The 56,549-nt window shown below is 65.5% G+C and carries 57 protein-coding genes, 1 tRNA gene and 2 pseudogenes (2 of these 60 cut by a window edge); 32 read left to right on the top strand and 28 right to left on the bottom strand.

Annotation, left to right across the window (positions count from 1 at the left end):
- Positions 1–2,049 carry the 3' portion of a serine/threonine-protein kinase PknD gene (locus A5791_RS23875; protein WP_067242280.1) on the top strand. Its footprint begins 252 nt before the window's first position, so the window shows 2,049 of its 2,301 coding nt (coding positions 253–2,301); the start codon falls outside the window, past its left edge; its stop codon occupies positions 2,047–2,049.
- 4 nt (positions 2,050–2,053) lie between these two features.
- Here the strand turns inward: A5791_RS23875 and pstA are convergent, their stop codons facing one another.
- The 3 genes from pstA to pstS are packed head-to-tail and all read right to left on the bottom strand — an operon-like array spanning position 2,054 to position 5,097.
- Positions 2,054–2,959, bottom strand: coding sequence for a phosphate ABC transporter permease PstA (gene pstA, locus A5791_RS23870; RefSeq protein WP_067242277.1), 906 nt, complete (start codon positions 2,957–2,959; stop codon positions 2,054–2,056).
- Positions 2,956–3,954, bottom strand: coding sequence for a phosphate ABC transporter permease subunit PstC (pstC, locus tag A5791_RS23865; RefSeq protein ID WP_067242274.1), 999 nt, complete (start codon positions 3,952–3,954; stop codon positions 2,956–2,958). Before pstC ends, pstA begins: the two co-directional genes overlap by 4 nt.
- Positions 3,955–3,966: 12 nt before the next feature.
- Positions 3,967–5,097, bottom strand: coding sequence for a phosphate ABC transporter substrate-binding protein PstS (gene pstS / locus A5791_RS23860; protein WP_067242271.1), 1,131 nt, complete (start codon positions 5,095–5,097; stop codon positions 3,967–3,969).
- 260 nt (positions 5,098–5,357) lie between these two features.
- On the opposite strand from pstS, the gene A5791_RS23855 reads away from it, so the two are divergent.
- From A5791_RS23855 to A5791_RS23830, 6 genes are all read left to right on the top strand, one after another.
- Positions 5,358–6,149, top strand: coding sequence for an SDR family oxidoreductase (locus tag A5791_RS23855; RefSeq protein WP_067242268.1), 792 nt, complete (start codon positions 5,358–5,360; stop codon positions 6,147–6,149).
- 33 nt (positions 6,150–6,182) lie between these two features.
- Positions 6,183–7,271 carry a diacylglycerol kinase gene (locus tag A5791_RS23850; RefSeq protein WP_067242265.1) on the top strand — a complete coding sequence of 363 codons (1,089 nt, stop codon included), beginning with the start codon at positions 6,183–6,185 and terminating at the stop codon, positions 7,269–7,271.
- Between the two features lie 11 nt (positions 7,272–7,282).
- Complete coding sequence (locus tag A5791_RS23845) at positions 7,283–8,593, top strand: Nramp family divalent metal transporter (RefSeq protein WP_369828127.1); 1,311 nt, start codon at positions 7,283–7,285, stop codon at positions 8,591–8,593.
- 152 nt (positions 8,594–8,745) lie between these two features.
- Positions 8,746–9,801 carry a poly-gamma-glutamate hydrolase family protein gene (locus tag A5791_RS23840; protein WP_067242262.1) on the top strand — a complete coding sequence of 352 codons (1,056 nt, stop codon included), beginning with the start codon at positions 8,746–8,748 and terminating at the stop codon, positions 9,799–9,801.
- Positions 9,802–9,828: 27 nt separating this feature from the next.
- Complete coding sequence (locus A5791_RS23835) at positions 9,829–10,653, top strand: LLM class F420-dependent oxidoreductase (RefSeq protein ID WP_082967104.1); 825 nt, start codon at positions 9,829–9,831, stop codon at positions 10,651–10,653.
- Between the two features lie 42 nt (positions 10,654–10,695).
- Positions 10,696–10,768: transfer RNA gene (locus tag A5791_RS23830), tRNA-Arg, on the top strand.
- 47 nt (positions 10,769–10,815) lie between these two features.
- Here the strand turns inward: A5791_RS23830 and A5791_RS26230 are convergent.
- A pseudogene (locus tag A5791_RS26230) lies at positions 10,816–11,076 on the bottom strand (tyrosine-type recombinase/integrase); the annotation flags it as partial.
- Between A5791_RS26230 and A5791_RS23825 the strand changes: the two are divergent.
- The 3 genes from A5791_RS23825 (at position 10,990) to A5791_RS23815 (ending at position 12,904) form a co-directional block, all read left to right on the top strand.
- Complete coding sequence (locus tag A5791_RS23825; RefSeq protein ID WP_067242254.1) at positions 10,990–11,550, top strand: hypothetical protein; 561 nt, start codon at positions 10,990–10,992, stop codon at positions 11,548–11,550. The pseudogene A5791_RS26230 and the gene A5791_RS23825 overlap by 87 nt on opposite strands.
- A 668-nt stretch (positions 11,551–12,218) precedes the next feature.
- Positions 12,219–12,593 carry a hypothetical protein gene (locus tag A5791_RS23820; RefSeq protein ID WP_067242251.1) on the top strand — a complete coding sequence of 125 codons (375 nt, stop codon included), beginning with the start codon at positions 12,219–12,221 and terminating at the stop codon, positions 12,591–12,593.
- A complete protein-coding gene (locus A5791_RS23815; protein ID WP_156661572.1) occupies positions 12,590–12,904 on the top strand; it encodes a hypothetical protein in 315 nt (104 codons plus the stop codon). Before A5791_RS23820 ends, A5791_RS23815 begins: the two co-directional genes overlap by 4 nt.
- Here A5791_RS23815 and A5791_RS23810 read toward each other — a convergent pair.
- Together A5791_RS23810 and A5791_RS26930 are read right to left on the bottom strand one after the other, a co-directional pair.
- The gene (locus A5791_RS23810; protein ID WP_156661571.1) at positions 12,901–13,215 is read right to left on the bottom strand and encodes a hypothetical protein; all 315 of its coding nucleotides are present in this window, start codon (positions 13,213–13,215) and stop codon (positions 12,901–12,903) included. The two genes, A5791_RS23815 and A5791_RS23810, sit on opposite strands and share 4 nt — an antisense overlap.
- Positions 13,216–13,482: 267 nt before the next feature.
- Positions 13,483–13,734, bottom strand: coding sequence for a hypothetical protein (locus tag A5791_RS26930; RefSeq protein WP_082967103.1), 252 nt, complete (start codon positions 13,732–13,734; stop codon positions 13,483–13,485).
- Here A5791_RS26930 and A5791_RS26220 point away from each other — a divergent pair, their 5' ends adjacent.
- From A5791_RS26220 to A5791_RS23795, 3 genes are all read left to right on the top strand, one after another.
- Complete coding sequence (locus tag A5791_RS26220) at positions 13,735–13,938, top strand: hypothetical protein (protein WP_082967102.1); 204 nt, start codon at positions 13,735–13,737, stop codon at positions 13,936–13,938.
- A 421-nt stretch (positions 13,939–14,359) separates the two neighbouring features.
- Positions 14,360–14,680: a hypothetical protein gene (locus A5791_RS23800; protein WP_156661570.1), complete on the top strand. Its 321-nt coding sequence runs from the start codon at positions 14,360–14,362 to the stop codon at positions 14,678–14,680.
- 226 nt (positions 14,681–14,906) lie between these two features.
- On the top strand, positions 14,907–15,164 hold the full coding sequence (locus A5791_RS23795) for a hypothetical protein (protein WP_156661569.1): 258 nt from the start codon (positions 14,907–14,909) through the stop codon (positions 15,162–15,164).
- A gap of 9 nt (positions 15,165–15,173) precedes the next feature.
- On the opposite strand, the gene A5791_RS23790 is transcribed toward A5791_RS23795, so the two are convergent.
- Positions 15,174–15,839, bottom strand: coding sequence for a hypothetical protein (locus A5791_RS23790; RefSeq protein WP_067242235.1), 666 nt, complete (start codon positions 15,837–15,839; stop codon positions 15,174–15,176).
- Positions 15,840–15,890: 51 nt separating this feature from the next.
- Between A5791_RS23790 and A5791_RS23785 the strand changes: the two genes are divergently transcribed.
- Positions 15,891–16,106: a hypothetical protein gene (locus A5791_RS23785; RefSeq protein ID WP_067242231.1), complete on the top strand. Its 216-nt coding sequence runs from the start codon at positions 15,891–15,893 to the stop codon at positions 16,104–16,106.
- Between the two features lie 460 nt (positions 16,107–16,566).
- Here A5791_RS23785 and A5791_RS27570 read toward each other — a convergent pair whose 3' ends face one another.
- Positions 16,567–17,286, bottom strand: coding sequence for an Hsp20/alpha crystallin family protein (locus A5791_RS27570; protein WP_304441717.1), 720 nt, complete (start codon positions 17,284–17,286; stop codon positions 16,567–16,569).
- Between the two features lie 196 nt (positions 17,287–17,482).
- Here A5791_RS27570 and A5791_RS23775 point away from each other — a divergent pair.
- Positions 17,483–18,169, top strand: a pseudogene (locus A5791_RS23775) (dipeptidase); the annotation flags it as partial.
- 5 nt (positions 18,170–18,174) lie between these two features.
- Here A5791_RS23775 and A5791_RS23770 read toward each other — a convergent pair.
- On the bottom strand, positions 18,175–18,573 hold the full coding sequence (locus A5791_RS23770) for a hypothetical protein (RefSeq protein ID WP_156661568.1): 399 nt from the start codon (positions 18,571–18,573) through the stop codon (positions 18,175–18,177).
- Positions 18,574–19,292: 719 nt separating this feature from the next.
- Here A5791_RS23770 and A5791_RS23765 point away from each other — a divergent pair.
- Genes A5791_RS23765 through A5791_RS23755 form a run of 3 tightly spaced genes read left to right on the top strand, consistent with a single transcriptional unit; the run spans position 19,293 to position 22,541 of the window.
- Positions 19,293–20,546 carry an acetyl-CoA acetyltransferase gene (locus tag A5791_RS23765; RefSeq protein ID WP_067242222.1) on the top strand — a complete coding sequence of 418 codons (1,254 nt, stop codon included), beginning with the start codon at positions 19,293–19,295 and terminating at the stop codon, positions 20,544–20,546.
- 1 nt (position 20,547) lies between these two features.
- The gene (locus tag A5791_RS23760) at positions 20,548–22,062 is read left to right on the top strand and encodes a carotenoid oxygenase family protein (RefSeq protein WP_067242220.1); all 1,515 of its coding nucleotides are present in this window, start codon (positions 20,548–20,550) and stop codon (positions 22,060–22,062) included.
- A complete protein-coding gene (locus tag A5791_RS23755; RefSeq protein WP_067242217.1) occupies positions 22,059–22,541 on the top strand; it encodes a VOC family protein in 483 nt (160 codons plus the stop codon). Before A5791_RS23760 ends, A5791_RS23755 begins: the two co-directional genes overlap by 4 nt.
- Before the next feature lie 5 nt (positions 22,542–22,546).
- On the opposite strand, the gene A5791_RS23750 is transcribed toward A5791_RS23755, so the two are convergent.
- The 8 genes from A5791_RS23750 to A5791_RS23715 all read right to left on the bottom strand — a co-directional run bounded on the left by A5791_RS23750 (position 22,547) and on the right by A5791_RS23715 (position 31,606).
- Positions 22,547–22,978: a hypothetical protein gene (locus A5791_RS23750; RefSeq protein ID WP_067242214.1), complete on the bottom strand. Its 432-nt coding sequence runs from the start codon at positions 22,976–22,978 to the stop codon at positions 22,547–22,549.
- A 10-nt stretch (positions 22,979–22,988) separates the two neighbouring features.
- On the bottom strand, positions 22,989–26,144 hold the full coding sequence (locus A5791_RS23745) for an adenylate/guanylate cyclase domain-containing protein (RefSeq protein ID WP_067242211.1): 3,156 nt from the start codon (positions 26,142–26,144) through the stop codon (positions 22,989–22,991).
- A gap of 78 nt (positions 26,145–26,222) precedes the next feature.
- Entirely contained in the window at positions 26,223–26,996 is a 774-nt protein-coding gene (locus A5791_RS23740; protein ID WP_067242207.1) for a VOC family protein, read from the bottom strand.
- A 139-nt stretch (positions 26,997–27,135) separates the two neighbouring features.
- Positions 27,136–27,609 carry an SRPBCC family protein gene (locus A5791_RS23735; protein ID WP_067242204.1) on the bottom strand — a complete coding sequence of 158 codons (474 nt, stop codon included), beginning with the start codon at positions 27,607–27,609 and terminating at the stop codon, positions 27,136–27,138.
- 4 nt (positions 27,610–27,613) lie between these two features.
- Complete coding sequence (locus A5791_RS23730) at positions 27,614–27,811, bottom strand: antitoxin (protein WP_067242201.1); 198 nt, start codon at positions 27,809–27,811, stop codon at positions 27,614–27,616.
- Between the two features lie 276 nt (positions 27,812–28,087).
- On the bottom strand, positions 28,088–29,662 hold the full coding sequence (locus A5791_RS23725; RefSeq protein WP_067242198.1) for a serine hydrolase: 1,575 nt from the start codon (positions 29,660–29,662) through the stop codon (positions 28,088–28,090).
- Between the two features lie 88 nt (positions 29,663–29,750).
- Positions 29,751–30,869 carry an MBL fold metallo-hydrolase gene (locus tag A5791_RS23720; RefSeq protein ID WP_067242195.1) on the bottom strand — a complete coding sequence of 373 codons (1,119 nt, stop codon included), beginning with the start codon at positions 30,867–30,869 and terminating at the stop codon, positions 29,751–29,753.
- A 5-nt stretch (positions 30,870–30,874) separates the two neighbouring features.
- A complete protein-coding gene (locus tag A5791_RS23715) occupies positions 30,875–31,606 on the bottom strand; it encodes an enoyl-CoA hydratase (RefSeq protein ID WP_067242191.1) in 732 nt (243 codons plus the stop codon).
- A gap of 85 nt (positions 31,607–31,691) precedes the next feature.
- Here A5791_RS23715 and A5791_RS23710 point away from each other — a divergent pair, with 85 nt between their 5' ends.
- On the top strand, positions 31,692–33,191 hold the full coding sequence (locus tag A5791_RS23710) for a carboxyl transferase domain-containing protein (RefSeq protein WP_067242187.1): 1,500 nt from the start codon (positions 31,692–31,694) through the stop codon (positions 33,189–33,191).
- Between the two features lie 37 nt (positions 33,192–33,228).
- Here the strand turns inward: A5791_RS23710 and A5791_RS23705 are convergent, their stop codons facing one another.
- The gene (locus A5791_RS23705) at positions 33,229–33,822 is read right to left on the bottom strand and encodes a TetR family transcriptional regulator (RefSeq protein WP_067242184.1); all 594 of its coding nucleotides are present in this window, start codon (positions 33,820–33,822) and stop codon (positions 33,229–33,231) included.
- 104 nt (positions 33,823–33,926) lie between these two features.
- Here A5791_RS23705 and A5791_RS23700 point away from each other — a divergent pair, with 104 nt between their 5' ends.
- The 3 genes from A5791_RS23700 (at position 33,927) to A5791_RS23690 (ending at position 37,218) form a co-directional block, all read left to right on the top strand.
- A complete protein-coding gene (locus A5791_RS23700) occupies positions 33,927–35,066 on the top strand; it encodes an FAD-dependent monooxygenase (RefSeq protein WP_067242181.1) in 1,140 nt (379 codons plus the stop codon).
- Between the two features lie 71 nt (positions 35,067–35,137).
- A complete protein-coding gene (prrA, locus tag A5791_RS23695; protein ID WP_156661567.1) occupies positions 35,138–35,848 on the top strand; it encodes a two-component system response regulator PrrA in 711 nt (236 codons plus the stop codon).
- Positions 35,849–35,874: 26 nt separating this feature from the next.
- Positions 35,875–37,218 (top strand): HAMP domain-containing sensor histidine kinase, encoded by a 1,344-nt coding sequence (locus A5791_RS23690; protein WP_067242177.1) that lies wholly within the window; start codon positions 35,875–35,877, stop codon positions 37,216–37,218.
- 9 nt (positions 37,219–37,227) lie between these two features.
- Here A5791_RS23690 and A5791_RS23685 read toward each other — a convergent pair whose 3' ends face one another.
- Positions 37,228–38,952 (bottom strand): serine/threonine-protein kinase PknH/PknJ, encoded by a 1,725-nt coding sequence (locus tag A5791_RS23685; RefSeq protein WP_067242350.1) that lies wholly within the window; start codon positions 38,950–38,952, stop codon positions 37,228–37,230.
- Positions 38,953–39,031: 79 nt separating this feature from the next.
- Between A5791_RS23685 and A5791_RS23680 the strand changes: the two genes are divergently transcribed.
- Both A5791_RS23680 and A5791_RS23675 read left to right on the top strand, forming a co-directional pair.
- Positions 39,032–39,286, top strand: coding sequence for a DUF2630 family protein (locus A5791_RS23680; protein ID WP_067242174.1), 255 nt, complete (start codon positions 39,032–39,034; stop codon positions 39,284–39,286).
- A 3-nt stretch (positions 39,287–39,289) separates the two neighbouring features.
- Positions 39,290–40,891, top strand: a complete 1,602-nt coding sequence (locus A5791_RS23675; RefSeq protein ID WP_067242171.1) for an NAD(P)/FAD-dependent oxidoreductase — start codon at positions 39,290–39,292, stop codon at positions 40,889–40,891.
- 44 nt (positions 40,892–40,935) lie between these two features.
- On the opposite strand, the gene A5791_RS23670 is transcribed toward A5791_RS23675, so the two are convergent.
- Complete coding sequence (locus A5791_RS23670; protein ID WP_082967105.1) at positions 40,936–42,231, bottom strand: citrate synthase; 1,296 nt, start codon at positions 42,229–42,231, stop codon at positions 40,936–40,938.
- 180 nt (positions 42,232–42,411) lie between these two features.
- Positions 42,412–43,071 carry a pyridoxamine 5'-phosphate oxidase gene (gene pdxH, locus A5791_RS23665; RefSeq protein WP_067242164.1) on the bottom strand — a complete coding sequence of 220 codons (660 nt, stop codon included), beginning with the start codon at positions 43,069–43,071 and terminating at the stop codon, positions 42,412–42,414.
- A 72-nt stretch (positions 43,072–43,143) separates the two neighbouring features.
- Between pdxH and A5791_RS23660 the strand changes: the two genes are divergently transcribed.
- A complete protein-coding gene (locus A5791_RS23660; protein ID WP_067242161.1) occupies positions 43,144–44,271 on the top strand; it encodes a citrate synthase 2 in 1,128 nt (375 codons plus the stop codon).
- A 600-nt stretch (positions 44,272–44,871) separates the two neighbouring features.
- Positions 44,872–45,339: a VOC family protein gene (locus A5791_RS23655; RefSeq protein WP_067242346.1), complete on the top strand. Its 468-nt coding sequence runs from the start codon at positions 44,872–44,874 to the stop codon at positions 45,337–45,339.
- Here the strand turns inward: A5791_RS23655 and A5791_RS23650 are convergent.
- The gene (locus A5791_RS23650; protein WP_067242156.1) at positions 45,336–47,033 is read right to left on the bottom strand and encodes an FAD-dependent oxidoreductase; all 1,698 of its coding nucleotides are present in this window, start codon (positions 47,031–47,033) and stop codon (positions 45,336–45,338) included. The genes A5791_RS23655 and A5791_RS23650 overlap by 4 nt on opposite strands.
- A gap of 31 nt (positions 47,034–47,064) precedes the next feature.
- Positions 47,065–48,090, bottom strand: a complete 1,026-nt coding sequence (locus A5791_RS23645) for a diiron oxygenase (RefSeq protein ID WP_067242153.1) — start codon at positions 48,088–48,090, stop codon at positions 47,065–47,067.
- A 207-nt stretch (positions 48,091–48,297) separates the two neighbouring features.
- On the opposite strand from A5791_RS23645, the gene serC reads away from it, so the two are divergent.
- Together serC and sepH are read left to right on the top strand one after the other, a co-directional pair.
- Complete coding sequence (gene serC / locus A5791_RS23640) at positions 48,298–49,416, top strand: phosphoserine transaminase (RefSeq protein WP_067242149.1); 1,119 nt, start codon at positions 48,298–48,300, stop codon at positions 49,414–49,416.
- Between the two features lie 123 nt (positions 49,417–49,539).
- A complete protein-coding gene (gene sepH, locus A5791_RS23635) occupies positions 49,540–50,307 on the top strand; it encodes a septation protein SepH (RefSeq protein ID WP_067242146.1) in 768 nt (255 codons plus the stop codon).
- On the opposite strand, the gene A5791_RS23630 is transcribed toward sepH, so the two are convergent.
- From A5791_RS23630 to A5791_RS23620, 3 genes are read right to left on the bottom strand one after another with little or no spacing between them, the layout of a single operon-like run.
- Positions 50,304–50,576: a DUF2537 domain-containing protein gene (locus A5791_RS23630; protein WP_067242143.1), complete on the bottom strand. Its 273-nt coding sequence runs from the start codon at positions 50,574–50,576 to the stop codon at positions 50,304–50,306. The genes sepH and A5791_RS23630 overlap by 4 nt on opposite strands.
- Positions 50,573–51,406, bottom strand: a complete 834-nt coding sequence (locus tag A5791_RS23625) for an RNA methyltransferase (RefSeq protein WP_067242139.1) — start codon at positions 51,404–51,406, stop codon at positions 50,573–50,575. Before A5791_RS23625 ends, A5791_RS23630 begins: the two co-directional genes overlap by 4 nt.
- Positions 51,403–51,798: a MarR family transcriptional regulator gene (locus tag A5791_RS23620; RefSeq protein WP_369828128.1), complete on the bottom strand. Its 396-nt coding sequence runs from the start codon at positions 51,796–51,798 to the stop codon at positions 51,403–51,405. The genes A5791_RS23625 and A5791_RS23620 overlap by 4 nt, the downstream gene beginning before the upstream one ends.
- Before the next feature lie 180 nt (positions 51,799–51,978).
- Here A5791_RS23620 and A5791_RS23615 point away from each other — a divergent pair, with 180 nt between their 5' ends.
- Positions 51,979–52,254, top strand: coding sequence for a DUF2530 domain-containing protein (locus A5791_RS23615; protein ID WP_067242132.1), 276 nt, complete (start codon positions 51,979–51,981; stop codon positions 52,252–52,254).
- Positions 52,255–52,294: 40 nt separating this feature from the next.
- Positions 52,295–52,750, top strand: a complete 456-nt coding sequence (locus A5791_RS23610) for an SRPBCC family protein (RefSeq protein WP_067242130.1) — start codon at positions 52,295–52,297, stop codon at positions 52,748–52,750.
- On the opposite strand, the gene A5791_RS23605 is transcribed toward A5791_RS23610, so the two are convergent.
- Positions 52,747–53,568 carry a DUF3027 domain-containing protein gene (locus tag A5791_RS23605; RefSeq protein WP_067242127.1) on the bottom strand — a complete coding sequence of 274 codons (822 nt, stop codon included), beginning with the start codon at positions 53,566–53,568 and terminating at the stop codon, positions 52,747–52,749. The genes A5791_RS23610 and A5791_RS23605 overlap by 4 nt on opposite strands.
- A gap of 208 nt (positions 53,569–53,776) precedes the next feature.
- On the opposite strand from A5791_RS23605, the gene A5791_RS23600 reads away from it, so the two are divergent.
- Together A5791_RS23600 and A5791_RS23595 are read left to right on the top strand one after the other, a co-directional pair.
- Positions 53,777–55,384 (top strand): MFS transporter, encoded by a 1,608-nt coding sequence (locus A5791_RS23600; RefSeq protein WP_156661578.1) that lies wholly within the window; start codon positions 53,777–53,779, stop codon positions 55,382–55,384.
- Positions 55,381–55,872: a DUF2771 domain-containing protein gene (locus tag A5791_RS23595; RefSeq protein ID WP_067242122.1), complete on the top strand. Its 492-nt coding sequence runs from the start codon at positions 55,381–55,383 to the stop codon at positions 55,870–55,872. The genes A5791_RS23600 and A5791_RS23595 overlap by 4 nt, the downstream gene beginning before the upstream one ends.
- A gap of 175 nt (positions 55,873–56,047) precedes the next feature.
- On the opposite strand, the gene A5791_RS23590 is transcribed toward A5791_RS23595, so the two are convergent.
- Positions 56,048–56,549, bottom strand: partial view of a glutathione S-transferase family protein gene (locus tag A5791_RS23590; RefSeq protein WP_067242343.1) — the final stretch only. 503 nt of this gene lie beyond the right edge of the window; only the last 502 of its 1,005 coding nucleotides appear in the window; the start codon falls outside the window, past its right edge; it ends in the stop codon at positions 56,048–56,050.

Here is a 56,549-nt window from a genome sequence, read left to right as displayed (position 1 = left end):
GACGGTCAGTTCTATGTGGAGATGCGTTTGATCGACGGCGTCTCGCTGCGGCAGATTTTGACGCAGACGGGTCCGATGGCCCCGGCACGGTCGGTGGCGATCATTCGCCAGATCGCCGCCGCGCTGGACGCGGCGCACAGCGCCGGCGTCACTCACCGCGACGTCAAGCCGGAGAACATTCTGGTCACCAACCAGGACTTCGCCTATTTGGTGGACTTCGGTATCGCCCGTGCCGCCTCTGACCCCGGACTGACGCAGACCGGGACAGCCGTGGGCACCTATAACTACATGGCACCCGAGAGGTTCGGCGACACCGAGGTCACCTACCGCGCCGATATCTATGCGCTGGCCTGTGTGTTGGACGAATGCTTGACGGGTTCGCCGCCCTATTCGGCGCAAAGCGTCGAGCGATTGATCGCGTCGCACCTGATGGAACCCGCGCCGCGGCCCAGCCAGCTAAGGCCGGGCAGAGTGCCGGCGGCCCTGGACGACGTGATCGCGAAGGGGATGGCCAAGAATCCGCTGGACCGCTACCTGAGTTGCGGTGATCTGGCCGACGCCGCCCATGACGCGCTCACGAGTTCTGAGCAGCGTCAAGAAGCCACCATTCTGCGCCAGGGCGACAATGAGACCCTGATGGCCCCGGTCGTCGACCCGAGTGTGGGCTGGGCCAGCTTCGGCGGCTCGGGTGCCCACCCGCAGCAGGCGTCCGGCGGTTTCCAACAACAGCCCTCGGGCGCTTACCAACAGCACTCGGGCGGCTACCCGCAACAAACGTCGGGCGGCTACCCGCAGCAAACGTCCGGTGGGTACCCACAACAAACGTCCGGCCCGCACTACTCGACCAGCGACCCAGCCGCGACGGCCATGGGACCGACGCCGCAGTACCCAACCGGGGAACAGACCAGGATGGCGCCGTCGCCGCAATACTCCACCGGGGACCAGACGATGATGGGCCCGTCATACCCGACCGGCGACCAGACCATGATGCGTCCGATGTCGGGGGATAGCGGCGGGCAAGCGGGCGACCACCGCACCCAGGCCAACCCAGTGGTCGGCGGCGGCTGGCCCAGCCAGCCCGGTGTCGCCAGCCCCGGCCAGCAGCAGCCGTCGGGTCCGTACACGCCGCCCGGCCAGTCATACCAGCCCGCGGGTAAGCCCCGCGACAAGAAGAAACTGCTGCTTATCGCCGGTGGTATCGCGGCGGTCCTGCTCGCGATCGTGCTGGTCGCGGTGTTCGCGTTCGGGGGGTCGGATAACAACGCAGGGCAGCCGGAGGCAAAGCCTGGACAACCACAAGAGCTGCCGTTCAAAGATCTCAACTTCCGCCTCTCCCCAGGCGGGGTCGCGGTCGACAGTTCCGGCACCGTCTACGTCACCAACCAAGGCATGAAGGGCAGGGTGGTGGCGCTGGCGGCCGGGTCGAGCGCGCCGACGGTGAAGCCGTTCTCCGGTCTCTACGAGCCCCAGGGCGTGGCGGTCGACAGCGCCGGCAAGATCTACGTCAGCGATTTCAACAACCGGGTGGTGTCGCTGGGGGCCGGATCGAACAATCAAACCGACATGCCGTTCACCGGTCTCAACTACCCCGAGGGCTTGGCGGTGGATACCCAGGGCTCCGTCTATGTCGCTGACCGCGGCAACAACCGGGTGGTGAAATTGGAGCCGGGGTCAACCACCCAGATCGTGCTGGCGTTCGACGGGCTCAAGAACCCCGACGGGGTGGCCGTGGACAGCAATGGCAACGTCTACGTCACCGACACCGACAACAACAGGGTGCTGAAACTCGATGCCGGGACGAGCAACCAGTCCGTCCTGCCGTTCACCGGGATCTCGGCGCCGTGGGGCATCGCGGTGGACAAAGTCGGCAGCGTCTACGTGACCGAACACGACAACAACAGGGTGGTGAAGCTGGCGGCCGGAGCGAGCACCTCAACCGAGTTGCCTTTCCAGGGCCTCAACACACCCTTGTCGGTCGCGGTGGACAAGGACGGCAACGTCTACGTCGCCGACCGCGGCAACGGCCGGGTGCTGAAGCTCAAGCCCTGACCGGCTACCGGCGCCGTCGGGTTGCCACGAAGCGGATCGCCGCGGCGGTCAGACTGATCAGCGCCATGATGATGATCAGCGTCAGCGCCGCACCCCAGCGCCGCAGGAAACTGGCGGGCTCCGGGTTGGTCAGCGTGGTGTAGATCAACAGCGGCAGCGACGCCATGTTGTTGTTGAAAATGTCGTAGTTGATCGACTGGTTGTACCCGACCAGCACCAGCACCGGCGCGGTCTCACCCAGGACGCGCGCGAGGGCCAGCAGAATACCGGCGACGATGCCCGGCATCGCAATGGGAAAGACGATCCGCACGATCGTTTTCCATTTCGGAATTCCCAACGCGTAGCTGGCTTCTCGCAGTTCGTCGGGCACCAGCCGCAGCATCTCCTCGGTGGCCCGGACCACCACCGGCAACATCAGTAGGACCAACGCCAACGAGACAGCGAAGGCGCTCTGCGGATATCCCAGGGTGGCGATCCACAGGCTGAAGATGAACAGCGACGCCACGATCGAGGGCACCCCGGCGAGCACGTCGACCATGAAGGTGGTCACCCGGGCCAACCGGCCGGTGCCGTACTCCACCAGGTACACCGCGGTCATGACGCCCAGCGGCACCGCAAGGATGCCGGCTACTCCGGACTGCACCAGCGACCCGTAGATGGCGTGGTACACGCCGCCGGCCAACTCGCCCGGGAGTACGCCGCGCAGTGAATGGGTCCACCAGCCCGAGCGGGTGACCGCGTACCAGCCCCGCACCACCACGACTCCCAGCAGCCACACCAGCGGGATCAGCGCGACGATGAACGAGCTCAGGAAAAACGTTGTCGCAAGGCTGTTTGTGATCCGGCGCCGGGCGCTCAGCGACCGAAACACCGCCGCTTTCACCGGCCGGTCGAGCAGGTCGGTGCTCACCCGTTGACCTTCCCACCGGCGATCGCGCGGGCAATCGCGTTGACCACGAATGTCAGGACGAACAGCGCGAATCCCGCTGAGATATATGCCCCGGTCGGCAGGGGTTCACTGAATTCCGATGCCGCGGAAGCGATTTTGGAAGCGAACGTGTAACCGCCGTCGAACAACGACCACTTTCCCGGACGGGCGGACGAGCGCAGGATGATCAGCACCGCGACGGTTTCACCCAGAGCGCGGCCCAGACCCAGCATCGACGCCGCGACCACGCCGCTGCGGCCGAAGGGCAGCACCGTCATTCGGATGACTTCCCACTTCGTCGCGCCCAGCGCCTGCGCGGCTTCGACCTGCATGGGCGGGGTCTGCCGGAACACTTCTCGCGATACCGAGGTGACGATCGGCAGGATCATCACCGAGAGCACGATGCCGGCGGTGAAGATGGTGCCGCCGCCGGCCATGGATACGTTGCCCTGTTTGAAAAGAAACAGCCACCCCAGGTGCCGGTTCAGAAAGTTGGCGAGCGGCTCGAGCTTCGGTCCCAGCACGTAGATTCCCCACAGGCCGAAGATGATCGACGGCACCGCGGCCAGCAGATCGACCATTGCGGCAAACGGTCTCGACAACCGCACCGGCGCGTATTGGGTGAGGAACACCGCGATTCCGATTGCGATCGGTACGGCCAACACCAGCGCGCAAACCGAACTGAGCACCGTGACCATGAACAAGTCGCGGATACCGAAGGCGAGGTGCTTCGCGTCGGTGGTGTCAAATCGCGCACTGGTGAAGAAGTTTGCGTGGTTCACGCGCAACGACGGGACCGCGCGCAGCAGTAAGAACACCGCGATCAGCACGATCGCGACGACGATGGTGGAACCGGCTGTTCCAGCGGCGAGCTTGAACAGCCGGTCCCCACGTCGTGCCGCGCGCCCGTCGGGGGCCGCTAGCGCAGGCTTTGCTCCGCTCGGGCGCTGCGGCCTGGCTAGCGGTCCTCGGGCCATATCGCGATCAATTTAGGTGATGGCGTTGACCGCGGTCGACAACCTCGACTTGAAACTGTCTGGAAGCGGGGCGTAACCGTGGTCCCCCAATCCGTTTTGACCCGGGCCGATGGTGGTCTGCAGGAACGCTTTCACGGCCTTGCCCACCTGAGCGTCCGGATACTTCGAGCAGACAATCTCATACGTCGCCAGCACAATCGGGTACGAGCCCGCCTGCGACGGCTTGTAGAACGAATTGGTGTCAATGATCAGGTCGTTGCCCTGGCCCGAGATCGTGGCGCCGGAAATCGTCTTTCCAACCGACTCGGCGCTGATCGCCACCGCATCCGGACCGGCCGAAGTGATGATCTTGGCCATGTTCAGCTTCTGCCCCTGGGCGAAGGACCACTCGTTGTAGGTGATCGAACCCTCGGTCGCCTTGACGGCCGCCGAGGTGCCTTCGTTGCCCTTGGCGCCCTCACCGACGCCGCCCTTGAACACCTTTCCGGCGCCCTTGCCCCATGCGCCGTTGGAAGCGGCGTCCAGGTACTTCTGGAAGTTGTCCGTGGTGCCGGACTCATCGTTGCGGAAGATGACGTGGATCGGCTCACCGGGCAGCGTGAACCCCTTGTTGAGATCCTGGATGGCAGGATCGTTCCAGGTCTTGATGGTGCCGTTGAAGATCTTTGCCAGCGTCGGGCCGTCCAGGTTCAGCGAGTTGACGGTGTTCAGGTTGAAGGTCACCGCAATCGGACCGAAGACCACCGGCAGGTTCCATGCCGGCGAGCCGCAGCGCTGCTGCGCCGACGCAGCCTCTTCCTTACTCAGCGCTACGTCCGAGCCGCCGAAATCGGTTTGATTGCCGGTGAACTCTTTGATTCCGGCGCCCGAACCGTTGGGCGTGTAGTTCAGCGACTGGCCCGAGCAGGCCTGTTCGAACGCCTTGGTGAAGAGGGTCATGGCGTTGGCCTGAGCGCTCGATCCGCTGGCCTTCAAGGTCTGCTTGCCGCCGCAGCTGACGTTGGCGTTCCCCCCGCCCGCCGACGACGGACCTCCTGAGGCCCCGCTGCCTCCGCCTGCATTTTTGTCGCTGCCACACCCGGACAACACCAGTGCGCCAATTGCCAGGACACTGAGCACGGCGCCAAATCGTTTGAGTCTCAATTTAGTTCCTCACGGTCGAAATGAAACGTGTTCGCCGCGGCTCCTCCCCGCGGCTTTGCCAGCCAGCCGTTTTCCCGCTGCCACGACGTTACATTAAGACCGCGCGAATTCAATAGTTTCGTGGGGCGACACTTGCTTGCGGCCTTCGTCGCCGGCCGCCTCAGCGATGTGCCAAACTAGAACCTGTTACAAAAATGTTGACCATCCGAAGCGGTGAGGCGTGCGTCCGGTTCGGCCCCGCACTGAAGAGAGAGGCCGCAATGATCCTTGACAGCTTCCGTCTCGACGACAAAGTCGCCGTCATCACCGGTGGCGGACGCGGATTGGGGGCGGCCATCGCGCTGGCATTCGCCGAAGCGGGAGCCGACGTCGTCATCGCGTCGCGGACGCAATCTCAACTAGACGCCGTCGCCGAAGAGGTCCGGAAGACCGGCCGACGGGCCCACACCGTCGCCGCCGACCTGGCCCATCCCGAGGCAACCGCGCAGCTGGCCGGCGAGGCCGTCGGGGCGTTCGGAAAACTGGACATCGTCGTCAACAACGTCGGCGGCACCATGCCGAACACGTTGCTGACCACCCCGGTTAAAGACCTCAAAGACGCGTTCACCTTCAACGTGGCCACCGCCCACGCCTTGACAATCGCGGCCGTTCCGTTGATGCTGCAGCACTCCGGCGGCGGCAGCATCATCAACATCACCTCCACGATGGGCCGGCTCGCCGGGCGTGGATTCGCCGCCTACGGCACCGCGAAGGCAGCCCTGTCTCATTACACGCGGCTGGCGGCACTCGACCTGTGTCCGCGCATTCGGGTCAACGCCATTGCGCCGGGGTCGATCCTGACTTCCGCACTGGACGTGGTGGCCGCAAACGACGAGCTGCGCGAACCGATGGAGAAGGTGACGCCGATGCGCCGCCTCGGTGACCCCGTCGATATCGCCGCTGCGGCAGTCTATTTGGCGTCGCCGGCCGGCAGCTTCCTCACCGGCAAGACCCTGGAGGTCGACGGCGGCCTCACCTTCCCCAACCTCGACATCCCGGTCCCGGACCTGTGACGCGCGAGCATCCCAACCTGTAAGGAGCACATCGTGGCCATACCCGTCGTCCAACTCGGCACCGGCAACGTCGGTGTCCACTCGCTGCGCGCGCTGATCACCAACCCGGAGTTCGAACTCACCGGCGTCTGGGTTTCCTCGGATGCCAAGGCGGGCAAGGACGCTGCGGAAATCGCCGGACTCGGCGAGCCGACCGGCGTGAAAGCCAGCACCGATCTGGATGCCGTGCTGGCCACCGGACCGCAATGCGCCGTCTACAACGCCATGGCCGACAACAGGCTGCCCGAGGCATTGGAGGACTATCGGCGGGTGCTGGCGGCCGGGGTCAACATTGTCGGCAGCGGCCCCGTCTTTTTGCAGTGGCCATGGCAGGTCCTGCCCGAAGAGCTCATCACACCATTGGAAGATGCTGCCCGCGAAGGCAATTCGAGTCTGTACGTCAACGGCATCGACCCTGGCTTTGCCAACGACCTGCTGCCGCTGGCGTTGGCCGGAACCTGCCAGAGCATTCAGCAGGTGCGGTGCATGGAGATCGTCGACTACGCGACGTATGACAGCGCCGTCGTCATGTTCGACGTGATGGGCTTCGGTAAGCCGATGGACGACATCCCGATGCTGTTGCAGCCCGGGGTGCTGAGCCTGGCGTGGGGATCGGTGGTCCGCCAAATTGCTGCCGGACTGGACATTTCGCTCGACGAGGTTTCCGAAACGTATGTCCGCGAACCGGCGCCGGAGGCGTTCGACATTGCCTCGGGTCACATTCCCGAAGGCAGCGCCGCGGCAGTGCGATTCGAGGTGCGCGGGATGGTCGGCGGCCGGCCCGCCGTCGTGCTGGAGCATGTCACCCGGCTGCGCGAGGACCTGTGTCCGGATTGGCCACAACCCGCGCAGCCGGGCGGTTGCTACCGCATCGAAATCACCGGCGAACCGTCCTACGACATGGACATCTGCCTGAGCAGTCGCAACGGCGACCACAACCATGCCGGGCTGGTGGCAACCGCGATGCGGATCGTCAACGCGATTCCGGCGGTGGTGGCTGCTGCGCCCGGGATCCGAACGACACTCGACCTACCCCTGGTAACGGGGCGCGGCCTCTGGCGAGCAGACGCAAAAGCACCCTAATTCGGCCCGAATTGGGTGCTTTTGCGTCTGCTCGGCATGCTTCGTTAACCTCACACTCCTATCGGCGAACGGGATTGAGGGTCGAAACGTTGGCGCAGGACACTCAGACCTCGCTCAAGACGAGCTGGTATCTGCTCGGCCCGGCGTTCGTCGCGGCCATCGCCTATGTCGATCCGGGAAATGTCGCCGCCAACGTCAGCTCCGGTGCGCAGTACGGCTACCTGCTGCTGTGGGTCATCGTCGTGGCCAATGTGCTGGCGGGCCTGGTGCAATACCTGTCCGCGAAGCTCGGACTGGTGACCGGTCGCTCGCTGCCCGAGGCGATCGGCAAGCAGATGAGCCGTCCGTTACGGCTGGCGTTCTGGTTGCAGGCCGAACTCGTGGCGATGGCGACCGATGTCGCCGAAATGGTCGGCGGGGCTATCGCCTTGCATGTGCTGTTCAACCTGCCGCTGCTGGTCGGCGGGGTGATCACCGGTGCGGTGTCGCTGGTGTTGCTGACCATCAAGGACCGTCGCGGCCAGCAGCTGTTCGAGCGTGTCATCACCGGGTTGCTGCTGGTCATCGCGGTCGGCTTCGCGGCCAGCTTCTTCGTCGCAACTCCCCCGCCGGGCGACGTGCTCGGCGGACTGCTGCCGCGGTTCAGGGGCACCGAGACGGTGCTGCTCGCCGCCGCCATCCTCGGCGCCACCGTAATGCCCCACGCGGTGTATCTGCATTCGGGTTTGGCTATCGACCGGCATGGACATCCCGACGAGGGCCGGCACCGCCGTCACTTGCTGCAAGTCACCCGCGTGGACGTCGTCCTGGCGATGGCGGTCGCCGGAACGGTGAACGCGGCGATGCTGCTGGTCGCCGCCATCAACCTGCAGAACCACGGCGTGAGCGGTTCCATCGAAGGCGCCTACACCGCCATCCACGACACCCTGGGAGCCACCATCGCGGTGCTGTTCGCGATCGGACTGCTCGCGTCCGGGCTGGCGTCGTCGTCGGTGGGCGCCTATGCAGGCGCGATGATCATGCAGGGGTTACTGCAGCGGTCGATTCCGATGCTCACGCGCCGCTTGATCACGCTGTGCCCCGCCGTGGCGATTCTGGCGCTGGGCTTCGACCCGACCCGCACCCTGGTGCTCTCCCAAGTCGTGCTGTCCTTCGGAATACCGTTCGCGGTACTGCCGCTGGTCCTGCTGACCAGCAACCGCAGGCTGATGGGAACCGACACCAACCATCCCGTCACCACCGCCCTCGGCTGGGCGGTCGCGGTGATGGTCAGTCTGCTCAACGTCGTGCTGATCTACCTGACGGTGACCGGCGCAGCGTAACGTGTTCTGACACTTGCGCTTTCGCCGCCGCGACCGGCTGCTTGGCACGCCGGTAAGGCCGTACGGCAGGATAGAGAGCGTATTTACGTACAGGAGTTAGCTTGGCGCAACGCATTCCGCATCCCACCGCCTATCCGGTTGTGACGGGCTGAATGCCGGCGGCCCCGCATTCTTATTTCGCATACGGATCCAACCTGTGCGTCAGTCAAATGGCGTCGCGCTGTCCCGACGCAAGAGATCCGCGTCCTGCGGTGCTGAACGATCATGACTGGCTGATCAACGAGCGCGGCGTCGCCACAGTCGAGCCCTTCGTCGGCAACCAGGTGCACGGGGTGCTCTGGCAGGTGTCGGACCACGATCTGACCGTCCTGGACAGCGCCGAGGGTGTTCCGGTGCGCTACCGGCGCGACCGGCTGACCGTGCACACCGACCGCCGGCCGGCACCGGCGTGGGTCTACATCGATCACCGGGTGACACCCGGTCCACCCCGGCCGGGCTATCTGCCGCGGATCATCGAGGGGGCCATGCACCACGGGCTCCCACAAAACTGGGTCGACTTTCTGCATCGCTGGGACCCCGCGCATTGGCCGCACCCGCTAGCGTCGTCCGGGCATGGGCCGCAATCACTTTCAGCGTTGTTGAATGACCCGGGTGTTGTCGAGTCCAGCATGCTGCGGTCGCGGTTCGGCTTTCTCGCCATCCACGGCGGCGGCCTGGAGCAGATGACCGACGCGATTGCCGAGCGTGCGGCCGAGGCTGCGGGGGCATCGGTGTATGTGCTGCGCCATCCCGACCGTTACCCGCATCATCTGCCGTCCGCCCGCTTCAACCCGAGCGAGTCGGCGCGGCTGGCCGAGTTCCTCGAACATGTCGAGGTCGCGATCTCGCTGCACGGATACGGGCGCATCGGACGCGGCACCCAGCTACTGGCCGGCGGGCGCAACCGGGCACTGGCCGCACACCTGGCCAGGAACATCGTGCTGCCCGGGTACGAGGTCATCACGGACCTCGACGCGATGCCCCGGGAGCTTCGCGGACTGCATCCAGACAATCCGGTAAACCGGGTGCGCGACGGCGGGACGCAGCTAGAGCTGTCGGTGCGAGTCCGGGGTCTCAGCCCCCGCAGTCCGCATCCGGCGGCGGACGGCTGGTCACCGATCACCACAAGCCTGGTGGACGGCTTGGTGGCCGCGGCGCGGTCCTGGTAAGTCTTTACTTAGCTCGTTTAACGGAGGTTGTCGGTGGCCAAGGATTTCCGCTTCGCGCTGAGCATTCGCTTCTTCAAGTCCCGCGCGGCGTTGGAGGAGAAAGCGAAGCGCGCGGAAGATCTCGGGTTCGACGTCATCTGTGTGCCCGACCATCTCGGCGCGGCGGCACCCATGCCGACGCTGACCGCGGTGGCGATGGTGACCAACACGATCCGGTTAACCATGTATGTGCTCAACGCCGCCTTCTACAAGCCGGCCCTGCTGAGCAGGGACCTGGCAGCGGTGGACCGGCTCAGCGACGGCCGTCTGGAGATCGGATTGGGCACCGGTTATGTCCGAGAGGAATTCGACGCCGCCGAGCTTCCGTACCCCAGCGCCGGAGCCCGGGTCGACTACCTCGAGCACATGACTAAGTACCTGAAGCAGCACCACCCGACGACGCCGATCCTGATCGCCGGCAACGGGGATCGCGTACTGACCCTGGCCGCTCGGCATGCCGACATCGTCGGGCTGACGGGGTCAAGAGTGCGCGACGCCGACGACCCGCTGGCCGAACGCATCGAGTTCGTCCGCAACGCCGCCGGTGACCGGTTTGACCCACTGGAGCTGAACCTGGCTCTCACCGCCATTCCGGCCGCGGGCGAGACCATGCCCGACTTGTCGCTCACCCGTCGATATGCGTCCGAGCTCTCCGACTCGGAGTTGCTGGAGCAGGCTTCGGTGCTCACCGGGACGCCCCGCGAGATGGCCGACACGTTGAGCGGATACCGCGAAAAATATGGCGTCACGTGCTTCACCGTCCAGGACAACCACCTTGACAACTTCGCGAAGGTGATCGCCGAGCTGCGGTGAACAGGCCGCTGACCGCGGCGTGCCGGTAAGCTCAGCCAGTCCGCCCTCGTAGCTCAGGGGATAGAGCACGGCTCTCCTAAAGCCGGTGTCGCAGGTTCGAATCCTGCCGGGGGCACTGGTCAGACATGGTAATTAGCTGAGCTAGTCAAGACAATCCATCCTTTATTCATCGTTTATGGTCCGGTCCAACAGGTCAGCCACCGCGGTGTGAACGCGACCGCGTGCCATGTACTTGTCCTGGGTCATGCTGATCCGCGAGTGCCCCAGGTGATCGGCGCCGATCCGTGCCGATAGTCCCTCGTCGTCGATCAGCGTGGCGACCGTCTTGCGGAAGCTGTGACTGGTGGCGTCGGGTACGCCGAGCTCGGCGCGTACCGCTCGCCAGCGGGCCCGGAAGTTGTCTGGGTCGCGCCAGGTGCCGGCATCGCCGAATTACACGCCGCATTCCTGGCGGTGAAGCTGGCTGACACCCGCCGCTACGCGGTGAGCAGTCGCGTCTGTGGCGACATGAACAGCTTGGAGCCGTTGCCGCCCAACGCGACGGCAGCGGCACCGCAGACCCGCGCGCACGCCCAACGTGAGTGGCGCGGCACAGACTTCCACGGCTTCCTGCTGAGCATCGAAGAACAGTGGGCGGCCGAAGACATCAGCGCCGTCAACGCCGAAATGCTTGACGCCATGAGCAGCATCATCGCCACGGCGAAGGCCGACGCCCGAAAGGCAGCGGAGGACACCGATGACGGCTACCTCGAAGTCGAAGTACCGGAGCTTTTCGGCGAGAAGTACGCCAACGCACTCGCCGAACTGGACCACGAGCCCACGGTCACCGAACACCGCGCCGTCCAACAGAGGTTGCTTCTCGAAGAATCCGGTGGCCGGCGGCCCTCGACGACATGACGCACCACAGACGTGCCAGGCCGCGTGTTGTGCACGGTCGACCGGAACGCCCGGAGCGCCGGTGGCCTGGCACCCAACAACAGGACGGCATGCCACGAGAGACATTGACCGTCCACCGACCCTGGCCGGGGTGCGCCTGGTGAGCCTGACACCGCGCACCCCGGCCCGGCACCGGCCACACACACCACGCACACACACCACGCACGTAGAGGGATATCGCAATGGCCTGGGACAACAGATCCAGATCCCGAATACCCGAGCGCGTCAAAGCAGCAGTCCGTAGACGCGACAAGGTATGCCAGCTGCAATACCCCGGCTGCACCCAACGCATCGACGAGATGGACCACGTAATAGGCCTTGCAGCCCAAGGTATCCCGCGGACTCCGGTGCTCAACGCACGTGAAATCCAGGGAGTTTGTCGCAGCTGCCACGCGATCAAGTCTGAGTCCCAGCGCCGCGACGGTATCCAACGCGCCAAGCAACGACGCGGCAGCACCAGCCGACGCTACCGAGACCACGAACCACACCCAGGAAGACTCACATGACCACCCACAACGCGACCACCCCACCCCACCCAAGCGGGCGAAAACCGCAAGTTTCGGCGAGGCCACCCATCGGCGCGGCTGCTAAGGCTTTTCGCCCGCGGGGGTGGCGGAGAGGAGTCGTGAATGCCTGAGTTGAAGGCGCCTGTCGGCCTGGGCATCGAGGGGCGGCGGTTGTGGCGGTCGGTGACGGCGGACGCTTCGGAGATGGGGGCGACGTTGGATGCGTTGGAGCGTGAGCAGTTGTTTTCGGCGTGCCGGTTGAGGGACACGATTGCGAGCATGGAGGCTCGGCTGGCGGGTGCGGACCTGGTGGTGCCTGGGAGTCGGGATCAGTTGATTGCGCACCCGCTGTTGACGGAGATTCGGCTGCATCGCCAGCTGATTTCGCAGACGTTGGCCCGACTGAGCTTTCCGGTTGAGGATGCCGGTTCGGTGTTCAGCTCGACATTTCATGGGCGGGCCGCGGCGAATCGGCGGTGGCGGGGGCCGGGCGCATGAAGCGTGTCCAGCGCGCGGATGGGTTGCGGCAGTTGCTGATTGCTGACCGGGAGCGGTCGTTGCAGCGGTGGGCGGTGCCGGGCCGCCGTGATGAGTGGCTGGACGATCTGCGGGCGCATGTGCCGGTGGTGGTGTCATCGGCGCAGCTGCTGTGCGCGTTGATGCACGCCGGGCTGCCGTACCAGCAGTTCGCCTACGGCGGCGCCGATTGGGGCAAGTCGTTTGTGCTCGACGAGAACGACCGGCTGCATACACATGCGCCAGTGGCAAACCTTGGGCGCGCCGAGGCCGGGCGAATCGGTTTGAGCTAGTCCCACTCTCCTTTCAGCCCTCGGAAGAACCAGCCCTTTCCGCTGCGCTGCTCTGCGTCAACACCATCCGGCATTTCGGTTTCTCTCGGGGTGGCAACACCATCCGGCATTTCGGTTTCTCTCGGGGTGGCAACACCATCCGGCGTTCCGGCTTCTCTCGGCGTCGCAATCGCTGCAAAGCCCACGCCTAGCGGGCCAAGGAAGAGCAGAGTGATAACGAAGAACTCCGCTGCTCGTCCTCGCGGCGCTTCGGCCGAGGCGACTAGCGCGCTGATAATCCAAACGATTAGTACCCAGACCACGTAACCCATGAAGCGGATCGTAGGCCCAGTAGCAGACTTCGCTGTCATTTGATTTGCCTCGCAAAAGGGTGTTGCGGCACCGGTTCGGTATTGCTGTGTTCGGCACGATGGCATGGTGACCGCCGCTATGGATGGCTGCTTACCTGCTGCACTGGACCGGTTGTACGCCGCGGTGGCCCGTTTGGTCGATCCGCTCAAAGAGATGCACGACGGCGCGATCGTGGCCGCCCCGAGCCTGTATGAGCAGCTGCTCGGCGCTATCCCCACGGTGATGGGTCACGGCGCGGTCGCGACGACCCGCCGATCGATGGCGCCGGTGTGGACTGATGCGCTGGATTTGCGGATTGAGATCGACGACGAGACGCGGCGATGGCAGCCCGACACCGCGCCAACGCCTGCGCGGTTGCGGGCGTTGGCGGCGCGGCCGTGGCGCCCACAAGACACCAGCAATCTGGGCAGCATCGCTGGCCGCGTCGAGTCGTGGTCAGTGTCTGTGCGCTCGCTGCTGACCCCGGCCAGCGTCAACATGTGTCGGCGCCGTGCCCGGCCTGTGGCGCCACGACTGCGTTCAAACGTGATTCGGCTGGCGAACAGGTGCGCGCGCCCGCACTGCAGATCGTCACCGAACTCGGCTGCACCTGCCAGGTCTGCCGCCACACCTGGGGGCCGCAGCTGTATCTGCACTTGGCGCGGATACTCGGCTTCGAGACACCGGCCGGAGTGCTCGAATAACTGGCGTCGTCGTCGCGAGCCTGTAAGCACTGATCCACAGCGAATGGCGTCGGTGGATTGCGGCTCGAAATCAGTCAAAGTAATCCGTTACCTGCTCGTCTTTGATTAGATGTGGCCATCGCAACCGCCGCTGTGTAGGTTCTGGGGGATGGAAGGATTTGGCTCGCGACAGTTCAGAGTGGGACGCGCTTGTCGCTGCGGCCAAAGACGCTGGTTGGACGCTGACCTATGACAAGAGCAATCACCCCAGGCTGATGCCGCCACCGGGCACGCGAGATCCTGGCACCGGCAAGCCCGCAAGGCCCGTCACATTGAGCAGCACGAGCTCCGACCACCGCGGTGTCCGTAACTGCGCTTCACAACTACGTCGCCTCGGCGTTGAGGTACCGCACAAGGGGTACACACCTCCGAAGGACAAAGGATGAGAAAAGAGTCAATGATGAACGCCTACAACGTGGAAGCCATCCTGGGCCCCGTCGCAGACGAGGGAAGCTGGGATGAAATCCGCGACCTCATTGACGTCATTCCGGGGACCATCCTGGTCGAAGACCCCGACGCCCCGCTGCTGATCTTCCCTGTCGATGCCCGTGACGACTACGCGGCTTTCTCCCTCGTAGACGGATTCCTTCGGCTGCGGGGTGTCGAGCCGCTCAAAGGCCGCATTTGCCTGGTTGAGAACGGCAGCGACGAAGAAGACGACTGCAGCGCCGGCGCCAACTGGGATAACCTCGTTACCCGCTAACCCGGCCAGCCGACGCCGCCGGGGAAAGCGCAATCCGCCGCCTGTCAAATAACAGGTGTAGTGTGGCTCTCTTCGCCAAGTGCGGAGTCACAAGGGAGCCAGGATGGCCCTCATCACTTGTTCATGGTGCCAGCATGACATCGTCAACAATGAAACCCACGGACGAATCAAGATCGATCAGCCGCCTAAGCAGTGCGCCGATTGTCGCGACTGCAAAGCGCGCCGCATGAGCGGGGAAGCCGCCGGCGCCGAGGATGACGTCGACGTCACACCGATCCCGATCGAGACGGTCCAGCCCGGAATGTCGCTCGTGGTCAAGCGTGGCGTTCACGCATACCTTTTCCAGGTCGAGAACAAGAGGTTTTCGTCGAAGCAGGGTGAAGGTACCGTATTTACGCTGGAGTCAGAGCCGGTCAACGGCAACCCGTGGACAATTGCCGGGCCGCCAGGAACCGTGGTTCACCGCCTGACGCCCAAGCGTTGAGCAGCGGCGTCAGTTCCCGACGAGACCCGGGGGGTCCGAGCACTGCACGTAGACCGCGGTGGCGACGCCATGCAGCCTGTGCAGGGCTGCAGCGCGGGCAGCATCTGGATCAACTCCGGAGCCGCTCGACCACGCATGCAATGAGTCGTTCACCGCGTACGCGACGCAGCCGTGGAACATGCCACCATTTGCCAGCATGCAGTCATCGTTCTGCGTGATCGCTCGGCACTGACCCATCGCGATGGCGTTGGCTCTTTCTTGTGTGCCCGAAGTGCCGAACCCACCGCGGTGCGACCCGCTCACTATGCCCTTCGGTGAGATTGCGATCGCCACAAACTCGTCGTCGTCCGCACGCGTCGCCGTAGGTCCCGCAGTGGTGGCAGGCGACATCGAGGAAATCGGAGCTGACTGCGTGAGTGTGGCGGACGGTGCGGACTTTGCCGTCGCCGCGTGCTGTTGCGAATGCCAGCGAGGCAACGCGATCGCGGCTGCCACCACCGCGAGCGGGATCAGGATCGCTGCCGCCCATAACCACACGCGCGGCCAGGCCGAGCGACCCTCTTCGTCCGGCGCCTCAGCAGCCGACCAAGCGGCCGGCTGCTCCGTGCTGGTCGTCGGCGGCAACAGCTCCGTCTCCTCGGACGCCGCAGGCCCGGCCTCGGTTTCGTCCCCCATGAGGGTGGAGTGTAGGCCCGCACATGTGTGTCACACAGGCACTTCGACGCAGTGGCTGCCGCACCTGACAACCTCGACCACGACACGTCGGCTTTGGCCGCGCTCGAACTCAAGCAGCAGCAAGAGCAGCAGACCGCGATCCGCGCACCGGCCGAGGAACGGCTAACTGGAGCCCGACCGCCGGTACCGCTCGACGATCCGTCTGCGGCGCTCGTCCAATGGAAGCTCAGCCCAGTCGCGGAACTCATCTTCGTCACGCCGCAGTAGAGCATGGCGTGTCTTGGTCTTGCAGAGGGAGCATTTGAGGGTGCCGGTCACGCGCCAACCGCGTGGATTGTCGTCACACTCGCCGCTGTAGTTGTCGTCGATGTACGGCGGTAGTTCGCGCTGACTGTGCGCAGGTTTCCGCATTGGCAGCAAAGCGCACGTACGCGAGTAATCTCTTGCATTGTCGAATCTCCTCTGCAGATTTCGGCCATCCCCCGGGGCGGTGCCAGCCGCCGCCGGGGCTCCCGCATCATGCGGGAAGTTCTGGGTGCGAGCCATCGTTTATTCATCGCAAATGATCGAGAATCGACGAGAATTGCCGACAATTACTGGAATGGTTCGGCATCGAGAACCGTTGCGCTACAACGACTAGCGATAACGAACACGAACCTTTGAAAACGCCCGGCTGCAAAAGCCGGTGTCGCAGGTTCGAATCCTGCCGGGGGCACAGGGCACTCGACTAACCCGAGGCGCCGCTGTTGTGCTTTTCGGCAGGCGCGGCCTGCGGCAGCCCCACCGAGACCGTCAGGATTCCGTCGCGGTAGCTGATGTCGACGTCTTTTGCAGGATCGATACCGGGCAGTTCGGCCCGGATCTCGTAGCGGCCGTCGTCGTTCATCTTGTCTTCGAGCCGGATCAGTGGACCGCCCGAGACATTGGTTTGACGCGCCGGCCACGACGGGAAACCATCTGGCCACGGTAACAACTCGGGCCAGCGCGAGTTGGATTGCGCCCCAATGGCACTGACTGCACGCTCAGGAGCGACGCGAGCCGCCGGGCTCTCCCAGGTCGTTACTGCCCAGATGACGAAGAGGTCCAGGGCGATCTGCACAATCGCCCAAACCGGGTAGTGCGTGAGAAATAGGAACTGGCTCATGATCGACACCGAGGCGATGATGGTGGCGGCCACCCGTGCCCATGTCGTACCCCAGACCAGTCCGAAGGCCACGAGACTGACCAGTATGCCCTCGACGATGTTGATCCACCCCCAAGCGGTGCGACTGAACACGTACGAGTAGTCCGGATCAGCGACGATTCTCCGGTCGTGGGCCAGCGTCCTAACGCCCAGGAAAATGGTCGCCACCCCAGACACCAACATCACGGCGGCCGCCGCGTAGATCCCGATGCGGGCCAAAACTTCTCGAGGTGAATACCTGTCGCAACTTGGATGCTGGGTCACGACCGGCCTCCTGGACTTTAGAAACTCGCAATGGGCTCAACACTCGGCTCGCGGATACCCCACCCGCAACCGCACGAATTTCATCATCTAACTCCGCGGCGAGGTGGGCAATAAGCCGAAGTTTTGCCGTTGGCTCTGCGTCCAGGGAAAAGAAGTGCGAGTGGTCCGCGCCGTCAGCGCAGTGTCAACCGCGGGGGAAGACTCCCGTCCCCTTGACGACAACCTCGGCAACCTGGCCACACTGGCCAACCACGGCGTGCGTACCCTGCTGCCCACCTACAACCACGCCAACCGCGCAGGCAGCGGCTGCCTGGATACCGACGACGGCGGTCTCACCGCGTGGGGGCGTTCGATCGTCGCCAAGATGAACGGGGTCGGTATCGTTCCCGACGGTTCGCACTGCAGCGCCCGCACCGGCCTCGACATGTGTGAAACCTCAACCGGCCCAGTCGTATACAGCCACTCTTGCATGCGTGCGGTATGGGACCACCCGCGCAACATCACCGACGACCAGGCCCGGGCCTGCGCGGCCACCGGAGGCGTCACCGGAATCACCGGCGTCGGGATCTTCCTCGGGCCCAACACCCCCACGCTCGATGCGATGACCAGGCACCTGGAATATGCGATCGACCTGGTCGGCATCGACCACGTCGGGATCAGCTCGGACTTCTCTTTCGACTACGCCGACTTCGTCGAAGAACTCACGCGCAATCCTGAATTGTTCGACGACAGCTATACGCGCTGGGGACCGATCCAGTGGATGCGTCCCGAAACGCTGCTGACGCTCGGCGATCACCTCAACGGCCGGGGGTGGCGCGACAGCGATGTACGCGCGGTGCTCGGCGGCAACTTCCACCGCGTCGCGCGCCACTCCTGGAGCTGACGCATCTACAAGCCGGGCAGGCACAGCGGGAAGATGCAGGGCGAAGTAGGGGGCGTCTGCTCTTTTCGGAGGATATCCGCCAGCCTGACGACTGCAACTCCCAGCATCGCTTCCACCTCCGGTTGTTGCTCGGGAGGCAGGTTGCGAGTGTCCCTGTCGACTACGGTGACCTGCTGCTGCAGCCCCGCTATTCGCTGATTTCGCTCCGCCGGGGACAGGCCATCCCATCGGTCATCCAATTCGGAGATCTGCCGCAGCAGCTCTTGAACCTCCGACTTGGGATCGCTCTGCAGCTTCGGAACGGGGCTCAGCGCCGGTGGCGCGGTCAACTCGGCCTGAGCGGGACCCGTCGTCATCACCGTGCCGGCCACCAGACAAGCCGTCACTATCGCCGTGAACTTCATGACGGTTCCCTTCTGCACAACTGGCGGGCGTCAACCACTTAGGCTGCCGCGCAAGCCTTGTATGTCCTTGGTGAAATCCTTGCGAAATTCTTGCGCCGTCCACGGGCTCCGGCAGATTCGTGGTACCCGAACCGTCGCCAACCTCTTCGTACCCGCCGAGCGCAGCCGGTGGATCGGGCCCGTGACTGACCACTCATGTACCATCAGTCACTCGTGCGACGGACTGAGCTGCTCTGTCCAGCAACGGCCCATAACCGGGACGCTTGTACGATTACAGCGAAAGTCGTTGCGACGCGGGCAATCAGCGTATCGGCGGTTCACGTCCTGGGCGTTCGCGGGCGGGTGCGTCACCGTCCGCGACGGCCGAAGGAGTCACCGGTACGCGTGTGTAACACGACCCCATGCCACCGCCGAACCGGTAAAGCCTTACCAATCTGAGGTTTTCACCGCTGCGCCACCGCCCGCTGGTGCCCGGCCGTACCTGCCGCGGCCGTCCTCCGCATTCAGGTCGATGTTCTGGTCCGGGCTATCGGAACGGCCGTACATGTTTGTCAACGCCCGTGCGTGGTAATGCACCCTGGGAGGCTGACGCGTTAGCCGGCTGATGCGTCCCTCTAGGTCCCGTCGGTTCAGCCCGAGAGCCGACGGGGCCGCCACTACTTGTTGCGCATGATCCGATCCTCCGACGGACGACCCGATCTGTTGTACCGTTGCCGAATATGGACGGCTCGACGGGCTCTGCACCTGTGTGGATTCTCGCTGGCTACCAGAGCGACTTCGCCCGCAACCTCACCAAAGAGAATCGCGACTTCGCGGCTCTGACCGCGGAGGTCGTCGAAGGCACGCTGAACTCGGCTCGAGTGGATGCCACGGATATCGGGGTGGTCCACATCGGCAACGCGTTCGGCGAGATGTTTGCCGGTCAGGGTCATCTAGGGGCGATGCCGGCCACGGTGTGCGACGGGCTGTGGGACACCCCGGCCGCGCGGCATGAAGCAGCGTGCGCGTCGGGCAGCATCGCGGTGCTGGCAGCGATGGCGGACTTGCGGTCGGGCGCATACGACAGCGCGCTGGTCGTGGGCCTTGAGCTGGAGAAGACGGTACCCGGCGACACCGCAGCCCAGTATCTGGGTGCAGCCGCGTGGACCGGGCACGAGGGAGCCGACGCGCGATACCTGTGGCCTTCGATGTTCGCTGAGGTCGCCGACGAGTACGACCGGCGCTACGGCTTGGACGACACACACCTGCGCGCCATCGCGCAGCTCAACTTCGCCAACGCTCGCCGCAATCCCAACGCGCAGACCCGCGAGTGGACGATCCCCGATCCGATCACCGACGACGATGCAAGCAACCCGATCACCGAAGGCCGGCTGCGCCGGTTCGACTGCAGCCAAATGACCGACGGCGGAGCCGCGCTGGTTCTGGTCAACGACTCCTACCTGCGCGATCACCCCGAGGTGCGCCCGATCGGCCGCATCGAGGGCTGGGGGCATCGCACCGTCGGGCTGGGTCTGCGCCAGAAGCTGGAGCGGTCCGCCCAAAAAGACCCAGACCCCTACGTGATGCCGCACGTGCGGGCCGCGGTGCTCGACGCCCTGCGCCGCGCGCAGGTGACCCTCGATGACGTCGACGGGTTCGAGGTGCACGACTGCTTCACCCCCAGCGAGTACCTGGCCATCGACCACATCGGGCTGACCGGCCCCGGCGAATCGTGGAAGGCCATCGAAAACGGCGAGATCGAGATCGGCGGCCGGTTGCCGATCAACCCCGGCGGCGGGCTGATCGGCGGCGGGCATCCGGTCGGAGCGTCGGGTGTGCGGATGCTGCTGGACGCGGCAAAACAAGTGAGCGGGACGGCCGGCGACTACCAGGTCGAGGGCGCAAGCAGGTTCGGCACCTTGAATTTCGGCGGCAGCACTGCGACCACGGTGAGTTTCGTTGTTTCAAGTGCACGAGGTGCAAGAGGCGAGTGACATGGATGTTGAGCTGGTCGGCAAGTATCTGTCGACGCTGCCCGAGGACGACGACCACCCCTATCGCACCGGTCCGTGGCGGCCTCAGACCAACGAGTGGGACGCCGACGATCTGATCGCCGTCGAGGGAGCAATTCCCGACGATTTGAACGGAATCTACCTGCGCAACACCGAGAACCCGTTGCATCCGTCGTTTCAGACCTACCATCCGTTCGACGGCGACGGCATGCTGCATGTGGTCGGTTTCCGCGACGGAAAAGCCTTCTACCGCAACCGGTTCATCCAAACCGAAGGCTTCCTGGCGGAAAACGAGGCTGGTGAGGCGTTGTGGCCTGGACTGGCCGAGCCGGTCCAACTTGCCAAACGCGAAAAGGGTTGGGGCGCACGCACGCTGATGAAGGACGCGTCGAGCACAGATGTCATCGTGCATCGCGGCATCGCCCTGACCAGTTTCTACCAGTGTGGCGACCTGTACCGTATCGACCCGTATTCGGCTGCCACGTTGGGCAAGGAGAGCTGGAACGGCCGCTTCCCGTCCGACTGGGGCGTCTCTGCGCATCCGAAGGTGGACAACAAGACTGGCGAACTGTTGTTCTTCAACTACAGCAAGCAAGAGCCCTACATGCGGTATGGCGTGGTGGACGCCGACAACGTACTGGTCAACTATGTCGACGTGCCACTGCCCGGGCCGCGGCTTCCGCATGATATGGCGTTCACCGAAAACTACGCGATCCTCAATGATTTCCCGCTGTTCTGGGATCCAAGGCTGCTCGAGCACAATGTGCACCTGCCGCGTTTCTATCCCGACATCCCGTCGCGCTTCGCGGTGCTGCCGCGCCACGGTGCAACGGCCGACATCCGCTGGTTCGAGGCGGACCCGACGTTCGTGCTGCACTTCGTCAACGCCTACGAGGACGGAGACGAGATCGTGCTCGACGGCTTCTTCGAAGGCGATCCGCAACCACTTGACACCGGTGGATCGAAGTGGGACAAGGTGTTTCGCTTCCTGGCGCTGGACCGCTTGCAGACCCGACTGCACCGATGGCGGCTCAACCTGGTCACCGGCGCGGTGAAAGAGGAGCAACTGTCGGAGGCCATCACCGAATTCGGCACCATGAACCCCGACTACGCGAGCGGCAAATACCGCTACGCCTACGCCGCGACCGGCAAGCCGGGTTGGTTCCTGTTCGACGGGTTGATGAAACACGACCTGCTCACCGGCAACCAGGAGCGCTTCGGCTTTGGCGACGGCGTGTACGGCAGCGAGACGCAAATGGCTCCGCGGCTGGAGGGCGGCGGGGAGGACGACGGCTATCTGGTCACCCTTACCACCGACATGAACGCCGATGCGTCGTACTGCCTGGTCTTCGATGCCGCCCGGGTGGGCGACGGGCCGGTCTGCAAACTCCAACTGCCGGAACGTATTTCCAGCGGTACGCATTCGGCGTGGGTCGCCGGCCAGGAGTTGCGTCGGTGGGATACCGCGGAGTCGGCAGCTGAGGCGGTCGGGCTATGAACACCCACCCGCCCCGCCGGAGGACACACTGGCCCAGGGAGCTGGCGTCGATCGGGGGCATTCGCTTCGCGCGTCGCTCGCAGAACTTCGGCGAAACGGTCCGGTTCTACCGTGACTTGGTGGGGCTGCCCCTTTTCGAGACTTTCGAGGCCAGCTATGGGAGCAACGGCGCGATCTTCGGCCTGCCCAGCTTCAACCTGACGATGGAGATCGTAGAGGCGGTCGACGGGGTCGCCGTCGACCACCATGAACAGCTCTGCCTCTACTTCCCTGACCGAGAGGCACAACAGGCGGCGATCGCCCGCCTGCAGCAGGCGGGTGCGCAGCCGGTGGAGCAGCATCCGTACTGGGAGGCGACGGGAGCAGTAACCTATCGAGATCCCGACGGCCGCGAGGTTGTGTTCGCGCCCTTCGTATTCGGCGTCAACGAGCCTGATAGCAGTGCCGTCTCAGGCAAGCACGAGTTTCCTTCAGGCTGAACGTCCTACCGCCCAGCGCGACGGGAAGCCACTGCGGCGATCACCGACCAAACCGAACACACCACCGCGAAGACGGCGCCGGTCGCGCCGATATAGAACCCGTACTGGGCCGACACCGACGGACTGATGTTGAGTTTGTAGTACCAGACTATGAGCACGGCGATGAGCACCGAAATGACCAGTGCCGCAATCGAAGCGATTGTCATGGACAGGCCGCGGCCGACCATCGCGCCGGCCACCAGCAACGTCGACGCCAGCAATACTATGAGCTGGCCCGCACCGAACCCCGGCGGTAGCACCATGCGGTGGGCGCCCCCGATGGCGTTGGCCCAGCCCCCCCCGTTCTCCGACGTCGTCAGCCACGGCAGCCAGGCGCTCACCGAAACAACCATGGCGAAGAACGCCACCAGCCAACCGGGGCGCAGGCGGCGAGTCATGAGTGCGAGATTAGCTCATCGCCGCGGCCCACTGCATATGTCCTTCAAAGCCAAGTGAATTCGCAATCGCGCGGTAGCGGTCGCGGAAGTCTTGGTAGGCGCTTTCGTCACCGCGGGCCTGGCCCTCTAGCGCGCGCATGCGCAGCAGCCAGATGTCGTTTACGACGAATCCAGGTTCGGTCGGCACCGCCGCCAGCCGATCGATGGCAGCTTGGGCTTCCTGGAGGTCGGTGGGCGCGGCTCTGCGCAGCAGCACTTCTACCAGAGCAGCGACGGCTGCCGCGCGAAGATTCATTTCGCCGGACGCGTATTCCATCTCGACTGCCGCTTGAACGAGCTCGATTGCGCCATCGAGATCCCCGACTCGGACCTTCTCTCCGGCGAAGTAGATGTCCACGAACACGGTCAGGATCAGCGTAGAGCGCTCCTGCATCGCGGCATTGCGGGCCTTCGCCAGCAACGCAATCCCATCGCCGCGCTCAGGACCACCTAGCACCAGGAGCGTCAAGCCGCGAATGTATTGAGCGCAACTCAGCGCGAAATCATGGCCGGATCGTTCGGCGATCTCGAGCACTTCAGCTGTCTCATGCGCGGCAGCAGCGTCCGGCAGCCAGGCCCCATTGACCACCATGGTGTATTTAAAGACCAGCAGCACCGCCCGCATCGGCACATCGAACGCACGCACCATCGCCGCCGCCCGCTCCACGTCGTCTCGCCATCGCGGGTCGCCCAGAGCGCCGCGCGCGCAACCCCGCAACATGATCGCGCCAGCGAGCGGGGAGCCGATTATCAGATCGCCCATGGTGGCGTCACCGTCGGCAAGGTCGATCGCCCGTTGCGACAAGCGGATGGACTCGGCCGCCTCGGCACGCTGCAGTTTGGCGGTGTATGCAGCATAGGAAAGCCCAACTGTCAACAGCGGGTCTCCGATTGACTCGAGCAGGTCGACCAGTTCGGACGCCCAGCGCGACGCTTCCTGAAATCGGGCGTGGACGGTCAATGTCGATATCCACCCAGTCATCCCCATGGCCAACGACACCTTGTCGCCGGCCGCGGCGGCGAGATCGCGTAGCTCGTCGAAGCCGGCGTCGGCAAGGCTGCCGCCGGCCATCCAGGCGGTGCCGCACAGTAATGTGCGCGGAGCGATGCGCATTGACGCACGTTGCGGATCCGTGTCAGGCAATCGGTCGGCGACGTCTCGCGCGCGCTGCCAGCTGGCACGCGCCGCGGTGAGATCGCGGTGGGTGAGCCAGGTGCCGGCGCGCATGTGCCAGGCGAATGCCGCGTGTAGGTCACCGGCAGCGTTGAGATGTTCGGCGATCAATGCGGCGTTTTCGTCGGGTTGTTCGCGTTGTTCGATCGCGGCGGCCAGGAGCCGGTGCAGCTCAGCGCGGTTCGATTTCAGCTGCGATTCGTATGCCACGGCGCGAATCAGCGGATGCCGGAACGCATATTCGACCCGCGGGGTGAACCCGACTTGATCGATCAGCTCAGCCTTGACCAGCTCGTCGAGCAAAGGTTCAGTTCCCAAGACAGTGACCAACTCGGGGCTGAACCGTGATCCGATGACCGCCGCGGCACTCAGCGTGCGTTTGGCTGCGGCGCTGAGCCGGTCGACGCGGGCCGCGATGGCCGCCTGCAGGGTGGCCGGCACAGTGACGTCCGCGACCGCATCCTCGAGCACATACGAGCCTTGCGCGCCGCGGATCGCCCCGCGTTCGGCGAGGTCGCGCACGATCTCCGCGGCGAAAAACGGGTTTCCGGAAGCGCGTTCGGTGATGACCTCGGTCAGCGGATGCACGGAGGAGTCTGTGCCGAGCAGCTCACCGATCAGTGCTGTGGTCTGCGCCGCGTTGAGCGGCCGTAACGCGATGGTCTGCGCACCGGGCATCGTGGTCAGCACGCCGCGGTACTCGGGGCGATAGGTGATGAGCACCATCGAAGGGGTCTGCGGAATCACCGCCAAGAAATCGGCCAGCAGCGACTCGCTCACCTCGTCAATCCAATGCGCGTCCTCGATCACAAACAGCGCCGGGTCAGTGCGCGCCAAAGACGCGGCATTGATCAATGCAGTCAGGCGCCGCCGCCGGGCATCGGCCTCGATGTTGGGCAATTCGATGTCAGGATCGGCGATGCCCAGCAGATCATCCAGTAGCAGTAGATCTTCCGGATCGGCGCCGTCGATGCCGGAGCGGATCAGTGTCCGGCCGTCCTCGTCGTCGAGGCAGTCGACACCCAGCGCGGCACGCAGCAACCCGGTCACCGCATGAAAGGGGATGTCGCTGGTGTGGGATTCGCAGAAGGTGGTGAACACCTTGACACCGCGGGATGCTGCCAGCGTTGCGGCTTCGCGCGCGATGCGGCTCTTGCCGATGCCCGGCGGTCCCAAGACACCAATCACGCACCCGGCCCCCGCAATGGCCTCGTCGAGAATTGCCTCGACAGTGCTCAGCTCCCACGCGCGCCCGATTAACGGTGGGTCGCTGCGACGATGATGATCGCTGCTCATCGCAATCAAACGCCGGGCAGGCACTGGATTCGTTGCGCCCTTGATACGTACCAATTCAGGGTCGGACAGTATCGCGGCGTCCTCGACCAGCCGGGCGGTGGACTCGCTGAGCATCACCCCGCCCGTTGGCGCCACCGACTCCATCCGCTGCGCCATGCCCACCTGCTCGCCGATCGCGGTATAACCCAAAGTGCCAGAACCGATTTCGCCGGCGATCACCTGACCCGAGTTGAGACCCACCCGCAACTGCAGGTTCACCCCGTCGCGGGCTGTGACCACACCCGCTATGCGTTGCGCTTCTTCTTGAATTCCCTGCGCTGCAAGACACGCACGAAAAGCATGGTCCTCCAATGCGACTGGCGCGCCGAACACCGCCATGACCCCGTCGCCGGTGAACTTGTCCACTGTGCCGCCGAACCGCTGCACCACGGCCGATAGGGCCGTGACGAGCTCGCTCATGATCTCGCGCAATCGCTCAGCACCCACCATCGCCGCAATGTCCATCGAATGCACGACATCGGCGAACAGCACGGTCACCTGCTTGTATTCGGCCGGTATTGCGCCCGCCCTGATGGGCGAGCCGCACTCGTCGCAGAACTTCGCGGTGGCACGCACTTCGGTACCGCACGTCGCGCAGGCGATTCCTGTCGCAGTCATGCGAGCACCACCGATCCGGGGTTGGGCCACCCCGGTCAGAATAAAGCGCTTGCCGGCCGGATACGCCGCTATCGCCGCTTAACTCTGCAGCGACGACAGGTTGAACACCGCACCTGTCGGATCGGCCGCAGTCGCAAGGCGTCCGTAGGGGGTGTCCTCAGCCGGTCGCAGCACAGCACCGCCGTTGTCACCGATTACCTGCAGCGTCTTGTCCACATCCTTGGCGCCGAAGTAGATCGTCCAATTCGACGGCACACCTTCCGGCAGGAAGCTCGTGCCGTCCATCACCCCGAGCAGCTGCTGGTCGCCGAACGATGCTGTGGTGTAGCGGAATTCGTCAGTGTCAGACACGGACTCGGTTCGCCAGCCGAAGACCGCTCGGTAGAAGTCGAGGGCGGCCCGATAGTTGCGGGTGGTCAGCTGGTGCCAGACGGGCGCGCCGGCTTCGCCGATCAACTCGAATCCACGATGCTCCAGCGGCTGCCACAGGCCGAACATCGCCCCCGACGGGTCAGTCGCCACAGCCATGAAGCCTTTCGCGGGCACCTCCATCACTCCCATGCATGTCGCGCCGCCGGCAGACGTCACCGCGGCGGTGGTCACATTGATGTCGGCGGTGTGGAAGTAGGTGCTCCAGCCGTCCGGAGCCTGGGACTCAGGGTTGTTGGCCATCATCCCGGCGACGGGATTGCCGTCCTTGGCGGCATTGACGTATCCGCCATATTCGGGTCCGGCGGACTCGAACGTCCAACCGAACACCGCGCCGTAGAAGTCTTGGGCACGTTCGACGTTCGACGACATTAGGTCGATCCAGCAGGGGGCGCCCAACGGGGCGTCGCTTCGGGTGGGCACGATGATCTCCTCGTGGTGTCGGTGGGTCCCAAGCGGGGTTCACGGATATGGACTGGTACTGCACCGAAAAGTCACCGCGTTTGTCCGCGACACTTTCATCACGCGGGTCGCAGCAACTTCAGGCTGGGCGACCACTCGATCAGCTGCTGACGCCGCGGCTGCCGTTCAAGCTCGGGTCGGGCCCGGCAAACACCCTGACGAAGTTCTGCAGCGATTCGCGAATGTCACTGCGCAGCGCCGCGGCGACGATCATGCCGATCGGGCCGAACAGCGCCGGGCCACCGAGGTGCACATTGAAGCTGACGACCGAGCCGTCGTCCTTGGGCTGCACCTTGGCGATCAGCTTGACTTTGACACCGCCCACACCGTCGCCGTTGAGCGTCATGGCTTCCGGCGGCTTGTAGTGCACGATCGTCCATTTGATCCGGTTGGGCATGCCCTTGACCTCGACGTAGGACTCGATCACCGTGCCCTTCTCCAGGATGTCGGGCAGCTCACCACGCCAGAGCCGGTGGATGGTCAGCCAGTCTTTGAACCGAGACAGATCGGAGGCATGCTTCCAGGCCTGCTCGGGCGGCAACGGTACGTCTATGGATCCAGAGAGTTTGGCCATGCGCTCAGTTCTGCTGGTCGCCCGACTCGCCCGTGCCGCCTGAGCCGGCGGCCTTCTTGGCCTCTTCCTGCACCTTGTGGATGGTGTCGGAGTATTTGCCCTTGGTCTTGTCGTCCACGAACTCGCCGGCTTTGTCGATCGCCGTCCCGACCTTGTCGGCGTTCTGCGACAACAGATCCTTTGCCTTGTCCAGGAAACTCATGCTTCATCCTTCCCCCGGGTCTGCCGCATTGCTGGTCAAACCGCAACTCACTTGGGGAGATGGTAGACCAAGCCACCCGGGCGACCGGACGGGCTACGGCGCCCGCAAAGAGCGTGCTGCGGCCGCATTCGTCACACCAGCCACGTGTGTCCCTGACGGGCTCGGCCAGTCGATCTGCAATGTGATAGCGCCGGCGCTATCACATTGCAAACCAGAACATGCCCGCTTTTTTGGTACCGAAGTGGCTGGTGTGAAATGTCCCAGCCACCACCTCGGTTATCGGGTGAATGTTCCCAGCTTGTTGGAGTCGAAATACTCGAGGTTGAGTGTGTTGTCGACAAAGGTGGCCTTGGAAATCGTTCCGGCTGGGGCGTTTTCGGTTACCAGCCCGAATGTGAACGTGTCACCATCCCAGTGCGTCAAGCCGTAGGACTGGTTCTTCGGACCGAGCGAAAGCTGCAGCGCGCCATCGCGTTCGGCGACGACGGCCGGACCCCAATAGTCGTTGGCGTACACGCCGGTGTAGTCGCTGAGCGGTCGAGCCGGAGCCGGGTTGGCCGGAGGCTGCTTGCCCACCAGCGATCCGAGCGGGTCGTTGATGGCGGCAATGCCCTGCCGGTACAGCGCCGACCAGTCCTCGCGAACCTGGCCATACTGCACCAGATCCAGGAATTGCGCGGTCAGCGTCTCAGGTACGCCGTAGGGCGCGGCGTTGGTCAGGGCGATGATGGCAAGGTCCTCGGACGGCATCACCACGAAGTTCGTCGCCTCTCCCATGGTGAAGGCGCCGGAATGGCTGTAGGTGGTGCGCCCCGAGGAGCTCACCGACACGGCGAACCCGTGGCCGTAGAAACTGGCCCGCTCCTTTGGCGTGGCCGGCGGCGTTGAAACGGCCTGCGGGGTAACGGCGGGAAGCAGCGTCTCCGGCGCCGCGATCCGCTGGCCGTTGTAAGTTCCGTTGGCCAGCACCATGGTCAGCCAGCGAGCCATGTCGTTGACCGACGAACTCACCCCGGCGGCGGGCGACTGAGGATCGGGATCCCGTTGGAAGCGCGGCTCCCATTTGTCTCCGACCTTGACGTGGTTGACCGCATGGTTGGGCCGGGCCATGAAGTCGGCGAACCGCGAGCTTGTCGACGCCATCCCCAGCGGGCGGTAGAGCACCTGCTCGGAGAGGTCCTCCCACGGTTTGCCCGCCGCGGCCGCGACGGCTTCGGCGGCTGCTGTCAGCCCGAAGTTGGTGTAGGCGTAGCTGTTTCGGAAGGGCGTCAGCGGCAGATAACGCAGCCGCTCGAGTGATTGGCGGCGGTCGTAATCCATGTCCTCCAGCGCGTCAGCGGCATGATCGGGTAGCCCGGAGCGATGCGAGTACAGGTCGGCGACGGTCACGTGACTGGTGACGTAGGGATCACTGAGCGCGAACCAGGGCAGCTTTTCTGCCACCGGCGTGTCCCAGCTGACCACCTTGTCTGTCACCTCATGCGAAACCACCGTCGCGCCCACCGATTTCGATATCGACGCCAACTGAAAGACGGTGTCGGCATTGACTTTGTTGTCCTGCGCGTCACCTTTGCGAACGTCTTTGATCCCAAATCCTTTGGAATAGACTGTTTTTCCGCTGTGGACGATCGCCACCGCCATGCCCGGGACGCCCGAGCTCTTCATCAGCTCAGCGACCAGTCCGTCGACTTTGGAAATCGCGTTGTCGACGCGGCCGGCGGGGATGTCCAGACCCGACACCTCGTTCGGCGGTCCGGTAAGCAACGGGTTGGGGTTTGCCACCCGGGACGTGCATCCCGTCAACGCCAGGAGCACCACCAGGACAGCGGCCGTTGCCGCGCGTTTCGTCATGGCCGCACTCTAGACCGGCCGTCGACGGCCAGCAGACGCAGAATCGCACAAAATCGGCCGTTTCAATGCGATTCTGCGTCTGCTCGCGCTAGAAACGCCACCACGGGTTGAAGCGCAGCGGCCCGGCCGGATCGATCCGTTGACCGGGCGTGGGCACCGCTACCTGAACACCGGAAGGCTCCGCGGCCTTCAGCAACCGCTCGACCGGCTCCGCCCACGGATGCGGCGCCAGCCGGAAGGTGCCCCAATGAACCGGAACCAGCGGCGCCGAACCCGAGTCGGTGAGATCCCTGTGCGCACGCACCGCTTCCTCGGGGTTCATATGGATGTCCGGCCACGCAGTGTTGTACGCGCCGATTGGCAGCAACGTCAGATCGAACGGTCCGTGGTCCCCGCCGATGTTCGCGAAACTCTTGGTGTATCCGGTGTCGCCGCCGAAATATACGCGGTGACTCGGGCCGACGAACGCCCACGACGCCCACAACGTGTTGTTGCGGTTGAAGGTCCGCCCCGAGAAGTGCCGCGCGGGCACGCAGATCATGGTGAGCTCGTCGACCGCAGCGCTCTCATTCCAGTCCAATTCGACGATCCGATGCTCGGGAATACCCCACGCGCGCAAATGGGCGCCGACTCCGAGCGGCACGAAAAACGGGGCCCGCTGCATACGGGCCAGGGCAACGATCGTGTCGTGATCCAGATGGTCGTAGTGGTCATGGCTGATCACCACCGCGTCTACCGCCGGGAGCCCTTCCAATGGCACCGGCGGCGGATGCAGCCGCTGCGGTCCGACGATGTCCGACGGCGAGCACCGGTCACTCCACATCGGATCGGTGAGCACGCGGTAACCGTCGATTTCCACCAGCGCCGTGGAGTGACCGAACCAGCTGACGGCAAGCGGGCTGGCATCACCGCGATAGATCTGCGGCGAGGCCAACGGAATCGGCGCGGGAGGCCGGCTGGCGCTGCGCGGATCCAGCAACTGCCAGGCGATTTGCCGCATTTGCTCGCGGTCCATGACAAAGATCGTCGCGGGGTCGAGGTTGACGAAGACGCCGTCCCGGTAGTTCGGCGATCCATCGCATACCGCGCGGATCGACGCAAAGTCGGCGCCCCTTTCAGCCTGCATACCGTGCAGTGCACGCAGCACCCAGCCACCGGTCGCCAGGGAGACCGTGCCGGCAACCTTCCGCAACGCGGAATGCACCATTAGGCCTACGCTCCTCGGAACTTCGGCGGTCGCTTCTCCACCCGCGCGATCTGCGCCTCGATGACATCCTGGCTGGCCCAGGCCTTGTCGAAGAGCTCCTTGTGCTCCGGCCACGCCTCTTCGATGGAACCGTCATCGTTGAGCACCCGTTTGGCGTGCTGAAGGGCCAGCGGCGCCAGGCCGGCGACCTCGGCGGCCCACGCCTGCGCGTCCGCCAGCGTCCCGATCCGGTTGGCCATCCCGGTAAGCAGCGCAGTCTCTGCGGTCAGCTTCTCGGCGGTCAGCAGCATCGCCCGCGCCCGCCCGTGGCCGACCAGCGAAGACAGTCGACGGATGCTCCAATTGTCCAGGGCCAAGCCGTATTTCGACGTCGGGAACTGGAAGAACGCCTCCTGCGCGACGACCCGCAAGTCGCACTGCATGGCCAGCTGCAGGCCCGCGCCGATGGCCGGACCGTTGATGAAGCCGATGATCGGCAGCGGGGTCGCGTCCATGACCTTGTGCAATTCGATGAGCCGGTCGGGATAGTCGGCGGCGAACGCGTCGCCACTCAGGTCCGCCCCGGCGCAGAACACCGTGCCCTGCCCGGTGAGCACGATGACCCGGGTGCTGCCGTCGCCGGCCTTCAGTACGGCCTCGCGTAGCTCCTCGACAAGCTGGGAGTTCAAGGCATTGCGGCGCTCAGGGCGCTGCAGCTCAATCGTCATAACGGCTTCGGCCTGGGTGACACCGATCATGGAGGCCAGCCTATATAAGGCGAATCGGTCGACTCGGGCGAGTGTTTGGCGCCCCGGCATCTTCGACGCGCTTTAGCCTCGTCGCGTGAGCCATATCACTGCCAGCCAGGTGCTGGACGCGGTCCTGGACGACGGCTCTTTCGTCAGCTGGGACGGTGCGCCGCCGGCAATACCGATATCCGAGTCGTATGCCCGTGAGCTTGCCGCCGCCCGAGCCGCCATCGGTCTGGACGAGTCGGTGCAGACCGGTGAGGGCCGCGTACACGGACGGCGGGTGGCCGTGGTGGTCTGCGAGTTCGGCTTTCTCGGTGGCTCGATCGGGGTGGTGGCGGCCGAACGCATTACGTCCGCCATCCAGCGAGCAACCGCTGATCGGCTGCCCCTGCTGGCCTCGCCGAGCTCGGGTGGCACCCGGATGCAGGAGGGCACGGTCGCCTTCCTGCAGATGGTCAAGATCGCGGCCGCCGTCCAGCTGCACAAACAAGCGCACCTGCCCTACCTGGTCTACCTGCGCAACCCGACCACCGGCGGGGTGTTCGCGTCGTGGGGTTCGCTGGGCCACGTCACGGTCGCCGAACCGGGTGCGCTGATCGGTTTCCTCGGACCACGCGTTTACCGGCTGCTGTACGGCGAGCCGTTCCCGGCCGGAGTTCAGACCGCCGAGAACCTGCAGCGGCACGGTGTGGTCGACGCCGTGGTTCCGGTCGAAGAACTGCGCGCCACGCTGGACCGGGCGCTGACGGTGATCGCCGACCCCCCCGGCGCCGCGCCCGTCGCAGAGCCGCGCCAACCTGTGCCCGATGTGCCCGCGTGGCAGTCGGTGGTGGCGTCGCGGCAGCCCGACCGGCCCGGCGTAGGGCATCTGCTGCGGCACGGCGCCACCGATCAAGTGCTGCTCTCCGGTACCGGTCAGGGCGAGGCGGCGACCACCCTGCTGGCGTTGGCCCGATTCACCGGCCAGCCCGCCGTGGTACTGGGTCAGCAGCGGGTCGCGGGCGGGATGGAAGCCCGAGTTGGGCCGGTGTCGCTGCGTGAAGCCCGGCGCGGCATGGCGTTGGCCGCCGAACTGCGTTTGCCACTGGTGCTGGTGATCGACACCGCGGGTCCGGCGTTGTCGGCCGAAGCCGAACAGGGTGGGCTGGCCGGCCAAATCGCCCAGTGCCTGGCCGAGCTGGTCACGCTGGATACGCCAACGGTGTCGGTGCTGCTCGGACAGGGCAGCGGCGGTCCGGCGCTGGCGATGGTGCCCGCCGACCGGGTATTGGCTGCACTGCACGGCTGGCTGGCGCCGCTGCCGCCCGAGGGCGCAAGTGCGATCGTCTTTCGGGACACCGACCACGCCGCCGAACTGGCTGCGGCTCAAGGCATTCGGTCGGCCGATCTGCTGAAGGCCGGAATCGTCGACGCCATCGTTCCGGAGTATCCGGACGCCTCCGACGAACCGGTGGAATTCTCCCGGCGGCTGTCGAGTGCCATAGCCGCCGAGGTAAACGCGTTGCGCGCGATACCCGATGCCGAGCGACTGACCGCCCGGCTACGGCGCTATCGCCGCATCGGACTGCCCCCGCTGGGCCACGAGACTTAAACCACGCACACGACACGCCGAAAACACCTGCACACGTTTAAGTTTCGGTGATGTTCTCGACGCCAACGACGCCGGGACGCCCGACGAGATACCGCTGGATCGTCGGGCCGAGCCACTGCACCACGTCGTCTCGACTCATCTCGACGACCGGCGGCAACCGCAGCACAAATCTGCACAGCGCCAGTCCGAGGATCTGGGTGGCAATCAGCCCGGCCCGCCTTGCAGCCCCGTAGATCTCAGCAGCCGCCGACGCGAACGACGCCACCAGCGGTTGCAGCTGGCTACCGAAGATCTCCTGCATCCGTTGCGCGGCGTCGGCGTTCGTGGCGCTGGACCGCAGCAGGATCACCAGCGCGTCGTCGGCCTCCCAACGTTCCAGAAAATGTCGTACCAGCGACCAGCCCAGTCGAGCGCGGTCCGCGTCGGCGAAATCGGGAAACTGCAGATCGAAGTCGGCCGCGGCGGCGAACAGCTTGTCTTTGTTGCCGTAGTAGCGCATGACCATCGCCGGATCCACGCCGGCGTCTGCGGCGATCCCGCGGATGGTGGTGGCCTGATACCCGGCCTCGCCGAACCGCTCCCGTGCCGCCGCAAGGATGACGGACTTGGTCTCAGCAGATGATCGTCTCATGTCAACAATTGTAGGCCAACAACTGTTGACATACGGCCCGGGCGCGCGCACTCTAAAGCTATGCCAACAAGCGTTGACTAAACCTCAAGGGAGAGGGAACCGCCATGAACGACACAGATGTCCTGGTAGTGGGCGCCGGCCCAACCGGCCTGACACTGGCCGCCGTCCTGCTCACGCGGGGCATCCATGTCGAGGTGGTCGACAAGCTGCGGCAGGGGGCAAACACCTCGCGCGCCGCCGCCGTGAATGCCCGGACGCTCGAGGTCCTCGAGAAGCTGGACGTGTCCCGCCGGCTGGTCAAGGCCGGGCTCGTCGCTCCGCGCTTCACCATGCGCGAGGGTTCGACACTGTTGATCGCGGTCGACTTCAGCACACTGCCCACGCAATACCCGTACACGCTGATGATCTCTCAGGCCGATACCGAGCGGCTGCTGGAAGAGCGCCTCAACGAGCTGGGCACCGAAGTGATTCGTCCCAAGTCGCTGACCGGCCTCAGCCAGGACGCCACCGGCGTCACCGCCACCTTCGACGACGGCGACACCATCAGGGCGCGCTACGTCGTCGGCGCCGACGGGATGCACAGCACCGTGCGCGAACAGGCCGGAATCGGCTTCGCCGGCGGCGAGTTCGCCGAATCCTTCGCGCTCGCCGACGTCCGCGTCACCGGCGAAGCGCCCCGCGACGAGGTGATCCTGTTCTACGGCAAGGACGGCCTCAACGTGCTGGCACCGCTGCCCGACGACATCTTCCGCATTGTCGCGCCCGCCGCCGACGTGCCGCCGGTGCCGTCGGCCGCGTTCGTTCAGCAGCTGTTGGACACCCGCGGCTTCGGCCCGGGCCGCACGATGGTGACCGAGCTGGTGTGGGGATCGCGGTTCCGGATACACCACCGCGTCGCCGACGGTTACCGATCCGGTCGGCTGCTGCTGGCCGGCGACGCCGCGCACGTGCACAGCCCCGCCGGCGGCCAGGGCATGAACCTCGGCATCACCGACGCGATCGCCCTGGGCACGGCGCTGGCAAAGGTGCTGCGCGACGGTTCGGACGCGCAGCTCGACGCTTACAGCGCGTCGCAACGCCAAAAGGCCCAGCAAGTGCTGACGCTGACCGGACGGCTGACCCGGGTCGCGACCATGCCGCGGCCCCTGCGCCCGATCCGCAATTCGGCCATGCGCGCAGCCGCGCATCTGCCGGCGGCGCGACGGCAATTGGCGTGGCGATTGAGCGGATTGGTTTACCGGTGAAAAGGGGGATTCCCGTTCACCGCGCGACCCAGCGGTGATCCTCCCACGTCCATAGGCAACGGTCAGGCAAAATGGGCGCCATGGACACTGGTGCCACCTCACCTCGCGTCTTGGTCGTCGACGACGACTCCGACGTGCTCGCTTCGCTCGAACGCGGTCTGCGGCTGTCCGGATTCGAGGTGTCCACGGCGGTCGACGGCGCCGAAGCGCTACGCAGCGCCACCGAGACCAGGCCCGACGCCATCGTGCTGGACATCAACATGCCCGTGCTCGACGGGGTCAGCGTGGTCACCGCATTGCGAGCAATGGACAACGACGTGCCCGTCTGCGTGCTCAGCGCGCGCAGCTCGGTCGACGACCGGGTGGCCGGCCTGGAGGCCGGTGCCGACGATTACCTGGTCAAACCGTTCGTGCTGGCCGAGCTGGTCGCCCGGGTTAAGGCCCTGCTGCGCCGTCGCGGCTCGACTGCGACGTCCTCGTCGGAAACCATCACGGTAGGTCCGCTGGAAGTCGACATTCCCGGGCGGCGGGCCCGGGTCAACGGCGTCGACGTCGACCTGACCAAGCGCGAGTTCGACCTGCTGGCGGTGCTCGCCGAGCACAAGACCGCGGTTTTGTCCCGTGCCCAGCTCCTGGAGCTGGTATGGGGTTATGACTTTGCCGCGGACACCAACGTGGTCGACGTCTTCATCGGCTATTTGCGTCGCAAGCTCGAGGCACACGGCGGCCCCCGGCTGCTGCACACGGTCCGCGGGGTCGGTTTCGTGCTGCGCATGCAATAGATTGAGCGGATCAGTAAGTACCAGTGATGAGCCTTCTGTCGCGGATTGTTGCCCGTACGCCTTCGTTGCGTACCCGGGTGGTGGTGGCGACCGCCATCGGCGCCGCGATCCCGGTGCTCATCGTCGGAACCATCGTCTGGTTCGGCATCACCAACGACCGCAAGGAGCGCCTGGACCGCCGCCTGGACGAGGCCGCGGGTTTCGCCATCCCGTTCCTGCCGCGCGGCCTTGACGCGATTCCGCGTTCGCCCAACGACCGGGGTGCCATCATCACGGTCCGCCGCGGCGACACGGTCAAGTCGAGTTCCGACGACGTCACGCTGCCCAAGCTGCAAGCCGACTACGCCGACACCTACGTACGGGGGGTGCGTTACCGGGTGCGGACGGTGGAAATCCCCGGACCCGAGCCGACGTCGGTGGCCGTCGGCGCCACCTACGACGCCACCATCGCCGAGACCAACAACCTGCACCGCCGGGTGCTGTTGATCTGTGGCTTCGCCATCAGTGCGGCGGCGGTGTTCGCGTGGCTGCTGGCCATATTCGCGGTGCGCCCGTTCAAACAACTGGCCCAGCAGACCCGGAATATCGACGCGGGCGACGAGGCGCCACAGGTCGAAGTACACGGCGCCAGTGAAGCCATCGAGATCGCCGAGGCGATGCGTGGCATGTTGCAGCGCATCTGGGACGAACAGAACCGGACTAAGGAGGCCCTCGCCTCGGCCCGCGACTTCGCCGCGGTGTCCTCACACGAGCTGCGCACCCCGCTGACCGCAATGCGCACCAACCTGGAAGTGCTGGCCACCCTGGACCTGCCCGATGACCAGCGCAAAGAAGTGCTCAACGACGTCATCCGGACCCAGTCGCGGATCGAGGCCACCCTGAGCGCGCTGGAGCGGTTGGCCCAGGGCGAACTCTCCACGTCCGACGACCATGTGCCGGTCGACATCACCGACCTGCTGGACCGTGCCGCCCATGACGCCACCCGGATTTACCCGGACCTGGACGTCTCGCTGGTGCCGTCGCCCACCTGCATCATCGTGGGGTTGCCGGCCGGGTTGCGGCTGGCCGTCGACAATGCCATCGCCAACGCCGTCAAGCATGGCGGCGCCACCGAGGTCCAGCTGTCCGCGGTCAGCTCACGGGCCGGAGTGGAGATCGCCATCGACGACAACGGCAGCGGCGTGCCCGAAGAGGAACGCCAAGTGGTGTTCGAACGATTCTCCCGCGGGTCGACGGCATCCCATTCCGGGTCGGGGCTGGGCCTGGCTTTGGTGGCCCAACAGGCCCACCTGCATGGTGGAACGGCGTCGCTGGAGAACAGCCCGCTGGGAGGTGCCCGGTTAGTGCTGCGTCTTCCCGGTCCCAGTTAAATCTGCCGGTTATTGCGGGATCTTCGCCGCGATCGCGTTCAGGACATCGATGCCCTGGTTGGCCAGGTCTGCACGGCAGGCGTTGACATCGATCACGACGTTGCTGCGGGTGGTGATGGCCCGCTGGCATCTCCACCCGTTGATGTCGTCCTTGGTCTGTGCCATCGAGACGATGCCATTGGCGTCGTTGAGCGGACCGAAAGTGGTGCGCTGCGGCGGCAGGCCGGGGATCGTCACGGAGATCGTCCGGCCCGAGCACTTGGACCACTGCGGTAACACCTGATCTGAGAACGCTTTCCGGGCCGCGTCTGCGCTGCGGAAGGTGATCACCGCCTGATAGACGGCATACATCGGGGTCGCGTTGCCGTCGCTGAGATCTTGCACCCGCGCCGCGGTCCACCCGGTGTTGGCATAGGTGCTGTGCTGAGCCGGCAGGAACGCGCCGACGCAGTCCACGTCTTTGCCGAACAGTGTCTCCGCTCCGGAGTCGTCGGCCACCTGGCCCAGAGACCGCGTGACCACCATCTTCGGGGCGCCGATGATGTCGGCCGCCTGCTGGGCGGGCAGGATCAGCCCCAGCAGGGCGGAGGCGCCGACGGTGGGTGGTGTGGTGGACGACGTGGGGGTCGCTGTTGCGGGAGTGGCGTGACGTCCGCTGCGCGCCAGCAGGGTGACGCCGATTGCGGTGGCGGCCACCACCAGTAGTGCCGTCGCCGCAGCCAGCCAGCGGCCACGAGGGCGCCGAGGCGGCGCGAAGGGCCCCGGCGGCGGCGCCCACGGTGGTGGACCCACCTGCTGTGGCGCCCAACCCGCGGTGGCCGCCGCCGTCGGCGCCGGCGCATACGGGGCCACCGCCACCCCGGGAACCGCCCGCAACGCCACCGTGGTGTCCTCCGCACCCAACGCCTGGGCCGCCGCAGCAGCGAACTTACGCGCCGACACAAACCGCGCCGCAGGATCTTTGGCCATCGCCTTGGCGATCACCTCATCCATGCGCATCGACAACGCCGGCACCACATCACTGACCCGCGGCGGCGGCGCCGTCAAATGCGCCGCGATCACCGCGGCCATCCCATTGGCCGACGCGAACGGCGGCACACCGCTCAACAACCGAAACAACGTGCACCCCAACGAATACACATCAGCGCGACCATCAAAAGACTCACCGGCCAACACCTCCGGCGCGGCATAACTGACCGTAGCCATAAACGACCCCGTCGCCGTCAACTTCGCATCATCAAGAGCACGCGCAATCCCGAAGTCCCCCAACAACACCCGCTCCTCAGGCCCCACCGGACCCGACAACAAAAAATTGCCCGGCTTGACATCGCGATGCACCACCTTGCGCTCATGGGCATAATCGAGCGCCTTGGCCACCTCACTGACCACATGCACCGCACGCACCGGCGTCATCGCCCCAGCACGCAACGCCTCATCAGCATCGGTGCCATCAACGAACTGCATCGCAATCCACAGCTGACCCTCAAACTCCCCCCGCCGATAAATCGCCACCACATTCGGATGATCCAACCCCGCCGCCACATCGGCCTCCCGGACAAACCGCGCCCGAAAATCCGCATCCCGCGACAACTCCGCCGAAAGCACCTTGATCGCCTCAAACCGCGGCAAATCAGGATTACGCGCCAAATACACCGTGCCCATCCCACCGGCACCCAACACCCGCTCCACCCGATACCCGGCAAACACCGAACCCACACCCAACCCAACAACCACCCGCCGACCGTACCCGCCGCCATTGAGCCGGCACGTCGACAATGCCTTCACCCGGACACCCGTGCGGCACACTGGAGCGATGGCTGAACCGACCGACAGCGAGACCATGGCGCACATCCGCGACCTGGTCGCCGAAGAGAAAGAACTACGGGCGCAGCTGCAGCGCGGCGACATCGGCACCTCCGAGGAGCACGATCGGCTGCGCCGGCTGGAGACCGAGCTGGATCAGTGCTGGGACCTGCTGCGACAGCGGCGGGCGCTGCGCGACTCCGGGGGTGACCCGCGCGAAGCGAGCGTGCGACCGGCCGACGAAGTCGAAGGCTACCTCGGCTAGCGAATGGCTCTGGGCGACGGCGCGCAGGACGTCGATGTCTTCGATGTCGTCGATGTCGTCGTCGTCGGCGGTGGGCACAACGGCCTAGCCGCGGCCGCTTATCTGGCCCGCGCGGGCCTGCGGGTGCGGTTGCTCGAGCGGCTGGAACACACCGGCGGGGCCGCGGTATCGGCGCAGGCGTTCGACGGCGTCGACGTACGGGTTTCGCGCTACTCCTACCTCGTCAGCCTCCTGCCGTCGCGCATCCTCGAGGACTTGGGAGCACCCGTTCGGCTGGCCCGGCGGCAGTTTTCGTCGTACACCCCGGACCCGGCGACCGCCGGTCGCACCGGCCTGCTCGTCGGGCCGCAGTACGACACATTTGCCGCCGTCGGCGCCGCCGGTGATCGGCGCGAATTCGCCGAGTTCTACCGACGCTGCCAGCTGGTGACCAAGCGGCTCTGGCCGACGCTTATCGAACCGCTACCCACCCGGGAGGAAGCGCGACGCCGCGTCCTTGAAGATCCCGACGGGGCGGCTGCCTGGAGGGCGATGATGGACGAGCCGATCGGGCATGCCATCGCCGATGCCGTAAGTAACGACCTGGTTCGCGGAGTAATCGCCACCGACGCGTTGATCGGAACATTCGCCCGCCTCGACGACGAGTCGCTGCGGCAGAACATCTGCTTCCTCTACCACGTGCTCGGCGGCGGCACCGGCGAGTGGAACGTCCCGGTCGGCGGCATGGGCTCGGTGACCGCTGCGCTGTCCGCGGCGGCCATCCGGTACGGAGCCGAAATAGTCACTGGCGCAGACGTTTTCGCTATCAGCTCAGACGGTGAGGTGCACTACCGCACCGGCGATGACGAACACGTCATCGCCGGGAGCTTCGTGCTGGCCGGTGTCACACCGGCGGTGCTGGCCGAGTTGCTCGGTGAACCCGCGCCGCCAGTCGACCCGGGCGCACAAGTCAAGGTGAACATGGTGTTGCGCCAACTGCCGCGCCTGCCCGACGAGAGCGTCACGTCCCGGCAGGCCTTCACGGGGACGTTCCACATCAACGAGACCTGGACCCAACTGGACGGCGCCTACTCTCAGGCGGCCACCGGACAACTTCCGAATCCCTTGCCGTGCGAGGCGTATTGCCATTCGCTGACGGACCCCAGTATCTTGTCAAGCGCGCTGCGCGAGTCGGGCGCTCAGACCATGACGGTGTTCGGGCTGCACACGCCGCACGGGCTGTCGAGCGCCGGGGGGTCGTCCGGCCAGCTAACCGACGCGGTGTTGGCTTCGCTGAATTGCGTTCTGGCCGAGCCGATTCAGGATCTGCTGATGACCGATGCGCACGGTCGGCCGTGCATCGAGACGACGACCACTCTGGATTTGCAGCGCACACTTCGGATGACTGCGGGCAACATCTTCCACGGCGGGTTGTCGTGGCCGTTCGCCGACGGGGACGACCCGCTGGACACGCCCGCGCGGCGATGGGGCGTCGCCACTGACCACGCCCGAATCATGTTGTGCGGCTCCGGCGCTCGGCGAGGCGGGGCGGTGTCGGGTATCGGCGGTCACAACGCCGCGATGGCCGTGCTGGCTTCCCTCGCGAGCAGACGCAAAATCGCCTAAATGGCGCCCTCTTCATGCGATTTTGCGACTGCTCGGCAGAAGTATTAGCGGCCGTCGATGGCGGCGTAGTTCCGCTCTGTGTAGCCGGTGTAGATCTGGCGCGGACGCCCGATCTTGCTATCGCCCTCGTCGTGCATCTCCCGCCAGTGCGCGATCCAGCCAGGCAAGCGGCCCAACGCGAACAGCACGGTGAACATGCGGGTCGGGAAGCCGAGGGCCCGGTAGATCAGGCCGGTATAGAAGTCGACATTCGGGTACAGCTTGCGCTCGATGAAGTAGTCGTCGGTCAGCGCCGCCTCTTCGAGTTGCTTGGCGATGTCCAGCAGGTCGTCGTCGCCGCCGAGCTTGGACAGGATCTTGTCGGCCTGCTCCTTGACGATGCGGGCGCGAGGATCGTAGTTCTTGTAGACCCGGTGGCCGAAGCCCATCAGCTTGACGCCGGCTTCTCGGTTCTTCACTTTCCGGACGAATTCATTGACGTCGTCGTCACTCTCGCGGATCTCCTCGAGCATTTCGAGCACCGCCTGGTTGGCCCCGCCGTGCAGTGGGCCCCACAGCGCATTGATGCCGCCCGAGATTGAGGTGAACAGGTTGGCACGCGACGAACCCACCAGCCGCACCGTCGACGTCGAACAGTTCTGTTCGTGGTCGGCATGCAGGATGAACAGCATGTCCAGCGCCCGCACCACCTCGGGATCGGGCTCATAGGGCTCCGCCGGAAAGCCGAACGTCATCCGCAGGAAGTTCTCCACCAGCGACAGCGAGTTGTCCGGGTAGAGGAAGGGCTGGCCGACCGATTTCTTGTAGGCGTACGCGGCGATGGTGGGCAGCTTGGCCAGCAGGCGAATAGTCGACAGTTCGACCTGGCCATTGTCGATCGGGTCGAGCGCGTCTTGGTAATAGGCGCTCAATGCGTTCACCACGCTCGACAACACCGGCATCGGGTGCGCATTACGCGGAAAGCCGTCGAAGAACCGCTTCAGATCCTCGTGCAACATGGTGTGGCGCTGGATCCGGTGGGTGAACTCGGCGAGCTGCTCGGTGTTCGGAAGCTCACCGTAAATCAGCAGGTAGCTGACCTCGATGAAGGTCGATTTCTCGGCGAGCTGCTCAATCGGATAGCCGCGGTAGCGCAGAATGCCGGCGTCGCCGTCGATATAGGTAATGGCGCTCTTGCAGGCGGCGGTATTGCCGTAGCCGACGTCGAATGTGGTGTATCCGGTCTTGGCCAACAACGGGCCGAGCGCAATGCCGTCGTTCCCCTCGGTGGCGTGCACGATCTGCAGGTCCACCTCACCGCCCGGGTACCGGAGGTTGGCGGTGTCGTCGTTGTCGGCCACGAGAACCCCTTTGCGCTCTGCTGACATGGCTGCCACACCAGGTGCGTCTAGTGCGTATAGGTGAAGGTAGTCGTTATCGCGGCCCCGTGTCTGCCCGGGGTGGAAACTGCAGGTCTGCACTTTGCGAGCGCACCGAATCGCGCCCTGCCGGGCCGAAGTGGGCGACGGCCGCGAGCCAACTCAGGGCTGGAGGCGTTCGACGCGATCCCCGACCACCCGGATCCGGTTGTGCACCCGGTTTTCCCGCCCCTGCCAGAATTCCACCACCTCAGGCCCGATGAGGTAGCCGCCCCAGTTCGGCGGTACCGGGATGTGCTCGGAGTCGGCGAACCGCGCCGTCACTTCTGCCAGCTGGCCCAGCAGCGCCGCGCGCGAGGCGATCGGCCGCGACTGGTGTGACGCCCAAGCGCCTAATTGGGAGCCGCGCGGCCGCTTCGACCAGTAGTCCTCGGTGACGCGGGGGGCGACCTTGCTCACCGGGCCGCGGACGTGCACCTGGCGCCCCAGCTGATACCAGGGAAAGGTCGCCGACGCGTACGGCGTCGCCGCCAGCTCGGCGCCCTTGTCCGAGTCGTAGTTGGTGAAGAATGTGATGCCGGTCTCGTCGGCGTTCTTGCACAACACCGATCGGCTCACCGGCCTCCCCGCTGCGACTGTCGCCAGCACAAACGCGTTGGGCTCGGCGATACCGGCCTGTTCGGCATCGTCAATCCACTTGCGGAACAACGCAAGCCAACCATCGTCGAGCCAGTCGGCGTCCAGATCCGGGCTGCCGTCTTTCTCCGCCGCCCCATACTCCACTCGCATCCGCGCCAGCTGCTGCTCGTCTGGGCCTGCCATTGCGCCAACGCTACCGGCGCTTGCTACCGGCCGGTAGCATGCGGCCGGAACGCGGGTGCGAGAATTTTCCCTATGACTGTGGTCCCGGAAGATTTCGTCCCTGGCCTCAACGGAGTGGTGGCATTCACCACCGAGATCGCCGAGCCGGACAAAGATGGTGGTGCGCTGCGCTACCGCGGTGTCGATATCGAGGATCTGGTCAACCAGCAGATCACATTCGGTGACGTATGGGCGTTGCTGGTCGACGGCAAGTTCGGCAGCGGCCTGCCTCCGGCCGAGCCGTTCCCGCTGCCGATCCACACCGGCGACGTGCGAGTCGACGTCCAGGCCGGTCTCGCGATGCTGGCGCCTATCTGGGGATACAAGCCGCTGCTGGACATCAAAGACGACACCGCCCGCGAGCAGCTGGCCCGTGCGTCAGTGATGGCGCTGTCCTACGTCGCTCAGTCCGCACGCGGTATCTACCAGCCCGCCGTCCCGCAGCGAATCATCGACGAATGCTCAACGGTCACAGCACGTTTCATGACTCGTTGGCAGGGCGAGCCGGATCCCCGCCACATCGAGGCCATTGACGCCTACTGGGTGTCGGCCGCCGAACACGGCATGAACGCCTCGACGTTCACCGCGCGGGTGATCGCCTCCACCGGCGCCGACGTGGCGGCGGCACTGTCCGGTGCGATCGGTGCGATGAGCGGACCGCTGCACGGCGGGGCGCCCGCTCGCGTCCTACCGATGCTGGAAGAGGTGGAGCGCACCGGCGACGCCCGCGGACTGGTCAAGGGAATACTGGACCGCGGCGAAAAGCTGATGGGCTTCGGGCACCGCGTCTACCGTGCCGAAGACCCCCGTGCGCGGGTGCTGCGCGCTGCGTCCGAACGGCTGGGCGCGCCCCGCCACGACGTCGCCGTCGCGCTGGAACAAGCCGCGCTGTCGGAGCTGCGCGACCGTCGTCCGGACCACCCGATCGAAACCAACGTCGAGTTCTGGGCCGCGGTCATCCTGGACTTCGCCCGAGTGCCGGCCAACATGATGCCGGCGATGTTCACCTGCGGCCGCACTGCTGGGTGGTGCGCCCACATTCTCGAGCAGAAGCGACTCGGCAAGCTGGTCCGCCCGTCGGCCATCTATGTCGGGCCGGGGCCGCGTAGCCCAGAGTCTGTCGAAGGCTGGGACCGAGTGCTCACCGGGGCAAGGACTTAGCTCGGGCTGTGTCACGAGCGGGCCGGAACGCCGCTGGACTCGGTACACAATTGGCCACACTGGTCACTCGCATCACCGGCGTACGGGCTGCGTTTGTCCACCCTCGAGCGACAATTGGCTTGCCGCGCAACGGTTGTCGCTCGGAGGTGGACAAAAAGACATACACGCCGGATTCGGTGACGGATGGGACTCATGAAACATGCGGGCCGTCGATTCTCCGCACTACCGTTGTGTCGACGGCAAGTTCGCTGTCCTAGGCTTTCGAGCGTGAATCCTGGGCTTCGCGTGTGAATCGTGGGCGTTGCCAGTGAATCGTGGGCGTTGCCAGTGAATCGTGGGCGGACGAATCGCCGGAATCCCGCCATGGCTTCACGCGCAAAGCCGTCAGTTCACGCGCAGAGCCATGGCTTCACGCGCAGAGCCGTCACTTCACGCGCAACGCCGTCACTTCACGCGCAAAGGCCGGCCCACGCATCCAGTTTTTGTCGGTACCCCGCGGTTGAATGCCGGTGTGGCGATGACTTCTCATCGCGCGCGCGGTCTATAACCGTGAGCCCGGGCCAAAGCCTGGTCCGGGATACCGACAGCAAGGAGAACACGATGGCGATCAACGTCGAGCCCGCTCTTTCCCCGCACCTGGTAGTCGACAACGCCGCCGCAGCGATCGATTTCTACGTCAAGGCCTTCGATGCCGTCGAGTTGGGCCGAGTTCCTGGCCCGGAGGGCAAACTGGTCCACGCCGCGGTGCGCATCAACGGCTTCCTCGTCATGCTCGCCGACGACTTCCCGGAAATGTGTGGCGGCAAGTCGATGACCCCGAAGTCACTGGGCGGAACGCCGGTCACCATCCATCTGACCGTCACCGACGTGGACGCCAAGTTTCAGCGAGCGGTGGACGCGGGCGCCACGGTGGTGATGCCGGTGGACGACCAGTTCTGGGGAGACCGCTACGGGATAGTCGCCGACCCCTTCGGACACCAATGGTCGCTGGGCCAGCCGGTGCGCGAGCTCAGCATGGAGGAGGTCCAGGAAGCGATGGCCGCCCAGGCGGGCAGCTCAGCGAGCTAAGTCGCGGACAGTTCGCGCAGTCGGGCGGTTAGCCGGCGTCGTAACGGCGCCGGCTGCGCGGCGGCCGCGGCGGCCAGCATGTCGTCGACGTCGGTGAACTTGTTGCGCGGGCGGCCGTCGGCGCTGCCACGCGCAACCTCGGCGGCGTCGATGGCATGCCATCCCGTCGAGTCCAGAACGTCGGGCTGACGAGCCCGCACCAACTTGGCCAGCGCCGCGGGCCGGGCCCCCGGATCGTCCAGCTTGCCGGCGTTGAAGTCGGCGACCAGGTTATGGACGGTTTGCAGCGAGCAGGACTTGTTGGTTCCGATGAAGCCGGTGGGTCCGCGCTTGATCCAGCCGGCGACGTAAGCGCCCGGTACCGGCTGCCCGGATTCGGCGTCGACGACACGACCGCCGTCGTTGGGCACGACAGCCGCCGCTTCATCGAACGGCAGATCGCGAATGGGCTTGCCGCGGTAGCCAATTGACGTCAGCACCAAGCCGGTACCGAGCTGGCGGCGCTGCTCGGTACCCGTGACGGTGAACTCGACGCCGGTTGCCCGCTGCGGCCCGAGGACCTGCACGGGGGTGAGCTGATACGCCAACCGGACGCGCGGTCGCGAACTCGGCGCTGAGCTGTCGCCGAGTTTGCTCAGGATCTCCAGCTTGTTCTTGGTCAGCGGGTCGGAGACGGTCGCGAGATCCCGGGCGACCAGCTCGTGGTCGGCGGTGTCGAGCACCACGTCGGACGCGCCGGTGAGCCCGATCAGCTCGGGCAACGTGAACGCCGAGTGGGCCGGCCCGCGCCTCGCGGCGATCACCACCTCGCGCACCGCAGAGTTGCGCAACGCCTGCAGCGCGCGATCGGAGATGTCGGTGCGGGCCAGTTCGTCCGGATCCGCGGTGAGCACGCGGGCCACGTCGAGGGCGACGTTGCCATTACCGATGATCACGACCCGCTCGTGGCTGAGATCGATTGGCAAATGGGCGAATTCGGGATGCCCGTTGATCCAGGCGACCAATTCGGTGGCGGTCCCCGTGCCCGGCAAGCCCATTCCGTCGATATCAAGCCGACGGTCGTCGGGTGCGCCGACCGCATACAGCACGGCATGGTGATGCGCCAGCAGTTCGGCGTGGCTCAGGTGCTTGCCGATCTCGACGTTGAGATAGAACCGGAAGCGGCGATGACTGGCCACCCGGTCGAAAAGCCGGGTGACCCGCTTGGTGCTCTGGTGATCGGGGGCCACTCCGGCACGCACCAAGCCGTAGGGCGTCGGTAGCTTCTCGAACACGTTGACGCGTACTCCGTGCTGGACCAGCAGCTCGTCGGCGGCATACATCGCCGCCGGTCCGGACCCCACGATGGCAACTGTCAGCGGCTGAGAGCGCGCCCGCACCTCGGGGGCCGGGATCACCGGGGCCAGCTTCGACGTCGGCGGCAGTTTCACGTCGGCGGGCCGGTCCGGATAGAACGACGCGTTGATCTCAACGAACGGCAGTTGCTTGGCCTCCAGCTTGATGTCGGGTGCGATCGCGCCGACCGGGCAGGCACTCACACAGGCACCGCAGTCCACGCAGGCCACCGGATCGATATACAGCATCTCCGACGTAGCGAACCCGGGCTCGTCCGGAGACGGGTGGATGCAATTGACCGGACACGCGAATACGCAAGACCCGTCATTGCAGCACGACTGAGTAATAACGTGCGGCATCAGCAGCTAGACCTGTGAAGAGCTCGCCGAGTTACGCGGCAGGCGCAGCGGCCAAGTGCTGGCGCTGCGGCTCGCTGCGGTAGCGCGACGGTTTGCCGTTGATCTTGCAGATCCGCCACATGAGCCGGGCCGAGCGAGTCTCCATCAGCCCGGTGTCATAAGCCAACATCCGGACATCGGAGAACATGTCGCGCAACCACTTCCGCGACTCCGGCGACCGGAAGAACAGCTCCTTCTTGACCGAGCGCGGAATATCGAACTCCTGCCAAAACGACTTGGGCGGAATCAAAATCGCATTGCACAACGTCCGCATCGTCAGCGGGAAGTACAGCGAAACCCAGAATCGCTGCCTGCGCGTCAGATGCGGTAAGCGCCTGCGCAGGAACTCATGGGCGAACGAGATGTGCCGTGCTTCTTCGGCCACGTGAATGGCCATCACCCGTTCCATGATCGGGTGCAGCGACTTGCCTTCCCTGAGCACCTGCTTCTGGGTGTGGTCGATGGGCTCCTCACCGGCGAGCACACCGATGAAGAACGCGACCGGCAACGGTCCGGCCACCAGCGGCACCAGCGGCGAAATCCAGCGCAGCCGCCTCGGCATCCCCGGGACATCGGCGCCGATGCGGTTGACCATCTCCTGGAACATCATGGTGTGGTTGCACTCTTCAACCGATTCGTGCAGGCAGTACCGGTATTCCGGCGACCCGTTGGGCACCCAGAAGGTGTAGTTCATCAGTCCGCGGATCAAGATGGACTCGAAGTGCAATCCAACCTTGGCGACGTTGGCCTGCCGCCACATGCCAATCTTGATCTGGCGTTCCAGCGGCTGTGCCTGATACCAGGGATGACGGCCCAACGGGTCGGTCGCCGGGAGAACCCACCGAGGATCGTTCTCGGTGACTTCGAACTCCGGTGACTCCCAATCGATATCCGTGTACGGGTTGAAGTTTCGCCGCACAGACCCCTCGGACAGTGTGGCGAGCATCTCCACGTACTCAGCGTCGTCGCGCACCTCCATGTTGCGGCGCCATCGCTGAACCATTCGCGTCCCGGCCATTCAGCCCTCCCCAATGAGGTTTACGTGTGGACGTGTACCCAAGACGGTACCGGCGGTACCGCGAATTCACCAGACTCGGCCAGAGCAGTGTGGCCTGACCAGTGGTCACTCTGGTGAAGTGGGCTAGCTCACACCCCGGTGCGCTGCGTGATCAGCCAATCGGCCCGCTGCCCGGGGGCCTCTTGACCGCTCACTACCCTGGTGGCCATGGCTGAGCCCCTCCAGATTCCCGCTGACATCAAACCGCGCGACGGCCGCTTCGGGTCGGGTCCGTCCAAGGTCCGGCCCGAGCAACTGCAGGCGCTGGCCACCACGGCTGCCGCACTGTTCGGCACGTCGCATCGGCAGGTGCCGGTGAAGAATCTGGTGGGTCGGGTGCGCTCGGGGCTGGCCGAGCTGTTCTCCATACCGGATGGGTACGAGGTAATCCTGGGCAACGGCGGTGCCACCGCTTTCTGGGATGCCGCGGCATTCGGCCTGATCGATCAGCGCTCATTGCACCTGGCCTACGGCGAGTTCAGCTCCAAGTTCGCCTCCGCAGTCAGCAAGAACCCCTTCGTCGGTGACCCAGTGATCATCAAGGCGGACCCGGGCAGCGCGCCGGATCCGCAGAGTGATCCGTCCGTCGACGCGATCGCCTGGGCGCACAACGAGACGTCGACCGGGGTCGCGGTGCCGGTGCGCCGCCCCGCGGGTTCGGGTGACGCATTGATCCTCATCGACGCGACCTCCGGCGCCGGTGGGCTGCCGGTCGACATCGCCGACACCGACGCGTACTACTTCGCGCCGCAGAAGAACTTCGCCAGCGACGGCGGCCTGTGGCTGGCGATCATGAGCCCCGCCGCGCTGGCCCGTGTCGAGTCCATCGCGGGTTCCGGTCGCTGGGTTCCCGACTTCTTGTCGCTGCCGATCGCCGTCGAGAACAGCCTGAAGAACCAGACCTACAACACGCCGGCCATCGGCACCCTGGCGCTGCTGGCCGAGCAACTCGACTGGATGCTGGGCAACGGCGGCCTGCAGTGGGCGGTCAAGCGCACGGCGGACTCGTCGCAGCGGTTGTACTCGTGGGCGCAGGAGCGGCCGTACACCACCCCATTCGTCACCGACCCGGCGCTGCGGTCGCAGGTGGTGGGCACGATCGATTTCGCCGACGACGTGGATGCCGCGGCCGTCGCGAAGGTTTTGCGGGCTAACGGCATCGTCGACACCGAGCCGTACCGCAAACTCGGCCGCAACCAGCTGCGGGTGGCGATGTTCCCCGCCGTCGAGCCCGACGACGTCAGCGCGCTGACCGAATGCCTCGACTGGGTGGTCGAACGGCTTTAGCCCGAGCAGCGCGGGTCCGAGTCCAAGGCCTCCGCGTGTCACCGAGGTCAACGACGTTTGTCGCACTAGAGTGCGCAGCTAACAGGTCCGTGCTGACCCGCACGAAACCTGCGAGGAGATGCCATGCGGGAACTCAAAGTGGTCGGGCTCGATGCCGACGGGAAAAGCATCATCTGCGAGGGGGATGACCCCGCAGAAAGGTTCAAGCTCCCGGCCGATGACCGACTGCGGGCGGCCCTCGACGGCGAGCCGGCGCAGCCGGAACAACCGCAGCTCGACATCGAAGTCACCAACATGCTGAGCCCCAAGGAAATTCAGGCCCGCATCCGCGCCGGTGCATCCGTCGAGCAGGTAGCCGCGGCGTCGGGATCGGATATCAACCGGATTCGGCGGTTTGCGAACCCGGTATTGCTGGAACGTTTTCGCGCCGCGGAGCTGGCGACGGCCGCGCACCCGCTGCTGGCCGACGGTCCATCGGTGCTGACACTGCTGGAAACCATCACCGCCTCGCTGATGACGCGTGGCTTGCAGGCCGACAGACTCAGCTGGGACGCGTGGCGCAGCGAAGACGGTCGCTGGACGGTGCAGCTGACGTGGAAAGCGGGCAGGTCGGACAACCGCGCCCATTTCCGGTTCACCCCCGGCGCCCACGGCGGGACCGTCAGCGCGATCGACGATGCCGCCAGTGAGCTGATCGACCCGGACTACAAGGCGCCCCTGCGGCCGCTGGCGCCGGTCTCCCACATCGCCTTTGAAGCCTTCGAGGAGCCGGAGGCGACGCCGGCGGAAGCCCCGCCGCCGCAGCAGCAGGCGAGCAGCCGACGCGGCAAGCCCCCCGTTCCGGCCTGGGAGGACGTGCTGCTCGGAGTGCGCTCAAGCGGGCAGCGCTAGCTACTCCCGGTCATCGCCAGCAGCGTCAGCCACGCAGTCGCGACGCCCACCCCCGCACCCAGCACGAACCATCGCAGCACCGGGGTGCGCCGCCAGCCCCACACCGTCGGCGCCAGTCCCCCGACCGCCACGATGTTGAGCCCAACGGCCAGCAGCGCATGCACCCGTATCAGTCCGAGGCTCAGCACCACCACGGCGGTTCCGATGACCGCGGCCACGAAACCGGCCACCGTCAAACCCGTTGCCCACGGCGTGGATTGGTCCGTCACACGCCGAGCCTAACTCGCTCGTAGAAGGCCAACGCCGCGGCCGTCGCGACGTTGAGCGAGTCGGTCCCCCGCGACATCGGGATGCGCACCCGCACATCGCTGCGCCGCAGGGCGGCCGGCGTCAGTCCCGGCCCCTCCGCTCCCACCAGCACCGCAATCCGCTCGTCGCGGACGTCGGCCATCGCCTCGGCCAGCGGGCGCGCATCGCCGTGCGGAGTCATCGCCAGCAACCGAAAGCCGCTTTGTTTCAGCTTCACCAGATCGACGGGCCAGTCGGTAGCTCGCGCATAGGGCACCAGCAACGCGTGCCCCATCGACACCCGGACCGCGCGGCGGTAGAGCGGATCGGCGCATCCGCTGCCGAACACCACCGCGTCCACGCTCAGTCCCGCGGCGTTGCGGAAGATAGAGCCCAGGTTCTCGTGGTCGTTGACGCCTTCGAGCACCGCGACGGTACGGGCGCCGGCTATTACCTCGGCAACGCCGGGTTCCGGCGCCCGCCGCGCGGCGGCCAGCACTCCACGGTTGAGGTGGAAGCCGACGACCCGCGCCATGACGTCAGCGGAGACGCGATAGTAGGGCGCCTGGGCGGCGGCCAGGTCGTCGTGAAGTTCGGCCAGTCTGCGGTCGGTGCCCAGCAACGCGAACGGGGCGAACCGGGATGCCAGCATGCGCTGCACCACCAGCACACCCTCGGCGATCACCAGCCCTTTGCCGGTCGGCAGATCGGGACGACGGTCGACGCTGTTCAGGTCGCGGAAATCGTCGAGCCGTGGATCGTCGGGATCGTCAATGTCGAGTATTTCGAAGACGCCCGGGACATCGCTCACGGGCGTCCGTCGGCCCTGTCATCCACCAGGGCCAGCATCAGATCGGCGGCGCAGCGCAGGATGTCACGCTTGTCGTCGTCCAGCGTCGCGAGCCGCTCGGCCAGCCACTCCTGGCGAGCGCGGCGCGCCGCCTTGACCAGCTCGGCACCCGCCTCGGAAACCGAGACCAGCACCTGGCGGCCGTCGACGGGATGCGGTGTGCGGTCCACGAAACCCATGTCGGCCAAAGAGGCGACCACCCGGGTCATCGACGGTGGCCGGACTCGTTCGCGAAGTGCAAGCGCCCCGGGCGTCATCGCCCCTTCGTTGGCCAGTGTGGTCAGCACCGACAGCTGGGACAGCGACACCGGCGACTGCGCATTGCGGAACCGCAGCTGCCGCGCCAGCCGCATAACCGCCAACGACAAGTCGCTGGCCAGGCGGGCATCGCTGTCAGGCACAGCGCGAGGTTACAACGGAACCTGACAAAGAACACCAAAACCGGAACCACGGACTTCGCCCCATTTCACCGCGACGTGCTATTTCGTCGGCCGCGAAACGGCCGTCGCCGTCGCCGGGCTAGATTTGTCGCGATGTCTGTCGAACGTGATCAGAACATTCAGCCGCCGCCACTGCCGCCCAAACTGCTCGCGGTGTGGCCGGTCATTGTGGTCGGCGTGCTGGGCTGGCTGATCGCGGCGGCCGTGGCGTTTCTGGTGCCGGCGCTGGCGAGTTGGCGTCCGCTGACAGTGGCCGGACTGGTAACCGGAGTGATCGGCACGAGCATCTTTTTATGGCAACTCGCCGCTGCCCGGCGTGGCGCGCGCGGCGCGCAATCCGGACTCGAAACCTTTCTTAACCCGAAATAAACCGCACGGCAATTCACCAACGAAGCATCCGGGAGGATCAGTGGTAGCGCCACTTCTACAAGCGCAAGTTGATATCGACGCACCGGCATCGAAAGTCTGGGCGCTGATTTCGGATTTTCGGCGAATGCCGGAATGGAGCCCGCAATGTCGCTGGATGCGGCCTTTCGGTCCGCTTCGCCAAGGCACCCGCACGCTGAACTTCAACCGCCGCAATCGACTTTTCTGGCCCACCACCTCCACCGTGATCGAGGTGATCCCGGAGAAGAAGCTGGCATTCCGGGTCGACGCCAATCGCACCGTGTGGAGCTATGAGCTCGAGCCGAACGGCGAGGGCACGCGGGTGACCGAGAGCCGGCATGCCGAAAACGGGGTCAGCGCGTTGTCGAACATGTCGGTCAAAGCCTTCCTGGGCGGGACGACGAACTTCGAACGCGAACTGCTGGACGGCATGAACACGTCGCTGGCGAACATCAAAGCCGCCGCCGAGCGAGGTTAGTCCGACTCCTCTTCAGGGGGCTGCGCTGGCGGTGTCGCCGGCGGGGACTCCACCATGTCGAGGACACCATCGTCGTATGGCTCGTAGATCGGCGAGCCAGTGCCCGCCGGGGCCGGGGTGTCGGAATGAGCGCCGCAGCCGTACTGCTTGTCGACGACGTGCCCGTCGGCGGACAGCTCGTTGCCGCATACGCCGAACATCGCGCCCAGCGATCCGGCCAACGGCAAGAAGAAGCCACAGTCGCGGCACACGCGCTTGGTTGACCGAGCCATCGCCGACGCGGGACCGTAGTCGCCCGCGTGCCAGCGCTCGGCGGCCTCGGCCCGGCCCAACGGACTCATCACCCAGCGCCGGCCCAGCCCGACCTCCGCGGCGGTCTCGTCCACCTGCGGGTCACCGCTGGCGGCGTAGCCGGGAACCAGCCGCGGGTCGTCCGCAGCCGGAGCCAACAGGTCACCAGGGCTCAAATCCCCCGGCTTGACCCGCTGCTCCCACGGCAACCACTCGGGCGCCAACAGCGCCGTCGGCCCGGGGACCAGCACCACTTCGCTGACGGTCGCGTGGTCGGCACCCGGATACGCCGCGACGACGACGGCCCACTGCCACCCCTGATAGCCGGGCAGATGCGCCAGGAACCGATGGGTCGCGGCGGCCGCGTCTTCATACCCGACGCCCAGATAGTCACCCACCGTCTCGGCGCCGCTGAACTCTGCGATCGCCGCCCTGGCCTGGTCGACCGCGCCCGTCAGCACCACCGCCAACCCCTCGGGCCAATCGTCCACTGTTGACACGGCGGCTTCCTCGATGGGTCCGCTCACACTGCTGCCTTTCTCCCTGCTCTATCAAGCGCGTCTCCAATACTGCCGAAAACCAGGTTGCCGAGCCACACCTGGCCACTTGCCGACGCGCGCAGCCGGCATAGGACAGAATTGAACGGTGTCTGGACGGCGGCGTGATCACCCGGGTCCCGCGGAGCCCTACCCGGGCCGCCGGCCCCGCACCGGACCCGTCAACGAACACCCCGGCATGGCCAACTATCCGGCCGACCCCACCAACGAAGCCGACTACCGCCGCACGCGCCGGCCACCGCCGATGCCCAGCGCCAACCGTTATCTCCCGCCGCTCGGCGAGAACCCACCGCAGCGCGACCGCAGCGCACCACCCCCGCCCCGCAATCCCGCCTCCGGCGACCGGATCACCGTCACCCGCGCCGCAGCCATGCGCAGCCGCGAAATGGGTTCCCGGATGTACTGGATGGTCCAGCGCGCCGCCACCGCCGACGGCGCCGACAAGTCGGGACTGACCGCGCTGACCTGGCCCGTGGTAGCCAATTTCGCGACCGACGCGGCGATGGCGGTGGCCCTGGCCAACACGCTGTTCTTTGCCGCGGCCAGCGCGGAGAGCAAGTCCAAGGTGGCGCTGTATCTGCTGATCACCATCGCGCCGTTCGCGGTCGTCGCGCCGCTGATCGGTCCGGCGCTGGACAAGTTGCAGCACGGCCGTCGCGTCGCGCTGGCGGCGTCGTTCGCTCTGCGCACCCTGTTGGCACTGGTGCTGATCATGAACTACGACGGTCCCCACAGCAGTTACCCGTCGTGGGTGCTGTACCCCTGCGCGCTGGCCATGATGGTGTTCTCGAAGTCGTTTTCGGTACTGCGCAGCGCGGTGACGCCCAGGGTAATGCCGCCAACCATCGACCTGGTCCGGGTCAACTCCAGGCTGACCATGTTCGGTCTGCTGGGCGGAACCATCGCCGGCGGCGCCGTCGCGGCGGGGGTCGAATTCGTCTGCACCCACTTGCTCAAGCTGCCCGGCGCGTTGTTCGTAGTCATCGCAGTCACGCTGGCCGGCGCGTTTTTGTCGATGCGGATTCCACGCTGGGTCGAAGTGACCGCAGGTGAGGTGCCGGCCACCTTGAGCTACCACCGGGACAGCCCGCACCCGCAAAGCCCGCCGCAGCAAGTCAAGAACATGGTCGGATCGTTGCGACAACCGCTGGGCCGCAACATCATTACCTCGCTATGGGGAAACTGCACCATCAAGGTGATGGTGGGTTTCTTGTTCCTGTATCCGGCGTTCGTCGCCAAGGCGCAACACGCCACCGGCTGGGCCCAGCTTGAACTGCTCGGCATGATCGGCGCGGCAGCCGCGATCGGCAACTTCGTCGGGAACTTCATCAGCGCTCGCCTCAAATTGGGCCGGCCGGCTGTGATGGTCGTCCGCTGCGCGATCGCGGTCACCATCGTGGCGCTGGCGGCCGCGGTGGCCGGCGACCGAGTGGTGGCGGCGATCGCCACCCTGATTACGTCGGGCGCCAGCGCCATTGCCAAGGCCTCGCTGGACGCGTCGCTACAGCATGATCTGCCGGAGGAATCGCGGGCATCGGCCTTCGGCCGTTCGGAGTCGATGCTGCAGCTGGCCTGGGTGCTGGGCGGTACCGTGGGCGTCTTGGTGTACACCGAATTGACGGTCGGGTTCACCGCAATCAGCGCATTACTGATTTTCGGCCTGGCGCAGACCATCGTCAGTTTCCGTGGCGAGTCGTTGATCCCGGGCCTGGGAGGTAACCGGCCGGTGATGGTCGAGCAGGAACTCACCCGACCCGGCGTCGCACACTCCGGGGCGCCCAGGTGAAACGCCCTGTGGCCGTGCTGCTGGCCGTCGTGGTGGTCGTGCTTGCCGCGGGGGCCGGGGTCGGCGCGTGGTTCTTGGCGCGCAAGCCAGGTCCGCATCGACCCGAGATCACCGTGTACTCGCACGGACACCTGACTCGCGTGGGGCCTTACATGTATTGCAATGTGCTCGATCTGAACGACTGTCAGAACCCGGAGACGGTCGGCGAATTGCGGGTCAGCGCACGCTATCCGGTGCAGCTCTCGGTCCCGGAAGCAATTTCCCGCGGGCCTTGGCAACTACTGCGGGAGTACGAGGATCCCAACGATCGCACCAGCAGCCTCTTCCTGCCGGGTACCAAACTGGCGGTCACCATCCCCACCGTCGACCCGCAGCGAGGGCGCCTGAAAGGCATTGTCGTGCAGTTGCTGACGGTGGCTATCGACCGCTCGACCGGCGAACAGGTCTATCCGCCGCACGCGGAATGGTCTGTGCGAATTATCGATTGACGTCTGCGCAACTTTGGGTGGTGAATCGTCGGCTTTGCGCGTGAAACGTGGGCTTTGCGTGTGAATCGTGGGTGGGCTAATCGCCCGAGTTTCCGCCCTAGCTTCACAGCGAAAGCCATAGTTTCACAGCGAAAGCCGTAGGCGCACAATCAACGCCCCGACCCCACGCCCTCGCCTATGCTCCGTGACCGGCCGGCACCCGTTCGCCCTCGACCGTCGGCCCTGGAGCCGTGCCGTCCCCGAATGGCCTGCCGCCCAATGCCTCCCGGCCGTGCGGGGACAGCCATCCGGACAGGTCGGGACCCTTCGGCACAATCCGGGTGGGGTTGATGTCGGCGTGCACGATGTAGTAGTGCTGCTTGATCTGGACGAAATCGGTGGTATCGCCAAAACCCGGTGTCTGGAACAGGTCTCGCGCATAGGCCCACAGCACCGGCATCTCGGACAGCTTGGTCCTGTTGCACTTGAAGTGCCCGTGGTAGACGGGGTCGAAGCGGGCCAGCGTGGTGAACAGGCGCACGTCGGCTTCGGTGATGGTGTCGCCCACCAGGTATCGCTGGCTTGACAACCGCTCACTCACCCAGTCCAGCGCGGTGAACAACCGGTCGTAGGCGGCGTCATACGCCTCCTGTGAGCCGGCGAATCCGCAGCGGTACACGCCGTTGTTGATCTCGGTG

This window comes from Mycobacterium sp. 852002-51163_SCH5372311, from assembly GCF_001667115.1.
Taxonomy (GTDB): domain Bacteria; phylum Actinomycetota; class Actinomycetes; order Mycobacteriales; family Mycobacteriaceae; genus Mycobacterium.
This window is presented reverse-complemented; position numbering and strand designations above follow the sequence as displayed.

Excerpts from the sequence above, each read along its gene's own strand:
- A5791_RS23815 (WP_156661572.1), top strand. The coding sequence starts at position 12,590 with ATGAAGCGTGTCCAGCGCGCGGATGGGTTGCGGCAGTTGCTGATTGCT.
- A5791_RS23750 (WP_067242214.1), bottom strand. The coding sequence starts at position 22,978 with ATGACTCGCCGCCTGCGCCCCGGTTGGCTGGTGGCGTTCTTCGCCATG.
- A5791_RS23820 (WP_067242251.1), top strand. The coding sequence starts at position 12,219 with ATGCCTGAGTTGAAGGCGCCTGTCGGCCTGGGCATCGAGGGGCGGCGG.
- A5791_RS23840 (WP_067242262.1), top strand. The coding sequence starts at position 8,746 with ATGCCGGCGGCCCCGCATTCTTATTTCGCATACGGATCCAACCTGTGC.
- pstC (WP_067242274.1), bottom strand. The coding sequence starts at position 3,954 with ATGGCCCGAGGACCGCTAGCCAGGCCGCAGCGCCCGAGCGGAGCAAAG.
- A5791_RS23615 (WP_067242132.1), top strand. The coding sequence starts at position 51,979 with ATGTCTGTCGAACGTGATCAGAACATTCAGCCGCCGCCACTGCCGCCC.
- A5791_RS23760 (WP_067242220.1), top strand. The coding sequence starts at position 20,548 with ATGGATGTTGAGCTGGTCGGCAAGTATCTGTCGACGCTGCCCGAGGAC.
- A5791_RS23700 (WP_067242181.1), top strand. The coding sequence starts at position 33,927 with ATGAACGACACAGATGTCCTGGTAGTGGGCGCCGGCCCAACCGGCCTG.
- pdxH (WP_067242164.1), bottom strand. The coding sequence starts at position 43,071 with ATGGCAGGCCCAGACGAGCAGCAGCTGGCGCGGATGCGAGTGGAGTAT.
- A5791_RS23690 (WP_067242177.1), top strand. The coding sequence starts at position 35,875 with ATGAGCCTTCTGTCGCGGATTGTTGCCCGTACGCCTTCGTTGCGTACC.
- A5791_RS23620 (WP_369828128.1), bottom strand. The coding sequence starts at position 51,798 with ATGCGGCTGGCGCGGCAGCTGCGGTTCCGCAATGCGCAGTCGCCGGTG.
- A5791_RS23800 (WP_156661570.1), top strand. The coding sequence starts at position 14,360 with ATGAGAAAAGAGTCAATGATGAACGCCTACAACGTGGAAGCCATCCTG.
- sepH (WP_067242146.1), top strand. The coding sequence starts at position 49,540 with ATGCGGGAACTCAAAGTGGTCGGGCTCGATGCCGACGGGAAAAGCATC.
- A5791_RS23765 (WP_067242222.1), top strand. The coding sequence starts at position 19,293 with ATGGACGGCTCGACGGGCTCTGCACCTGTGTGGATTCTCGCTGGCTAC.
- A5791_RS23810 (WP_156661571.1), bottom strand. The coding sequence starts at position 13,215 with ATGGGTTACGTGGTCTGGGTACTAATCGTTTGGATTATCAGCGCGCTA.
- A5791_RS23705 (WP_067242184.1), bottom strand. The coding sequence starts at position 33,822 with ATGAGACGATCATCTGCTGAGACCAAGTCCGTCATCCTTGCGGCGGCA.
- A5791_RS23720 (WP_067242195.1), bottom strand. The coding sequence starts at position 30,869 with ATGGTGCATTCCGCGTTGCGGAAGGTTGCCGGCACGGTCTCCCTGGCG.
- A5791_RS23645 (WP_067242153.1), bottom strand. The coding sequence starts at position 48,090 with ATGGCCGGGACGCGAATGGTTCAGCGATGGCGCCGCAACATGGAGGTG.
- A5791_RS23680 (WP_067242174.1), top strand. The coding sequence starts at position 39,032 with ATGGCTGAACCGACCGACAGCGAGACCATGGCGCACATCCGCGACCTG.
- A5791_RS23715 (WP_067242191.1), bottom strand. The coding sequence starts at position 31,606 with ATGATCGGTGTCACCCAGGCCGAAGCCGTTATGACGATTGAGCTGCAG.
- A5791_RS23725 (WP_067242198.1), bottom strand. The coding sequence starts at position 29,662 with ATGACGAAACGCGCGGCAACGGCCGCTGTCCTGGTGGTGCTCCTGGCG.
- prrA (WP_156661567.1), top strand. The coding sequence starts at position 35,138 with ATGGGCGCCATGGACACTGGTGCCACCTCACCTCGCGTCTTGGTCGTC.
- A5791_RS23855 (WP_067242268.1), top strand. The coding sequence starts at position 5,358 with ATGATCCTTGACAGCTTCCGTCTCGACGACAAAGTCGCCGTCATCACC.
- A5791_RS23650 (WP_067242156.1), bottom strand. The coding sequence starts at position 47,033 with ATGCCGCACGTTATTACTCAGTCGTGCTGCAATGACGGGTCTTGCGTA.
- A5791_RS23660 (WP_067242161.1), top strand. The coding sequence starts at position 43,144 with ATGACTGTGGTCCCGGAAGATTTCGTCCCTGGCCTCAACGGAGTGGTG.
- A5791_RS23675 (WP_067242171.1), top strand. The coding sequence starts at position 39,290 with ATGGCTCTGGGCGACGGCGCGCAGGACGTCGATGTCTTCGATGTCGTC.
- A5791_RS23735 (WP_067242204.1), bottom strand. The coding sequence starts at position 27,609 with ATGGCCAAACTCTCTGGATCCATAGACGTACCGTTGCCGCCCGAGCAG.
- A5791_RS23745 (WP_067242211.1), bottom strand. The coding sequence starts at position 26,144 with ATGACTGCGACAGGAATCGCCTGCGCGACGTGCGGTACCGAAGTGCGT.
- A5791_RS23770 (WP_156661568.1), bottom strand. The coding sequence starts at position 18,573 with ATGAAGTTCACGGCGATAGTGACGGCTTGTCTGGTGGCCGGCACGGTG.
- A5791_RS23755 (WP_067242217.1), top strand. The coding sequence starts at position 22,059 with ATGAACACCCACCCGCCCCGCCGGAGGACACACTGGCCCAGGGAGCTG.
- A5791_RS23655 (WP_067242346.1), top strand. The coding sequence starts at position 44,872 with ATGGCGATCAACGTCGAGCCCGCTCTTTCCCCGCACCTGGTAGTCGAC.
- A5791_RS23600 (WP_156661578.1), top strand. The coding sequence starts at position 53,777 with ATGGCCAACTATCCGGCCGACCCCACCAACGAAGCCGACTACCGCCGC.
- A5791_RS26930 (WP_082967103.1), bottom strand. The coding sequence starts at position 13,734 with ATGTTGACGCTGGCCGGGGTCAGCAGCGAGCGCACAGACACTGACCAC.
- A5791_RS23790 (WP_067242235.1), bottom strand. The coding sequence starts at position 15,839 with ATGGGGGACGAAACCGAGGCCGGGCCTGCGGCGTCCGAGGAGACGGAG.
- serC (WP_067242149.1), top strand. The coding sequence starts at position 48,298 with ATGGCTGAGCCCCTCCAGATTCCCGCTGACATCAAACCGCGCGACGGC.
- A5791_RS23730 (WP_067242201.1), bottom strand. The coding sequence starts at position 27,811 with ATGAGTTTCCTGGACAAGGCAAAGGATCTGTTGTCGCAGAACGCCGAC.
- A5791_RS23795 (WP_156661569.1), top strand. The coding sequence starts at position 14,907 with ATGAGCGGGGAAGCCGCCGGCGCCGAGGATGACGTCGACGTCACACCG.